This window comes from Marinobacter mobilis, from assembly GCF_900106945.1.
In the GTDB taxonomy this organism is placed as follows: Bacteria; Pseudomonadota; Gammaproteobacteria; order Pseudomonadales; family Oleiphilaceae; genus Marinobacter; species Marinobacter mobilis.
In genome coordinates this window covers 1-57,671 of record NZ_FNNE01000012.1, presented here as the reverse complement: position 1 = coordinate 57,671, position 57,671 = coordinate 1, and the positions used below count along the sequence as shown (strand labels likewise).

The window sequence follows — 57,671 nt, the reverse complement described above, 5'->3', positions numbered from 1 at the left end:
CTGCTGCACCTGTTCAGCAAACCGATCAGCACGGGTGAGCACACCATTGGCATTACAGCCACAATCGGCGTTGCGCTGTTCCCCGATGATGCGGAGCAACTCGACCGACTGCTGCACTTTGCAGAACAGACCATGACGCTGGCCAAAACCGGCAGCCGGAACTGCTTCCAGTTCTACGTAGCCAGCGTTGACCAGGAAATGCGGGAACGCAAACGACTCGAAAAAGATCTTGCCGGCGCTCTCGACAAAGCTCAGTTCCACCTTGTCTACCAACCCCAGATCAGCCTGGAAAACGGCCGTATCATTGGTGCAGAAGCGCTGCTGCGTTGGGAGCATCCGGAACGGGGCCTGGTACCGCCCGACCTGTTTATCCCCCTGGCCGAGCTGAGCGGCAGTATTGTCGATATCGGCCGCTGGGTACTGGATCAGGCCTGCCACCAGGCCGCGCAATGGGCGTCCGAAGGCATGCCCATGCGCATTGCCGTCAACCTCTCAGCAGTACAGCTACGCCAGCACGACATCGTTGAAACCGTGCTTGAGACCCTGGAACGGCACCAGTTACCAGCCAACCGACTGGAACTGGAGGTGACCGAAACCACCGTGATGACCAATCTTGAAGATGCGATCGCTAAACTTCACCGCTTCAAACGCAAGGGCATCCAGATTGCGGTGGATGACTTTGGTACCGGATACTCATCCCTCACCTACCTCAAACGCATGCCCGTCCAGCACCTGAAAATTGACAAGCAATTCGTCAGGGACCTGCTGATCAACGAGGAAGATACCCGGATTGCGAATACCATCATTGACCTTGGCAAAAGCCTGAACCTGTCGGTGATTGCCGAAGGCGTGGAAACCCCAGAGCAGGAGCACTACCTCCGCCAGCGCGGCTGCCAGCTGGCGCAGGGCTATTTCTTCAGCAAACCCCTGCAAAGTCAGGAGTTTGAGTCGTTTGTAGTCAAATTTCACGATAAGATGATCGAGAACAATGCCTGACCCCCATAGCAAGGAGCTTGTATGACAACCACACTGATTGGCCTTGGCGTTATTGCAGCCGTTGTTATTTTTCTGATTTCCATCTACAACCGCCTGGTCACCTATCGCAACCAGTTCAAGAATGGCTTTGCCCAGATTGATGTCCAGCTCCAGCGTCGCCATGACCTGATTCCGAACCTGGTGGAATCTGCCAAGGCCTACCTGAGCCATGAAAAAGCAACCCTGACCCAGGTCATGGAGGCCCGTAACGGCGCCATCGAAGCCCAGAAAGCGGCGGCGCGGGATCCGGTCGACAGCAAGAACATCCAGCGTCTGGGCAGTGCAGAAGGCATGCTGAGCAAGGCCCTCGCCAATTTCTACGCGGTGGCAGAAAATTATCCCGAGCTGAAAGCAAACGAAACCATCCAGCAATTGATGGAAGAGCTCTCCAGTACCGAGAACCGCGTGTCATTTGCACGCCAGTCCTATAACGACGGCGTCATGACCTACAACATCTTCCGGGAGAAATTCCCGAACAACATCATTGCCGGCATGTTCTCTTTCAAGGAGACCGCCCAGCTCGAGCTTGAATCTCCAGAAGCCCGACAGGCTCCAAAAGTCTCTTTCTAAGCACTCATCCGCATGTCCAACCACGGCTTTTTCGAGCGCCAGGCCAACGCCCGGCGCAACACGACCCTACTGGTATTCCTGTTTCTGGTTGCGGTGATTCTGATCAGCCTGTCCGTTTGTCTGGTCGGTTACCTGGTCACCCGCAGCGAAACCACGTCCCTGTCGTACCTTGACTGGCTGATGTCCCGCCATGGCGCGCTCACCGCGGGTACCGTTGCCGGACTGATCCTGCTGGTGTCAGCGTTTCGCTGGCTTGACCTGGCCGGTGGCGGTGAGCGAGTGGCACAAATGGTCGGAGCCCGCCTCATTGACCCATCAACCCAGGATCAGGAAGAGCGCCGCTTTCGCAATGTCGTTGAGGAAATGGCCATCGCCAGCGGCGTCCCCGTGCCTCAACTCTATGTGATGGATCATGAGAGCGGCATCAACGCCTTTGTGGCCGGTTACACCGCCAGCGAAGCAGTCATGGTTGTCACCCACGGAGCGCTCACGGAACTGAGCCGGGATGAGTTACAAGGTGTGGTAGGTCACGAGTTCAGCCACATCCTTAATGGAGACATGCGCCTCAACGTGCGCCTGATCGCCATTCTGGCAGGCATACTGGTCATTGGGCAGATTGGCAGTTTCCTGCTCCAGAGCGGCGCCTATCGCAGTTCGATGTCGTCACGCCGGGACAACCAACAAGGTGCACTGGCGATTGTTGGTCTGGCGCTGCTGATTATTGGCTATGTTGGCGTATTCTTCGGCCGGCTGATCCAGGCGGCCGTTTCCCGCCAGCGGGAACTGCTAGCGGACGCATCCTCGGTTCAGTTCACCCGTAACCCCGAAGGCATTGCTGCAGCCCTCTATAAGATCGGGCTCAAGGGCGGCATCCTGAAATCCACCAGTCATGCCACTGACATGAACCATATGTGTTTTGGCGAGAGTGCCCGCATGGCGTTTTCCAGTCTGCTGGCCTCCCACCCACCCATCGAGAAACGCATCAATGCCATTCAGCCCGGCCTGCTGACACGCCTGCAAAGCCGGATGCGTGATTCCGTACCCGCCGAAAAAATTCGTGCAGCGGCTGCCTCAAAGACAGGTACGACAAAGGGTTCAGAGGTTGCAGATCAGGTTAAAGGTTTCGCCAGTGGTGCCACCAGCCGCAATCTCTCTTCCGTGACCCGGGCGCCGGTTGCGGGCGCGTTCTCGGCGTCGGTTGGCCAGGTTACCCGGGACAATGAACAGTATGCGGAGTCCTTGCTAAAGCAGCTACCGGCAACCTTCCGCGAGCTGCTCTATACCCGTTCAGGCGCAGTTCAGCTTTGCTATGCGTTGGTAACCGCCGGGGTGGAGCCAGCGACCCGTAACGAGTACCTGAGCCGGCTAGACTCCCACCCCCTGTTCAGCCCACAGACTGATCTGCTCGAGAAGCTGGTGCCCACACTGGAACGCCTTGGCCCCGGGGTACGCTTCCCTGCCCTGGAACTGGCCATGCCGGCGCTGCGAAAGCTGGCACCGGAGGAACGCACACTACTGGCTGAGCAGGTGCAGATCCTAGTGATGGCGGACAACCGGATGACACTGTTCGAGTTCGCGCTCACCAGCTTTCTGCAACGGCACCTGTCCGCCGATGCAGGTAAAGCGTCCAGGGTTCATTATCGCAGCTATCGCCCGGTGGCCGGCCACCTGCGTGCGTTATTCAGTTTGATGGCAAGGGCGGGCACAGCCACTCCCAAGGAAGCCGGCAAACTCTATAAGGAGGCGATGGCTGGTTTCAGTGAAGCTGGGGACAGCGATTCTGCGATACAGGAGAAGGTCAGCCTGAAGAGACTGAGAGAAGCGCTGACGCACCTCAATGCCCTATCCCCCCTTCTCAAGCCTTCGATTATTGATGCCTGTGGCCACTGCGTGACCCATGACGGCAAGGTGGATGCCACCGAATATGACATCCTGAGACTGGTTGCAGATCAACTGGATTGCCCGATGCCACCACTGCCGGGCACGCACTGACACAAGATAACCGCAACACCCCGCCACCTGACGGAATGCCCTGGCCAGCAGGAGAACGATCCAACCCGAAGACCCTGCGGATACCCCTCTTTCCGCAGCACCAAAAAATTGGCCCGCGTAACAACGCGGGCCAATATCAATCACTCCGGTTCCAGCGGTTTCAGGGCCTCAAGGCTGGATCAAACAGTGCGTCGATGTTCGGGGTTTCCGGAACCTCGCCGCCAACTGGCATACCAAGCTTCTCGCGGATACCCAGGTCCACTTCCCAGATGGTATTGAATTTGTCCGAGGTAGCGGCAATGGCCTCTTCCTTGCCGAACATGATGGTCGGGCGCAGGAAGACCAGCAGGTTACGTTTGACCCGGCGTTCGGAGGTCGAACTGAACAGGCGTCCCAGGTAAGGAATATCACCCAGGAAAGGCACCTTGCTCTCACTGACCATAAAGTCATCCTTGATCAGGCCGCCCAGCACGATGGTTTCGCCATCATCTGCCAGCACCGTGGTCTTGATTTCCCGCTTGTTGGTCACGATGTCAGACGCATTCTCTACGCTGTCTGCAATATTTTCCGTGGACTGCTCAACCACCAGACGCACAAGGCCGTCCGCACTGATGGTGGGCGTGACTTTGAGGGTCAGACCGATATCCCGGCGCTCAATGGTGGTGAACGGGTTGGTGGTGCCATCTCCCGCGACCGTGGATTCACCCGTGCGGAAGGGTACGTTCTGACCGACGATGATTTCCGACTCCTGGTTATCCAGGGTAATGATGCTGGGGGTAGACAGCAGGTTTGCCGCCGCCGATGTGGACAGCGCCTGCAACAGAACCCCCCAGCTGAGACCGCTCTCATCGCGCTGACCGGCACCGATGGTAATGCCACCAGTGGCCGGAGCAATCACCGAATCGGAAACAATCGCCCCAAGGATGTCCGTCACGCTCACACCGAGGTTGTTGAAGTTGGTGCCAGCAATCGGGGTTGACCCGCCGGACTGATCACCAACCGCAAACTGAACCCCCAGATCCTCACCGAGCTCATCACTGATCTCGACAATTGCCGCTTCAATCAAGACCTGGGCACGGCGGACATCCAGCTGGCTAATCACCAGCTCAGCTTCCTGCATCAGGGATGGCTCTCCGCGCAGCACCAGCGCATTAAGACCCTCATCGGCAAATACCGAGAAATTGGTACGTGGCCCGCTGGCTGCTCCATTGGTGGTGCCAGTGGATTCAGACACCACATCGCCCATCACGCCCTTCAGAATCTCCACCAGGGTCTTTGCATCCGCGTGGTTAAGGCGAATTACCTTGGTCGCACCACCCGAGGCTGAGGGCTGGTCGAGCTGGACAATCAGCCCACGAATCTTTTCACGGAATGACTGATCACCACGAAGAATCAAACGGTTACTGCGTTCATCAGCGGTAACGCTGTATTTACGGGCCGCATCCTGGGCACTGCTGGCACCTAGTTCTGAGGGCGCCAGTTCCTGCAACAGGGTCACCATATCACCCACCCAGGCTTCCCGCAGCTGGATCACCTCAACCTCATACTGCGCCGGGCTATCGAGCTCGCCAACAATATCCTGAATACGTTCAATGTTTCCCTGATGGTCACTGATAATCAGCGCATTGGCCGCCGCTACCGCCGCCAGGTGACCGTATTTCGCGACCAGCGGCCGAAGAATGGGGACCAGCTCCAGCGCATTGGCATTGTGAACCTGAATGACCTGCGTCACCAGCTGCTCTGACGGTATCGTCTCAAAGCCTTCCAGGTTCTCGGCCAACTGCTTGGCATCCACCTGCTGAATAACCTTGATGACATCCTCGCCGGGAATGGCCGTAAAACCATGCACATGGAGCACCGCCAGGAAAAGATCGTATATTTCGTCCTTGTTCATTGGTGTGCTCGAGAGCACGGTCACCTTGCCCTTCACCCGCGGGTCGACCACAAAACTGTAGCCGGTGATGTCAGCCACCTGGGTTACGAACGCCCGGATATCAGCGTCCTTCAGGTTCAGCCGCCAGGTCCCTTCCTGGGCCTGCGCCAATGACATGAATGGCAGCAGCAGAGCCAGTACCAAAGCCCGCATAAATGGTGAAGTCATTTTATTCATGCAACGATCGAATCCTGTATCGATGAAGCCCTTGGGACGGGCTTTGATTTAGCTGTTCTTGCTTTTATAAGTACGGTTGTCAGCGCCATTGCTCCGGCAAGGCGTAGCTGACACTGAACCGGGCGCCATTGCGTTCTATTTCAATATCCAGTTGGGGCAGATCGCGCCAGGACTCCAACAGCGAGCGGTCCTGCTCGAAATCGCCCAGCGTCTGGCCATTGATGGCGGTAATCACATCGCCTGCTTTCAGACTGGCGGCGTTGAGCATCGCATTGGAGCCATCGTAGGTGTAGCCTGAAGCGCTCCCATCCTGTACCGGCCTTAACCCAAATGCAACCAGAGCCGATGCGCCCTGACTATCCAGACGTGCCTGGATGTCTTCCACAAAGTCGTCTGGCATGGCAACCGCTGAATCTTCCTGATCTGCGACCACACCCACATCAGGGTTATCCTCAAACGTCAGTGTTTCAAACATACCATTGCGCTTGATCAGAATCCGGCCGGGCTCAACCTCAACCAGTTCGGCATTACCCGGCAAGGTATCCCCCACCCGGTAATGCTCTGTAATACCGCCTGTTCCAGCAACTATAGCACCGGAGTACTCGGCCTGCCCTGCCACCAGCACCCCTTCCAACCGTAAACGCAGCCGGGTTTCCGGAGCAGACTGACGCACAGACTCCGCCACGGGCAGAGGCCCCTCCGGTCGACCAAATAACTCATAGGCCGCCAGCGACTGGCTGCCCAGCCCGCCATTGCTGACATTACCGGAACCCGGCATGGCATAAAGAGGCGCTACGGACGGCTGCTGCCATAACATCAGCCAGGTCAGACGTCCTCCCCAGAATGCGAGATAAACCACCAACAGCGCCAACAGACTATTTGCCATAATCCGACCAAGACGGTGCCACTGGGAAGCGGTTGACGCGACCATCAGAAACGCACTCCCGGCAACAATGGCTGCTCGACCCGGAAGACGACGTCCCCGGGGTTGGCTGCGCCGGACCAGGGTTGACCCGCCAGATCAATCAGCCGCTTGTAGACCCGGATACGCAAAAGACCGCTGCGCAGCACATCGGCTTCGGCAGCAGGCTCCTGTTGTCCTTGCTGGGAGATCGCCAGGGTCACACCGTCCGGATTCTGACTCAACACGGCTCCCATCGCCGGAAAAGAGGCACTCTGATAACCCGTTCCCATGGGCCAGGTGACCAGCCCGCCGGGCCAGTGGCCGTTACCCCTCGCTTGTGCCAGACGGTTGTCCGCCCAGGTGACCGTGAGCCGGTCAATGATCACGTCACCGTCCAGCATGGCGCCCCCGCTTTGGCGGATGAGATCTTCAAATTCGGCCACATGGACCTGCCCGGATGCATCCAGAGCCACAGATCCGTCCGCCCCAACGAGCACTTCGCCCTGCAGTCTTGAGGACCGGGTTTCAAGGCTCAGGTCCAGCGGCAAGCCGGCCCCTGATGGCCACCCGAGTTGCCAGTCGGCACGCACATCCCGTCCTTGCACTCGTAACGCCGCAGCGCCGTTCCAGAGCGTTCCAGATACCGCCTGTACCCTGACCTGAGGTGGCAGCGCGACGTACCCGGCCGCCTGTTGCCAGAGCCAGCCGGCAGGAATCCAGATCAGCAATGCCACCAGATAGGTAATAAGCCCGAGGATAAGGAGGAGGATAAGTTTTCCCGGGCGCAGGAAAGCGCGCTGACTGGCTTGGTTCATACCGTTCTTAACGACTGTTCGAGTGGCTTCCGAGTCTAACAAACACTGACCGTAAGTCCATGGAGAAAAACATAAAAAAACCCCGCAAAAATGCGGGGTTTTTATTTGGGTGCGAATCCTGCGGGTTACGCAGGTTCAGCGCCAAAGGCTGGCTTACATCATGCCGCCCATGCCGCCCATTCCACCCATGCCGCCCATATCCGGCATACCGCCACCAGCCTTTTCGTCTTCCGGCTCATCAGTCACCATCGCTTCGGTGGTGATCATCAGGCCAGCAACAGACGCAGCTGCCTGCAGCGCAGAGCGGGTTACCTTGGCAGGGTCGAGGATACCCATTTCCAGCATGTCGCCGTAGACATCTTTGGCCGCGTTGAAGCCAAAGGTACCTTCGCCTTCGCGGATCTTGGCAACAACAACAGAGGCTTCGCCACCGGCATTGGACACGATCTGACGCAGCGGTGCTTCCATGGCACGGCGCAGGATGTTCGCACCGGCTTTCTGGTCTTCGTTATCCACTTCCAGGTTTTCCAGAGAGGCCAGAGCGCGAATCAGGGTTACGCCACCACCGGCAACGATACCTTCTTCAACCGCAGCGCGGGTCGCGTGCAGAGCGTCTTCCACACGAGCCTTCTTCTCTTTCATTTCAACTTCAGAGCCAGCACCAACCTTGATCACGGCAACACCGCCGGCAAGCTTGGCCACACGCTCCTGAAGCTTCTCCTTGTCGTAATCGGAAGAGCTTTCTTCGATCTGACGACGGATCTGCTCAACGCGAGCCTGGATGTCGCCTTCAGCACCGGCACCATCGATAACGGTGGTGTTTTCCTTGGTAATGTTAACGCGCTTGGCGGTACCCAGGTCATCCAGAGTGGCGCTTTCGAGTGACAGGCCAACTTCTTCAGAGATGACGGTGCCACCGGTCAGGATCGCGATGTCCTGCAGCATTTCCTTACGACGATCACCAAAGCCAGGCGCCTTCACAGCGGCTACCTTGACGATACCGCGCATGTTGTTAACCACCAGTGTGGCCAGCGCTTCGCCTTCGATATCCTCGGCAATGATCATCAGTGGCTTGCCAGCTTTGGCAACCGCTTCCAGAGTCGGCAGCAGTTCGCGGATGTTGGAGATCTTCTTGTCAACCAGCAGGATGAACGGATCTTCCAGATCGGCAGACATGCTGTCCTGATTATTGATGAAGTACGGGGACAGGTAGCCGCGGTCAAACTGCATACCTTCAACGACGTCCAGCTCGTCTTCCAGGCCACGACCTTCCTCAACGGTGATCACGCCTTCCTTACCAACGCGCTCCATGGCGTCCGCAATGATGCGGCCAATGGTGTCGTCACCGTTGGCAGAGATGGTGCCAACCTGAGTGATGTTGCGGCTGTCGTCGCAAGGCTGGGACATATCACGGATGGCCTGAACAGCCACCTGGGTTGCCTTGTCGATACCGCGCTTCAGATCCATCGGGTTCATGCCGGCAGTCACTGCCTTGATGCCCTCGTTAACGATGGCCTGAGCCAGAACCGTAGCGGTGGTGGTGCCATCACCGGCGTTGTCGTTGGTCTGGGAAGCCACTTCCTTGACCATCTGAGCGCCCATGTTCTCGAACTTGTCTTTCAGTTCGATTTCCTTGGCTACGGAAACACCGTCTTTGGTGACGGTGGGTGAGCCGAAGGACTTGTCCAGAACCACATTACGACCCTTCGGGCCCAGGGTAACCTTGACCGCGTCGGCCAGGATGTTGACACCAGCTACCATGCGCTTACGTGCGCTGTCACCGAATTTAACGTCTTTAGCTGCCATAGTTCTTTATTCCTGTTCGCTAAACTCTATACGTAGGTTCAATCGAGTCTTGGATTCAGTTCAATCCGATCGGATCACTCGAGAACGCCGAAGATGTCGCTTTCGCTCATGATCAGCAGGTCTTCACCGTCAACTTTAACGGTGTTACCGGAGTACTGACCGAAGACAACGGTGTCACCAACCTTGACGGCCAGCGGACGGGTTTCGCCATTGTCGAGAACGCGGCCGTTGCCCACAGCGATAATTTCACCCTGGGAAGGCTTCTCTTTTGCGGCACCCGGCAGCACGATGCCGCCTGCAGATTTCTCTTCTTCTTCCTTACGGCGCACGACAACACGATCGTGTAACGGACGAATTTTCATTGCTCGGTATCTCCATTAGTCAGGTTGTCTTTGGCAATGACATTTGCGTGTAAAACCGCGAAGGATAAATCGCTGTTTTTCAGTCGATTCTTCCAGCCACGGTGAAGTTGTGGGATGTATTTTGGGGGTCGACCTTCCATTTTCAATGCCTCCGGATAAAAAAATTAGTCTTTTTCTATCCGGTCACGGCCGCGGTCGGTTTCATCTTCGTACTCACCTTCGATGACGTCGTCATCCCGGCAAAACCCGGGGCCCTGACGATAGTTGCCACCACGCATGGTGAACTGGAAACTCTGGGCCTGACCGCTGACCACCATGCGCTTGAGCGCCTTAGCCGCCAACCAGTGCCGACTGCCCGGAAGAAGGCACAGGAACCCGATGGCGTCGGTGACAAAGCCCGGGGTCAACAGCAGCGCGCCACCAACAGCCAGTATCAGCCCCTCGGCCACTTCCCTTGCCGGCAGTTCGCCACTGTTCAGGCGCTGGTTCGCTCGCAGGAGCGTCGCCAGCCCCTGCTGCTTGAGCAAGGCCGCACCGATGACCGCCGTCAGCAGGACCAGCGCGATGGTATTGAGCGCTCCGATCAGGGTGCCCACCTTGATCAGGATCGCCATTTCAACGATTGGCAGGATGATAAACAGAAGCAGGAATATGCCCATTCACAGGCCTTTGGTCTAGTCGCTGGTAGTGCCGGGTCTGCTATACTCGCCCGACCTCGAAATCCAAACGGAGTCAGGACTGCCGGCCCTCAGGCAGTGGCTATGGCAAAGTTCCCGGCTCCCTACCCCCAACAGTTAGGGCAAAATATGAAACTTCAAGATTCTGTGATTGCAATTACTGGTGGCGGCCAGGGTCTGGGTCGTGCCATGGCCGAGTACCTGGCAGCAAAGGGCGCCAAACTGGCGCTGATCGACCTGCTGCCGGAAAAGCTCGATGAGGCCGTCGCCGCCTGCCAGCAGGCTGGCGTTGAAGCCCGAGCCTACGTCTGCAATGTCGCAAAAGAAGAAGACGTCGAGAAGACCTTTGCGGCCATCAGCGCCGATTTCGGTCAGCTTAATGGCCTGATCAATAACGCCGGCATCCTGAGAGACGGCCTGATGATCAAGGTGAAAGACGGCGAGATCGTCAAGCGCATGAGCCTCGCCGAATGGCAGGCCGTGATCGACGTTAACCTCACCGGCGTGTTCCTGTGTGGCCGCGAAGCCGCCACCCAGATGATCAAGAACGGCGACCAGGGCGCAATCATCAACATTTCTTCCATCTCCCGCGCGGGCAACATGGGCCAGAGCAACTACTCCTCTGCCAAGGCGGGGGTTGCGGCCATGGTCCCGGTCTGGGCCAAGGAACTGGCACGATACGGCATCCGGGTGATGGGCATTGCTCCAGGTTTTATCGAGACCGAAATGACCGCCTCCATGAAGCCCGAAGCTCTCGAGAAGATGACGGCAGGCATCCCGCTCAAGCGCATGGGTAAACCGGAAGACATTGCCTCTGCGGCCGCCTTTATCTTCGAGAACGATTATGTGTCCGGACGCATGATCGAAGTTGACGGTGCTCTGAGACTCTGATTCCAGCCTGAGACAGGGGTTGGACACGGATCCGGTGACAACCCCACCCACGCACAAGCTCCCACCGTTCTGCCTATTCATCATGGAACCATCACGAGAACAGCGAATCTGGCAAGTGGTCGCTGCCATTCCGCCAGGACAGGTTGTGAGTTACGGTCAGGTAGCTGAAATGGCAGGGCTTGGCCGGCAGGCTCGCTTTGTTGGGCGGACGCTGGGCATGCTCCCGGAAGGTCATGATTTGCCCTGGTTCCGGGTTATTCGCAGTAACGGACAAATTGCCTTCCCCCTGGATTCCGACGCCTTTAGACGTCAGGTAGAACGGCTCACCGGGGAAGGTGTTGAGGTGGTTAACGGAAAAGTGTCGATGGCCCGCTTCCGCTGGCAGCCCTGAGGGGCTCCCAGCCACGAGCCATTCAGGCCGTGCCGGCCGCCGTTTCCTCGCCATTGCGTTCACTATGATTCAGCGGTGCCAGAGCATCCAGCTGACGGCCGTGACGAATCAGGTAGATGCACAACAGAATCGCCGGCACTCCCATCAACCCCGCCACGAGAAAGAATTCAGCGTAGCCGAAGCCCGCCACCACCATGCCCGAGAACCCTCCAATGAACTTCCCGGGCAAGGTCATCAGCGAGCTGAACAGAGCATACTGGGTAGCGGTAAATGACGCGCTGGTCATACTGGACAACCAGGCAATCAAGGCAACATTGGCAACCCCGCCACTGAGATTATCGGCACTCACCACAACCGCCAGGGTGACTGTGCTTGGCGGGTACTGAGCCAGCAGTACAAAGAGCAGATTCGTGGCCGCGGTCAGGGCCGCCCCCAACAGCAAGATCCGACGCACCCCGTATTTAACCACCAGAACACCGCCGAGCATTGAGCCCGCAATGGTCATGAAGAAACCAAAGACCTTGGTCACGTTGGCGACTTCGGTTTTGGAAAAACCCATGAAGTCCAGATAGAACGGGTTTGCCATCACCCCCATCGCGATGTCGGATATGCGATACACCGCCACCGTGATGAGTATCATCAGCGCGTAATGCTGATAGCGGCGGAAGAAATCCATAAAAGGCCCGGCGACAGCGGCTGAAAACCAACCAATCAGACGTGCCAGGCGGGGGTTCAGGTGACTGCGCTTCAGAGCCTCTTTCTCGACACGATCCGCGATATCGTTCGCCGCAGCGAAATGATTAACGGCAGGCTCCCGCACGCACAGCACGGTGACCACTCCGATACCAACCAGCAACGCCATGATTTCGTACGCCACCTGCCAGGACCAGAACTCCGCCAGATACAGGGCGCCGGCGCCAGCGACAAGCAACGCCAGGCGGTAGCCAAAGATGTAGGTCGCAGCCATCGCCGCCTGAAGCCGCTCGTCGGCGATTTCGATACGGTAGGCGTCAATCGCCACGTCCTGGGTCGCCGATGAAAAAGCCACCAACAGTCCGCACAGCGCAAGCATTTCGGTGGCTGAGACGGCATCCACGTTCGCCATTAGATAAAGCCCGGTAGCGATTCCGGCCTGGGCCAGCAACATCCAGCTGCGCCGTTTACCCAACAGCCGGTCGAGCAGAGGTATCTTCAGCCGGTCGACCACCGGAGCCCAGAACACCTTGATCGAATAGGTAATCCCAAGCCAGCTGAAGAAGCCGATGGTTGCAGTCTCTACCCCAACGTCTGCCAACCGGGCGTTCAGGGTGGAGAACACCAGAAGGAAAGGCAGGCCCGCGGAAAACCCCAGAAACAGCAGGGCGATGACCTGCCAGCGGAGATAGACCCTGAACAGGCTCAGCAGATTGGCCGCACGGGCGTTAAGTTGAATGAGAGATCTCCCGATCAGTCGCGGAAGTTATTGTATTGCAGCGGAAGTTCCAGCTCAGACTCCCTGAGCAGGGCAATCGCGGTCTGCAGGTCGTCACGCTTCTTGCCTGTCACACGCACCTTGTCACCCTGGATGCTGGCCTGGACCTTGAGCTTGGCATCCTTGATCATTTTGACGATCTTCTTGGCCATGTCGGTCTCGATGCCCTGACGCAGGGTAAAGTGCTGCTTCACCAGCTTGCCAGCCTTGCTGTCGCCGTTTTCCGTCAATGAGCGGCTGTCGATGTTGCGCTTGGCAAAGGTCATGCGCAGGATGTCCTGCAACTGCTCGAGCTGAAAGTCCTGCTCGGCACTGAGGGTAATCCCTTTGTCGTCCTGCTCGATGTCGGCTTCAACGTTCTTGAAGTCCCAGCGATTACCCAGTTCCCGTTTGGCCTGGTCAACCGCATTGGTGACTTCATGCATGTCGATTTCAGAAACAATGTCAAAAGAAGGCATGGTGGAAACTCCCAAAATGCGGAGGCCGTCACGTACCAGTGGTTCCGCAGGCATTCAGTCCGCATGTTTAACATTAATCGACAGACCCGCTGCAACCATTGGCTATAATGGCCTCTTTTGCAACCCCTGCCAGATCCTATCAGGGGCTCCCGGAAGCGCCCCGCTCATGAGGCCGCAAGCATACCAAGACGGAGCCGCCATCGCATCTGACATTGACCGGTTGCCCCCTACCCACTGGTGAGCAGTTGTCTAAAAATGCCAAATCTTGACCTTTCAATTCTCGTAGTCGATGACGCCAAGTTCAGCAGCATGATTGTCAGTAAAGCATTGCGCACGGCGGGTTACCGGGATGTCCGCGTAGCCAACGATGCCCCCGCTGCACTGAAAATGATGGAAGAGCGTCCCGTGAGCGTGCTGATTGCCGACTGGCTGATGCCAGAAATGGATGGTCTGGAGCTGACCGACATGGTTCGGCAGCAGGACGAGCAGAACAACCATTACAGCTACATCATCCTGCTAACCGCCAAGGAGAGCGTCGAAGCGCTGGCCGAAGCCTTCGATCGCGGTGTTGACGACTTCATCTACAAGTCGGATATGAGCAAGCAGCTGATTCCTCGGGTATTTGCCGCAGACCGAATCGCCGATCGCCAGAATACCCTGTTGCGCGCCAATGCCCTGCTGATGGAAAACAACCGGGAACTGGAGGCCAGCAATATCATTGATCTGGAAACCGGCCTCTGCAATAACCGCTACGCCCGCGAACGACTTGGCAAAAGCCTGCGCCAGGCCGAATCCCGTGGTGGCGCTTCTGCCTACGTACTGTGCGGTATTCGTAACTGGCAGGAACTCAAGCGTCAGCATTCCCCGACCATCATGAGCGAACTCGCCGTCGGGATCTCCCGCCGGCTGAGCCACCTTATTCGCCCCATGGATTCGCTGTGCCGGGTTGGCGACAACCAGTACGCCATCATTGCCCACTTCAGCAACAGCGAGCACTGCACCGCATCCACCTTTCGCCGGATTTTCGACGGCATCAATCACAAGGCGCTGAAAACCACGGTGGGCTATGTCTCCGTTGAAGCTGGCATGGTGCTGTGCAAGGCGGCCGCCGAACATGGCACACCCTCGGTACAGGATGTCGAGCGCACCGCTGTAGAAGGCTTGATGGACGCCTATGAGACCCGGCGGTTCACCGAAATACAGCCGCCAGTGACCGAAAACACCTGAGGCGGGTCGAGCGATACTGCCTGAGCAATATTTATTCACCAATCAGTAAACACGCGTTAACACCCGGACACCGATCCTAAACAGACAGTCAGGCGCAAACGCCTTATTCTGTAATCGTGGATTCAAGCAGTATCCCCCATGGCGGAGGAGTCAGGTAGTCCCTCCGCCGCTAAATGGGCGGGCTTTCCACCCAAGGATTCAGAGTTTCAGGCACGTTGTGTTCTCTGCTTTACTGGCCGGCTAACAAGCCGGCCTTTTTTATGTGATTGGAAAACACAACGACTCAAACAATCCGTAACACTGGGACACACATCACGAACAGACATACCCCTTCATACGACCTATTCTGGGATCGTGGATTCAAGCAGTATCCCCCCATGGCGGAGGAGTCAGGCAGTCCCTCCGCCGCTAAATGGGCGGGCTTCCACACAGAATTCAGAGTTTCAGGCACAGTTTTGTTCTTTCCTTATTTTAAGGCCAGCAAGTTGCTGGCCTTTTTTATGCCTCGGCAACCAGACTCCTCAATTCGCCGTCGAGCGCCGAGGAAAGCAACGGGCGCTCACTGATCGCTTCCAGGCGCGAGCAGGCCTGGGCCATCACCGCCCGCGAGGACACAACCCCATCAACCACGTTGATCGCCTGCCACCCCACACGTGTTCTCACCACGGCTTTGAAGCGGCGAAACCGGGAATCACAGGCAAAATTCTGCAGCGCCCTGTCGTCGAACGTGTAATCACATCCAACCAGCCAGCCGATACTGACATGGCCCTGCCCTGAGTGACGGACCAGACGCCAGCCGGATTCAGGCACGTCGCCTGCGATCGGGACATCGTTACCGGCGTGCTCATGCAAATGAACATGGGCATGGGACCCGGGCACTTCCACCCTGCGGGCCTGATGAGGGCCGTCAAGCCAGCCTGGCTGAAGCCGTCCCTGCTCCGTAACCGCAACGATCCGCTTAGCCGGTTGCAAGGCCTCTGCCCACGCCATGAAGCGTTGCCGCTCCGACGCGCTGCACACGTCTGCTTTATTCGCGACCAGTACATCTGCTGTCGCCACCTGATCCTGAAATTGCTCGTTCGCCATAACCCGAGGCTCGTCCAGGCGCCTGGGATCGACCAGACCAATCACCGCCTCCATGCGGATGACCTCTGCGTAGTGCTCACTCGTCAGGGTATCGATGATTTGGGTGGGATGCCCCAGCCCTGTCGGCTCAATCAACAGGCGATCGGGCTGGGCTTCATGTATCAACCGGTTCAGGCCAATCTGCATGGGCAGGCCTGCAACGCAACACATACAGCCCCCCGGCACCTCCCGAACCACCGCTCCCTGACCGCCCAATAAGGCGCCGTCGATACCAACCGCACCAAATTCATTAACCAGTACCGCCCAGGTCTCGTTGTCCGGCTTATGTTTCAGTAAATCCAGAATCGCAGTGGTCTTGCCAACGCCGAGAAAACCAAGAATCAGGTTGGTTGGAATGGGTTGTTTCACGGGCTACCTTTCCGTCTGCTGAATAAGGATTTGTCTCCTGCGTCCATCAGGACGCCCCACAATGTTATATTATAACATTGTGGGCGACAGCCTTTCCTGAAGACACAAAAAAAGGGTGCGAGCCAGGCCCACACCCTTTCCAGACAACCAGGCTGTCGTTACAGCTTGCGTCCCTTGCCTGCCGCAATGCGCAGACGCAGGGCGTTGAGCTTGATAAAGCCGGCCGCATCCTTCTGATCGTAGGCACCCTGATCTTCTTCAAAGGTGGCGATCTTCTCGTCGAACAGGGAATCGTCAGACTTGCGCCCAACAACGTCCACGTTGCCCTTGTAGAGCTTGAGACGAACGGTGCCATTCACGTAGCCCTGGGTCTGGTCGATCAACGCCTGCAGCGCTTCACGCTCCGGTGACCACCAGTAACCGTTGTAGATCACTTCGGCGTAGCGCGGCATGATGCTGTCTTTCAGGTGAGCCACTTCGCGGTCCAGGGTAATGGACTCGATGGCGCGATGGGCGCGCAGCATGATGGTTCCACCCGGCGTTTCGTAACAGCCCCGCGACTTCATACCCACGTAACGGTTCTCGACAATATCGATACGACCGATACCGTTGTCGCCGCCGACCTTGTTCAGATGCGCCAGCACTTCGTGAGCCTTCATCGCCTGACCGTCGATGGCAACGATATCGCCTTTCTCATAGGTCAGTTCAATGTAGGTCGGCTGATCCGGGGCATTTTCCGGAGCCACGCTCCAGCGCCACATATCTTCTTCCGCCTCAGCCCACGGATCTTCCAGAACCATACCTTCATAAGAGATATGCAGCAGGTTGGCATCCATGGAGTACGGCGACTTGCCCTTCTTCATTTCGACCGGGATGTTGCGCTCTTCGCAATAGGCCAGCAGCTTTTCGCGAGAGTTCAGGTCCCACTCACGCCAGGGCGCAATCACATGAACGCCCGGCTTCAGCGCGTACGCACCCAGCTCGAAACGCACCTGATCGTTACCCTTACCGGTGGCTCCGTGAGAAATCGCATCAGCGCCGGTTTCATTCGCGATCTGCACCAGGCGCTTGGCAATCAACGGACGGGCAATGGAGGTACCCAGCAGGTACTCACCTTCGTAAACAGTATTTGCACGGAACATCGGGAAGACATAGTCGCGCACGAACTCTTCGCGCAGGTCTTCGATGTAAATTTCCTTCACACCCAGCGCTTCGGCCTTGGCTCGGGCCGGCTCGACTTCCTCACCCTGCCCCAGATCGGCAGTGAAAGTGACCACTTCGCAGTTGTAGGTGTCCTGCAACCAGCGAACGATAACGGAGGTGTCCAGGCCACCGGAATAGGCCAGCACTACCTTTTTGATATCAGACATACCCTTGCTCCGTGTTCCGACAATCAGGCACAGGTCAAAAACCTGCTCCCAATCCAATTAAATTCGAGGGGCGTCATTGTACGGCAGTACAGGCTCGGCGGCTAGATGGCCGGGAGAGGGATTATGATGGAATCGGGAATTCGGCGGGGTTCAGAGGGTGTGGGGACAGATCTGACATCCATCCCCGGACACGACCCTCAACCAGTTTGCTGATTCGGACCTTGGACCACTTCTTCACGTATGCCGTCCCAGCCTTCCTTAATCTGGCGGAGAAGAGCTGCGACCTCATCCAGTTTGGCCGGATCATTCTTTACGTTCGCCTCAAACAGGGTTCGCTCCATGTAGTCATAGAGGCCCTCCAGGCGCACGGCGAGGTCTCCGCCCTTTTCGAAATCAAGAAAGCTTCGCAGGCCACCGATGATCTCAATCGCCTTGCTGATCAGGTTACCTTTACCCTCGATATCCTGAGCCTGCATTCGTGCTTTCGCCATGTTGATACGCTCAAGCGCTCCGTTGTAGAGCAGCTGAATCAGGCGATGAGGATCGGCATCTGTGATGCTAGTTTGAGTATTGATACGCTGATATTGCTGCAACCCGTTCATACAAAACCTCTTGATCGCCAGGTGGCGTTATGAATCCTGGTTATTCTGTGGTGCCAAAGCAGCCAACTGCTGAGCCACAAAACTGCCGGTACTGTTTAACTGGGCGATGAGAGAATCTGCCGCAGAAAACTGGCGAACAAGTCGCTCCCGCAGCGAATCCATTCGCAGATCCAGTTGATCGCGCTGATCCTGAATTCGGTCCAGCACATCAGTAAGGCCATCCGTACGATTGGCCAGCGCACTGTCGCTGCCCAGAATATCGGTAACAAGGTTTACGGCCCGCTCTGCAATGCCTTCAACCCCATCCTGCTCGGCAAACAGCATCGTCACCTGATCAGGATACTCTTTAAGTTGCTCCTTAAATACCGATTGGTCAAATTCCAGTTTGCCAGTAGAAGGGTCTGTTGTAATGCCAACATCGCCAAGAATACGAACGTCGCCGTTTTCCATACCAGGCACAATGGTGGTCAGCAGCCCCCGAAGACTCGACTGTATATTCCGAATGGTTGAGTCTCCACTCAGGATAGCCCCCTGCCCCGTCGCCGAGTTAAAACCGGCAACGTTGGAGATAACGTCCTGGAGGGCGTTAAATTTGTCGACGAATTCCTGGACCCGCTCCGCTACTGCACCCGCATCCTGCTCAATGCGGACGGTTGACGTACCCGTTTCGGCTATCGAAAAGGTCACCCCCGCCACAACGTCTTCAACGGTATTCGTGGCACGACTGATTGCGATGCCGTTTATTTCCAGCAAGGCATCTTTTGCCTCAACAGTCTGCTCCATATTGGACGTCACACCATCAAAGACAAACTGCGACAACCCTGCGGCGTCCGTATTGTTGCCATCATCATCCGCAACGGATATCTGAACGGCATTATCAAGACCCGTTTCATCAGAAGAAATAACGAGCCGAAATCCTGAGCCGGTATCCACAACACCAGCAGAGACACCCGCCCCTGCGTCATTGATGGCATCAGCAACACCCTGCAAAGTATTGTTACTGCCATCGATAACCACGTCGGTGCTGACCCCGCCTACATTAAAGGTCAGGGTTCCCGTACCAACCGCCGTGCTGTCTTTATCAGCAAAGCTGGTGGACGCCAGGGACTGAGCCTGAGCCAACTGAGTCACATTAATGCTGTAGTTTCCGCGACTGACTTCCGACTCGTTGATGGATACGCCCAGCGACTCATTACTGGATACCGCCGTGAACGCTTTGAGTCCATCGGCCGAGCTCAGCGCTTCCATTGGCGCCTTGAGTGCCTCTATGGCGCTGCGCAAAGCGCCGTAAGCAGAGATCATGGCCTCGGTGCGCTGCTGCTTCAGATTCAGACGCTGGACAGTAGGCTCCCGCTCTGCTGCAACCAGCTGATCGACAAGGTCAGCACTGAATATGCCTGAACCCGCGCCTAACGATGATATCGATGCCATAACACTGCCTCCTGAAAGGCGGTTTTCCAATCCTGATTAGGTTATCGGCCAAAAGCGGCAAAACTTTGCCCCTTTAGCTTCCCCTTTTGTAACAATTTGTACGAGACCATTCAGCCCCATAACGACGATCACCGCCTGCCCCCATACGGGAGCGGCGGTACTGAACGTGATGATCCAAGCCGAAGCCGAAGCCGAAGCCGAGGAAAAATCGCTTACACTTTGACCGTGAACAAGCTCAGCGGTTCATCCTGCTGCAATTTTTCGGCCAACCTGACAGCAACTTCATCAGGCATCTGACGGATGACTTCCTGAGTCTGCTGATCCACAACCTTCACAATGGTCTGCCCCTTCTCGGAATCCACCTCGAACTGAAGGTTGCGCTGAACAGACTGCACGAAATCATTCAGCTGAGTCACTGCATTGTCCAGTTGCGCACTCTGCTCACGTTCCTGAGCAGCACGACTGGCAGCGGATAACTCCCCTGCCGTTGATTGTGCAATCTGGGCGTTCGGAACAACAGCAACTGAGTCAGCATTCACCGCACGACTTTCAGCCTGAGGAGACGTAGACGGCCGGGCAGAAGCCTGTTCGCCAGAGCGAACCAGCTTCAGATCCGGACTATTCAGGTTTACGTCGTTCATAGCTCACCTCGCTATCCTCTTACGGCAGAAAGCCGGCTTCTCCTGAACATCGGGAGAAGCCGGCGATTACCGCATCGTCCTCATTACTGCAGGAGGGACAGAACCTGTTGCGGACGCGCATTGGCCTGAGCCAGTACCGAGATGCCCGCTTGCTGCAGAACAGAAGCCTTGGACAGCTTGGCGGATTCGGCTGCGAAATCAGCGTCAACAATCCGGCTATTGGAAGCGCTCAGGTTCTCGATAGAGGTCCCCAGGTTCGCAATGGTGCTTTCAAAGCGGTTCTGGGAGGCACCGAAGAGGCTGCGCTGGGAGTTTACAGCATCCAGAGCCGTATCGATTGCAGCGATCGCCGCGTTGGCCGCGGTTGCGTCGGCGCCAGTAATAACCTGACCACCAACCCCGATTGCTGCAGCCTGCATGTCGGCAAATGCTACGTCAATTGTTTCCCCGGCGTTTGCCCCAACCTGGATAGAAACAGTAGAAGCAGCGTTCAGTACGTTGGTGCCGTTAAAGGTAGTCTGGTTCGCAATACGGTCGATCTCAGACAGGCGCTCCTGGAATTCAGCGTCCAGAGCTGCACGGTCATCAACGTTGTTGGAGCCGTTAGCAGACTGAACCGCCAGTTCACGCATACGCTGCAGGTTGTTGATGGTCTCATTCAGACCGCCTTCGGCAGTCTGCATCATAGAGATACCGTCGTTGGCGTTACGCTGAGCGACAGTCAGACCGCGAATCTGAGCTTCAAAGCGGGTAGAGATTGAGAGGCCAGCCGCATCGTCCTTCGCAGAGTTGATGCGCAGGCCGGAGGACAGACGCTCCAGAGCCTGGTTGGCCAGGTTCTGAGATTTGCCCAGTTGGTTTTGTGCGTTGAGTGAGGCGATGTTTGTGTTGATACCGAGAGCCATGATGCTTCTCCTAAACAGTGTCGTTTTCTGTTGAAAGAGGTCTGGCGCCCGTTCTTTTTAAGTTTGGGTACGCCCCCCTGCTGTAGTGCTTAACGGCGCCCCTGAATTTTCCTTTAGAAAAATCTCAGGGAATATTGTTAACGTTTGTAAAAGGCGGCAATCCCCCGCCTCCTCTAACGCCAAAAAAGCGGCAATACGACAATAACCGCCACACTTGAATAAAGACAAACCCCTTAGTTAACAGAGCCTTGAGCCCCACAAACTCGATTTGGCACGGCATTCGCTTTAATCCCCAAAACCGACAAATTTCGTTACACGAAGCCGGCAAGGCGTCCTTGTGATCGGGCACTGAGCTTACCGGCATCTCTGAACTGGGAGAAACGATATGCCTCAGATAATCAACACCAACCTTCCGTCGCTGAACGCTCAGCGGAATCTGAATGCGTCCCAGCGTGACGCCGATACCGCCCTGCAGCGCCTGTCATCCGGCCTGCGTATCAACTCTGCCAAAGACGATGCCGCCGGCCTGGCTATTTCAGAGCGCTTTACCTCACAGATCGAGGGTCTGAACCAGGCAATCCGGAACTCCAACGATGGCATTTCACTGGCCCAGACAGCCGAAGGCGCACTAGGCGAATCCGGCGCTATCCTGCAGCGGATTAGGGAACTGGCAGTTCAGTCTGCTAACGCCACCAACTCCGCTTCTGACCGCCAGGCGCTGCAGTCCGAAGTGAACCAGCTCAAAGAAGAGCTGGAACGCATTGCCACCACAACAGAGTTCAACGGCCTTAAGTTGCTGGACGGCACGTTCCAGGCCCAGAAATTCCAGGCTGGAGCCAACGAAAACCAGACGATCTCGGTTTCCATTGCCGGAGCCCGAACCACAGACCTGGCCAACAACACGGTTAATGGCGGCAATGCCACAGCCCAGCAGGGCACTGGCTCCGTTACCGTAGCGGCGGCTGATGCAACGGCTCTCAACACCATCGCCACCCAGACCATCACCCTGGCCAGCTCGCTCGGATCTGCGGATATTGATGTGACCGCAGGCGATACCGCGGAAGAGGTTGCGGCGGCAATCAATGCCCAGATTGATCAGACCGGCGTCGAAGCCAAAGCGCGCACCACCGCCGACCTGTTCAACCTGGCGGCGCCGGGTACTGTCGCCATTACCCTGTCCAGCGGCGGCGAGAAAGCCACGATCTCAGCCCAGATTTCTGACGTCGACGACCTGCGTCCGCTGGCCAAGGAAATCAACGCCGCATCCGGCAAGACCGGTATCACCGCGGAAGTGGTTGATGGCCGCCTCACCCTGGTTCAAGAACAGGGCAAGGACATCCTGCTGGAAGACTTCTCCACCAACGGTGCAGCGACAACCGTCAGCTTTCGCGGTGGCGCTGAACTGGACGCAGCGGCTATCACCCTCGACGGCGCCCCGGGTTCAGTCACCGACAGCAGCCGCGCCACGGGTGAAATCACCTTCGATTCTGCCGTCAGCTTTGCGGTCAGTTCCAGCGTTGCTGATGCGGCAGGCAGCATTCTGAACGTCGCCGCAGACACCGCCGTCGGCTCCGTACCGGAAGACGTCAGCGGCATCGATATCAGCTCCTTCGAGGGCGCCACCGATGCCCTTGCCATCGTCGATGCCGCGCTTGAAACCATCAGCGGCATCCGTGCCGACCTCGGTGCGGTACAGAACCGACTGGAATCCACAATTGCCAACCTCAGTACTACGGCGGAAAACCTGTCCGCGGCCCGCTCGCGGATTCGCGACGCCGACTTTGCCGCTGAATCCGCGGAACTGGCCCGTACCCAGGTACTGCAACAGGCCGGCATATCGGTGCTGGCCCAGGCCAACGCGCGACCGCAGCAGGTGTTGCAGTTGCTGCAGGGATAAGCACAACACCCCAGCAAAAAAGCCGGCCTTCGCCGGCTTTTTTTGTTTTTGATACCGCCAGAAAATCCGCCAGCATTTCCCCGGAGTTAACCCAAACTGGCACACCTTTCGCTACTTACCCTGTAATCCCGAATTCCAGCAGCCTGACTGCAGAAGTTTGCCGCTCCGATTGCCGCGGCCAGAAACAACGAGGTGGATCCATGTACGCACAGCATCATTCTCCTGAAGCCACAACCAACCAGGCGGAGCTCGCCCGCCGCCTGCTGGAAGCCAACGAGGCCTATCAGCTTTCAAACAGCCCGAAAGCGTCTCACCGGCAACGGCTGGCAGCCCGCAGCGAGTGCGCCCGCCTTGTAGAAGCGCTACTGGCAATCGAGCCCGCTCAGCCGGCGGCTCTGGGCCTGCTGGGACGGGTGGCCATGGACAACGGTGACATGGAACAAGCGCAGGTGTTGTTTAACCAGAGCCTCGATGTCGATGATCAACAGCCCCAGCAATACACCAACCTCGGTTACTGGGCGCTGGCAACCGAACGGCCAGTGCTGGCCGAGCAGTATTTCCTGGAGGCACTGGAGCTGGACCGGCAATCCGCCGCCGCATTCTGCGGTGTGGCCCATGCCAAGCGAGTACAGGGGAAGTTCGATACCGCCTACCTGCATTACCGCAAGCTGATCAGCCTCGGCCTTGAATGGCCGTCGGTCTACAGCGGCATGCTGGCCTGTGCAGAAAACCTCTCAGTTCACACCGTCGATCAGGAACTCGCACTGGATGCTATTGCCCTGCTTCGCCGGAACGATCTCCCTGTTCAGCAGCTCGGACGTTTTGTAGCGGCAATCATCAGACACCAGTACGACCTCGACAACCCCCAGGCCGAGGTATTCCTGGACGCTGCCTGCGAAGACGAGCTGTTAATGCTGGCACTGGAAAGAACACTGATGCCCGATCCCGCCGTTGAGGAGCTGGTCACGCTTTTACGCCGGGCGGTTATCTCCGAAGTGGCACAAACCGCGGAGCTGCGCGATGAACTTCAGCCCCTGGCTCTGGCCATCGCCCGCTATGCTGACCGCACCGGTTATGCGCTGATGTCGGCCGATGACGAGGACCGTCTGGTGTCAGTCATCAATGAGAGCATCTGCGCACAAATGGCAACGGGCGAGCCGATGGCTGCGATGATGGGGTCCATCATGATCAGCGCCATGTATGGTGCTCTGTTCCAGCAACCGTTTGCCCATCAGCTGGGGCAATGGAATCTTGTGGACTGGCCCCTGGCCACCCAGGGAATGCTGGCCGCCAGCTATTACGACCGGGCCACCGAGGAAGCCATCAAACAGAATTATGACGAGAAGTCCGCTGAACTGTGCCTGGACAAACAGGATGTGCCCCAGGCCTGGCCCAGCTGGTCAAAACTTGCTTACCGCACCGAGACCAGCCTTCGTAGCCTGATGGCCAGCGAACTGGGACTGGCAACAGAACACTTGCCAGAGACTTTACGCATTATGGTGTGCGGCGCCGAATCAGGACAACGGGCGCTGGAACTGGCCCACTACCTGAGCGACGTTGAGGTCATTGCCGTGGATGAGTCGCTGGCAAACATAGCCAAAGCCACTCGCCAGGCCGAGGAGCTGGAGATCAGCAACATTGTGTTCTGGCCCTGGTCAATCGCGCAGCGCTTTGTCGCCGACGGCCATCAGGTACACTGGATTGAAATCGGCCGCCTGCCTTCGCCTGCCATGACCGACGTCTCACTGGCGGCCGTCGTGAACAGCGCCACAGCCAGCGGCAGCGTCGTCCACCTGCATACCGCCGTCGCAGAGCAGACCGCCGGCGATCGCCACATCCGAACGCTTATCAATGATCACGGGCTGCACGCGACCCGGGAGAACCTGCATCGCCTCCGTCGGATGGCACTGAATAATCGCCAGGACAGCAAGTGGCAAGAGCTGTTGGGCGAGACCGGCTTCTATGGGATGGGTGGCTGTCAGGACCGCTGGTTTCGCCCTCAGGATACCGACCAGCTAGCCCAGCTGATGGGGCTGGTGAGTAACGAGGTCCAGTGGAAACTGATCAAGGCACGAGACAGCGATGGGCATACCCTGGCAACCGCGCCCGTGCAGCAGCAGCTGCAGGCCGAAGCCCGGGGCAACCAGGTCCAGAGCCTGCTTGGCCAGGGGTTAAGTGTCTATTTTGTAAAACGACGCTGAGTGCGTGATCAGATTGGGGACGGAATCCAGCCCGCCCCCAATCTGCCTTAATACGGACGGCATCAGTAATACGGAATGAGTGACTCACCATACAGGTGCAACTCTTCCAGCACATGCTGCTTGGCAGGCGTCAATCCCGGGTCGGCGGCCAGCTTTTGCAGGCTCTGGAAATAACTTTCCAGTGAACGCCAGCCCTTCTTGGGTTGCATCAGCCGCTGCTGGCGGAACTGCTCCCACTGCTCCTGTTCTTCCGACATCAGGCTCTGGGGATAATTTCGGGCACGATAACGGAACAGCATCTCCGACAGACGCGGGTCTTCAAACTTCACCGCCAGTTCGCCCAGACTCTCCAGCGGTTGCTGCAAAACCCAGTTCAACTTCTCCCGATCCGTTCGACTGATGAACCCCCCGGCATACAGCTGCTCATCAGGATCCGTGAGATCGCTCTCATGGGCCTGATCAAACGCTTCGGCAATTCGGGCCGCCAAGCCTTCGGCCTTCCGCAAGGTGGCCAGATTTTCCCTGAGCACGGCGCCGTCCAGTTCGAGCTGATCGAGCCGCTCCTGAGACAGCGATTTCAGCATGGTCGCAGGGGCAAGCACCGGGCATTTGTTGAGCTGCACTCCCTTAAGCGCAAACCGGCTCACCCCCTCCCCCAGCTCCGACTGGGCCGTAAACACCCGCTCCCGGATTTCCTGAGGTGACGCATTGATCAGCTCCGCCGGGTCTTCCCGCAGGTCATAGACGATCACCAGGTTCTTGTTGGTACGGTGCTCAGCGACCGGCGCCACCATGGCACAACAGCCCCGGCTGGCCGGGTATTTAGACGAGATATGGAACACGGGCTTGAGCGACTGGGTATCCAGCATGGCCCGGGCTGAAGCCTTGTCCTTGTTGTTCAGCACAAAGTCATACAGCCGCGGCTGGCGCTCGCGGATCAGTCGGGCCACCGCAATGGTCGCCTCGACGTCTGACATAGCGTCGTGGGCGGCTTCATGGGTAATGCCGTTAGCAACGGTCAGCTCTTCGAGGCGGAAGCTGGGGCTGCCATCTTCCTTTTTCGGCCAGTTGATTCCTTCGGGGCGCAGGGCATAGGTCAGGCGCACCATGTCGATAATGTCCCAGCGGGAATTACCGTTCTGCCATTCACGGGCGTAGGGGTCACGGAGATTGCGGTACAGGGTATGGCGGGTGACTTCATCATCGAAACGCAGGCTGTTATAGCCAACAACGCAGGTACCTGGCTGGCTGAAAGCTTCGTTGATCTGACTGATGAACTCCGCTTCCGGGTAGCCATCGTCCCGCGCCTTCTGCGGGGTAATCCCGGTGATCAGGCAGGCTTCAGGCGATGGCAGGTAGTCATCCGACGGCTTACAGTAAATAACCAACGGATCTTCAATGATGTTCAGATTCTCGTCGGTGCGCACCCCGGCAAACTGGGAGGGGTGGTCATGGACCGGGTCAACACCAAAGGTTTCGTAGTCGTGCCAATAAAACGAGCGGATCACCGCAACAAGCTCCTGCGCCAGCAAAATGGGGTCGGGTTGCGCAGTCTATCAGAAAAGCACCGGCTATCAGAAAAGCCCCACGCCACGGTCGATGTACTCGGTACGAGCGCGGGGAATACCGTTCTGCAAGGTTTGCAAGTCAAGCGTCATGCTGGTCGGCAAGTTGACGAACACACCAGGATTCGCCGTAATAATCGGCCCTCCCGCAAGGTCTTGCCAGTCAACGGCCTGGTTCTGGAACGAAAGGAACAGGTCCTCGGTAAACCCCACCGTGCCATCGCCGTTGTCCACGCCAATATCCAGAGTTTGCAGGTTCGACAAGGCAGCGCACTGGATTCCAGCACTGCAATCAGTGGCACCATCAGCCAGCCCGATATGGGTGGCCTGGTAATTCGTGGCCGTGGTGCTGAGGTCGTACAAAGCCGCCTGACTCGTGGCGCCGGCTCCGTCCTCAAGCTGCAGCCCGAGATTACCGGAAAAACTGGCGATGTCACCGGACAGCGTGCCCCGGGCCTGACCGAAGCCAACACGCATCCCCACCACTTCGCCGTTGACCTCGGCCAATTCAAAGTAGGGATTTTCGGCGACAAACGGTACGATGTCACCGATGGCATAGGTCTGGCCATCAAGCTGTATCACCGTGTCATCCCGGGCAATATGCCCCAGGGACAGCTGGGAAACCGCCAGATCTGACGCTAGCCCGGCCTCGCCCAGCACGACGCTATCAATATTGGTCTGGAGCTCGACGTCCATCCCCAGAGTGATACGCGTAAACTGCTGGTTCATGCCGGCCAGTTGATCAATCGCTATCATCGCCTGCCCCTGCACTTGCCCCAGCTCCTCATCGGAAATAGGCTTCAGCTCGGCGAGTACATCCTGAACCCCGACCAGGCAGAAGGTAGCAAGGGCTGCGCATCCAATCGCACCCGCTTTCATAGTGTTGATGTGTCTCTGATGACTGCTGTTTCGTGACTGCCTGGCAACTGGCAAACCGCTGCCAGCCCCCGCAATCCACGGTGATTTTGCCTTCGGAATCCAAAGGCCTTTCGGGAAAGCCTTCTGTGAGCTTTCTCCTTCCCTGAACATCTTGCTTTGCAACAACTTATCTTGCTGAATTTTTGCTTGTTTTATTGTTTTTCGTTGTTTTTTTTGGACTATCCGGAATTTTCCCACCGCTGTCGCAAAAAGCACTCAAGGGCCTGCATCCCAGCGGGTTCAAATTACCTTTGTAAACTTATGTTGCCGCAGTGACACTATACTCAAGGCACTGAGGCTAATAGAGTGAGCCATGTCACATGAGGCCATTACCAAAGGGTTATATTCGACCGCTTTATGATCCAATTCTCATTTGCCTTTATTTTCATAAAGGTGAGACATTTGTGTCACTTCATCATCGGAAACTGTGAGCCTCACCACTATGTCCCTGCGCATTCTTATCTGCGATGACTCCAGCCTCGCCAGGAAACAGATGGCTCGCGCCCTGCCTGATACCCTCGACGCCGAGATCAGCTTTGCGGAGAACGGACGATCTGCCCTTTCGCTGCTCCGAGGGAACGAATGGGATCTGCTGTTCCTTGATCTCAACATGCCAGAACTCGATGGCTATGGCGTTCTGGAAGCGATCCAGCAGGAAGACCTTCCCGTGATGACCGTGGTGGTCTCAGCGGATATCCAACCGCAGGCACGGGAGCGGGTGACGAAGCTTGGCGCACTGGCGTTTATCCGAAAGCCAACAGACCCTGAGCGCATCGCCGATCTGCTCAATGACTACGGAATCTATCGCCCAACCGATGCCGCCAGCGCCCGTCTGACCGCCCCCCTCCACCGTGACGAGGCTGCCCCATCGAGGCCCGGGTTCCATGCTGCGATACAGGAATTGGCCAACGTCGCCATGGGACAAGCATCGGACCTTCTGGCAAGACTGCTCAATGCCTTTGTAAAGCTGCCGGTCCCCAAAGTTGATCGCCTGGCTCGCTCCGAGCTTTATATGGCCATCGCCGCCGCCGATGAGAAGGACAAATACTCCGGCGTTTGCCAGGGGTTTACCGGGGCCGGCATTGCCGGCGAGGCCCTGCTGCTGTTTTCCGACGCCCAACTCAAGGACATGAGCGCACTGGTGGGCTACGGGAGCGAGGATGAGACCGCGGCCGTCGAAGCGCTTATGGACCTGTCAGGGATGCTGTTTGGCGCCTTCATCAACAGTTTTGGTGAGCAACTGAACCTGACATTCGGCCTGGCCCATCCGACCCTGCTTGGCCAGCATCAAAAGATCAGTGATTTACTGCGATACCATCGAAGCCAGCCTGAAGAACTGCTGTGCATCGAAATACGCTATGAGATTGAAGGCCGCAATGTGTCTTGCGACCTGCTGATCGTACTTACTGAACGTTCCCTTCAACACCTGGAACAGCACTTACACTACCTGATGGAATGAACAATGACTCCGGATACCAATAGCCTGCAGGAGTTTCACTGGCTCGCCAATATGGTGGAAACCGTAGACGTCGGCCTGGTCGTGCTCGATCTCGACTACCGGGTTCAGGTCTGGAACGGATTCATGGAAAATCACAGTGGCATGACCGCCAGCCAGGTTCACAACCAGAACCTGTTTGACGTGATCCCGGCCTTACCGGAACCGTGGCTCCGGCGAAAACTGGAGACCACCACCCGCTTGAACATCCGCACGTTTACATCCTGGGAACAGCGCCCCTGGGTCTTCCAATTTGGCAACCCCCGTCCGGTGACAGGCACGGCAGAATACATGTACCAGAACATGACCATCAGCCCCCTGAGCGGCCCGGATGGACAGGTGCAGAAACTTAGCCTGATGATTTACGACGTCACAGACCTGGCGGCAAGCAAACAGGCGCTGACGTTAGCGGAGAAGGAACTGGCTCAGTTACGCGGGAGAAGCTAACACCCACCAACGGGCGCTTTAGAGAAGGCAGCATTGGGGAAAACAGACGAGTGCCAACAAAAAGAAGGCAAAACAAAGGGCCGGCAGCCGGCCACAGGGCCCGCTGCCAGCGGCAGGCTTAGGCCTCCTGCCAACCCTGTACGGCTTCTTTCCCGTACTGTTCACGCCACTCGTTCAGAGTCTTGTGATTACCGCCACGGGTCTGAACCACTTCGCCAGTGTGCGGGTTCTTGTAGGTCTTCATCGGACGCTTGGCACGACCAGCCGGAGCCGCCTCAGCCTTGCCGCCCGCCAGAGACGGATCGATAGCCGCCAGTACCTGAAGAACATCTTTCGGCGACTTGTCATATTCCTTCATCAATTCCCGAACCTTGTCCTCAAACTCGAGCTCATGCTTTAACGCCTGATCTTGCTCCAGCTGACGCAGTTCTTCGGAGAGCTTTTCCATAAGCTGCTTTTTCTGGTAATAATCGTTAATCTTTGCCATGGATACTTAACCTTATTGAAGTTATTCAAACCAGAATAGAATAATACTCTCGACGTACAATTATATATTCATATTTTTATAAATAAAGAGACAGGCCGTGGTTTATCTCTTTTTTACAACCTATTTTAAACAATACCCGCAAAAAAGCCGGCGTATCAGGCCGGCTTTCGTATACATCCCATCAACTCATTAAAGCCTGAGATCAGAGGCCCCAAGCGGAAGCACGCCCTTCAAATCAAACAGAACACCTTTTGCATTGAGCAAGGCCCTCAGATCGGACTCACTCATATTGGTGTATTCATTATGGGGAACGGCAAGAATAACCGCATCATAAAGACCCGCCTGCAGATCACGCACCAGAGTAATGCCATACTCATGCTGCGCTTCCTCATTGTCCGCCCAGCAATCAGCGACATCAACCTGACAGCCAAATTCCTGCAACTCGTTAACCACATCAATAACACGGGTATTTCGCAGGTCCGGGCAGTTCTCTTTAAAGGTTAAACCAAGAATTAAAACCCGTGCGCCGGAAATTGTCTGACCAGACTTGATCATGCATTTTATAAGTTCGGCCGCCGCGTAAGGCCCCATATTGTCATTAACACGCCGCCCGGCGAGGATCACCTCAGGGTGGTACCCCACCGCCTGAGCCTTATGAGTCAGATAGTACGGATCAACACCAATACAATGCCCTCCGACCAGACCTGGCTTGAAAGGCAGGAAATTCCACTTGGTTCCCGCCGCTGCGAGCACTTCGTGGGTATCAATACCCAAACGGGTAAAGATCATCGACAATTCGTTCATCAGTGCGATGTTCAAATCACGTTGGGTGTTTTCAATCACCTTGGCCGCTTCGGCAACTTTAATAGAGCTGGCTTTATGCGTGCCCGCAGTAATGATGTCCGCATAAAGGGCATCCACTTCATCGGCAATATCGGGGGTTGAACCGGACGTGACTTTTTTAATGGTGGTGACACGGTGCTCTTTGTCACCCGGGTTAATTCGTTCAGGACTATAACCGGCGAAAAAATCCTTGTTGAAGGTCAGGCCGGATATCTTTTCCAGAACGGGAACGCAGACTTCTTCCGTAGCTCCTGGATAAACGGTCGACTCGTATATGACGATATCACCCTTTTTGAGGACTTTGCCGACGGTTTCGCTGGCTTTGACTAGCGGGGTAAGATCTGGAGATTTGAATTCATCGATTGGGGTGGGCACCGTCACTATGAATACACGACAATCGCGAATAGAATCCAAACCATCAGTAAACGATAAACCAGACGCTATGCCCAGCTCCTCCCGGGTTACCTCTCGGGTAATGTCTTCACCGGCGGCTAATTCCCTAATGCGTTTTGTGTTGATATCAAAACCAACGACTTCGCGCTTTTCTCCGAATGCAACTGCCAACGGCAAGCCCACGTAGCCAAGGCCAATTACGGCAATTTTTTTCATAACGTAACCAATCCTCTTGGTACTGAGTATTCGGGAGAGCGCATGAAACCATTCTCTCCATTAGCCCGCATGTTTAAAACATGTTTTTCAGAGACACCCAAATCCCTCTGTCCCCGCTGCCCCAAAACTGCGGCAACCATACAGGACGTGGGACAAACATGGTAAAACTGAATGGCGTCATGAGCTTGAATATCGATCACTAAAACATCCTTGTCTTAATCTTGAATGGCCGTTAGGCGGCTACCGATTACGGTCTCGTCTAATCCGACTCTTCTATTCCCGCCCGTATTGATCTTCAAACCGCACAATATCGTCTTCGCCTAAATATGCCCCAGACTGCACTTCAATGAGTTCGAGATCGATAACGCCAGGATTCTCTAATGTATGAACCTGACCAATCGGAATAAAAGTGGACTGATTTTCTGTCACCAAATACTCCTTGTCACCATTGGTCACCTTGGCGGTTCCACTCACTACAACCCAGTGCTCAGCTCGATGATGATGCATTTGCAAGGAAAGCTTATGACCCGGCTTCACCGTAATTCGCTTTACCTGATAACGGTGGCCATTATCGATTGAATCATATACCCCCCATGGTCGATAGACTTCCCTATGGTTGATATGCTCTTGGCGTGCGCCGTTTTTTAACTGTTCCACTACCTTTTTTACATCCTGCACCCGGTCCTTGTCAGCGACCAATACGGCATCCTTGGTTTCCACCACTATCAGTCCGCTAACCCCCAAGGTCGCAACCAGTCGATGGTCAGCGCGAACAAGGGTGTCTGCTGTATCAACGGCGATGACATCCCCTGCCAAAGCATTCCCCTCAGCATCACGTTCACTCACCGACCAAAGGGAGGACCAGGAACCGATGTCGCTCCACCCGGCGTCAAGGGGAACGACGACAGCATCAGAGGTTTTCTCCATCACCGCATAGTCTACGGAGTCCTCAGGGCAGGCCTGAAATGCGGCCGCATCAACCCGGACAAAATCCAGGTCTCTCGTAGTAGCATTCATGGCCTCCTTGCACGCCTGAAGAATATCTGACCGAAAAGCCCCCAACTCCTCCAGAAAACGGCTGGCCCGGAACATGAACATGCCACTGTTCCATAGATAGTCTCCAGACGAGACGTACCTTTCGGCGGTGGCCTGGTCCGGCTTCTCTACAAACCGGGAAACAGTGTAAGCGCCCTCTGCAAGCGACTCGCCGCGGTGAATATAACCATACCCAGTTTCTGCACAGTTGGGCACAATCCCGAATGTTATTAGCCTGCCCGATTTCGCCAGAGGCAATGCCAGCTGGACCTGCCGCTGGAAGGCTGCCGTATCTGAAATCAAATGGTCCGCCGCCAGGACTAGCAAAATTGGATCTTGACCTAAGGCCGTTGCCTCAAGAGCTGCGAGGGCAATCGCTGGAGCAGTATTACGCCCCACTGGCTCCAGAATAATTCTGGCATCCGAACAGCAGGCCTGACGCATCTGTTCTGCTGCCAGAAAACGATGTTCCTCATTACAGATTATTGTAGGGTCTGAAACGTCCAGCCCATCCAGCCGACCAAGCGTGGCCTGAAGCATCGACCGTTTCGGCTCAATCAAGGCCAGAAATTGCTTAGGATTCAACTGCCGGGAAAGCGGCCAAAGCCTGGAGCCAGTACCACCCGCGAGAATCACTGGATGTAGCATAAAATCCTCTGATCAAAAATTAAGAAGGGCTGGCAAACGTCATAGGGAAAGGCACCTCTTGATTCGCGCTATGCTTGCCCTGGTTTCCCTGACTCTCCAGAGCCCCTTATGAAGCACTCAAAATGGCCAAATAACTGGAATTAAAGTCACCGATATCCCGCCAACCAAAAGACTGAGCGGAATGCCGATCCTCATGTAATCCGTAAACCGGTACCGGCCGGGGCCAAAAACCATCAGATTGGTCTGATAACCCAAAGGCGTAACAAAGCTTGCCGATGCTGCAAACATAACCGCCACAGCAAACGGCAGGAAACTTACGCCAAGATGCTCAGACAGAGCCTGCGCGACAGGAAACATCAACACTGCTGCGGCATTGTTGGTAATAACCTCTGTAAACACCGCTGTCATTACATAGACTATGACCAGGCCTAACCAAGGGGACATCTCCTCACCTTGCCCCAACAGTGCACCCGCAATCGAACCCGCTGCGCCGGTTTCAGACATGGCGTTACCCAACGCAAACGACGCGGAAATCACGACCAGAACCGGCAAGTCAACGCTGCGCCGGGCCCGACTCGCGGTAATGCAGCGGGAGACAATCATACCACCGGCCGCCAGGAAAGCCGCTTCCATAATACTCAGCAGGCCCGACGCGCTGAGCCCAACCATGATCAGAAGAATCCCTAGCGCCAAGGGCGCCTTGTGAAAGTCCGGAGGCGTCGAGTCATTCAGAGCGCTGACCAACAGGAAGTCGCGGCGGAACCGATATTGTTCCGCAAAGTCATGACTGGCCTCCAATAACAAGGTGTCCCCCATCTTGAATTGGATATCTCCCAGTTTGCCGGGAACCCGACGACCCTCCCGGGATACCGACAGGATGACTGCATTGAAACGCGTCCGGAAGCGACTACCCCGAACGGTCTTATCCAACGCCGGGAATTCAGGACCTAAAACGACTTCAACCAAGCAGCGTTGATGATTTGCCACATCAAGCTTGTGCACGCTCCCATTGGCAGGTAACAGCCCATGAATGCGCCGCAACTCACTCGCACATTCCGGAGCGCCGACAAAATAGAGCTTGTCGTCGGGCTGAAGAGTACGGTCAGGCTCTACGGCAGTAATCAACCTTCCCTGGCGGTCGATTTCCGTCAGATACCCATAGTTCAGTGCCCGAAGCCCTGCCTCAGCAATCGTCTTGCCTACCAGGGGCCCTGAACTTGCCACCTGAACTTCGACACCATATTCCCGAACGGCATCAAGCTCCTCTTTCACCCCGCCCCGATCTGGCAACAAGCGGTGCCCAATAAACACGAGAAAGCCACCGCCAACAATCAGTAGCGGAATTCCCACCCAGGCCAATTCGAACAAGCCTAAATGAATGCCGAGACGGCTTTGCAACATGCCGTCCACCACCAGATTGGTGCTCGTTCCAATAAGGGTACAGGTGCCTCCGAGGATGGCAGCGTAACTTAGCGGAAGAAGAAGTTTTGAAGCGGGAATCTGCAGGCGCTGAGACCAGTCCTGAATGGCTGGAATGAACATCGCCACCACCGCCGTGTTGTTCATGAATGCGCTCAGAATGCCGGTGGGAGCAACCATGCGCACCTGGGCGCCCCGGACTGTACCGGGATGCCCCAACAAACGACGGGCAATCCACTGAACCGCGCCTGTTTCCTTAAGACCTGCGGCCACAACGTAAAGCGTCGCAATGGTAATCACACCTGGATTCGAGAATCCACCTAATGCCGAAGCCGGAGACAGGATCCCCGTAATCACCAGAAATGCCAAGGCGGCCATTAAAACCAGGTCGGCTGAAACCCGGGTAAAAGTAAGTGAGCCGAGCACAACAGCTAGTGTGCCCAAGGTAAGAAACGCCTCAAATGTCACAATTTAGACTCTGATCACTGCTTAGGCAGAATAAGTTTGCGTTCGGCCAGATAATCCAACAAGGACTCTACACACTCCTCAACGGTCTGGGACGATGTATCAAGAGTGATTTCCGGGTGTGGGGGAATTTCGTAAGGAGAATCAATACCTGTGAAATCCTTGATCTTCCCTGCCCTGGCTTTTTGATAGAGCCCCTTTGGATCGCGTTCTTCACAGGTTTCAATCGGGGTGTTCATGAACACTTCGATGAACTCGCCAGCAGGAAAGAGCTTTCGAACCATGCGACGGTCGCTGGTGAACGGAGAGATGAAGGCACTGAGTACGATTAGGCCTGCGTCAGTAAACAGTTTACTGACCTCTCCTATACGGCGGATGTTTTCGACGCGGTCTTCGTCAGAAAATCCCAGGTCATTGTTCAAGCCGTGGCGGACATTGTCTCCGTCAAGCAGGAAAGTATGGTAGCCGCGCTGATGGAGTGCAACATCCAGAGCGTTCGCTATGGTAGACTTCCCCGAGCCACTCAAACCAGTGAACCATAGAAGACAAGGGTGCTGGTGTTTGGGTTCGGCCCGGTCAGCTCGAGTGACTTTATGGTCGTGCCAGACGATGTGAGTGCTCAAGTTGAACCCCTTCAGTATGCTTATGACAAAATCTGGGCGTAATATACCAAAAAACTTTCCCTGCGTGCGCAGTACACGGGAGAATCGAAAGTATTATGTTAGTTAACTTCCTTATTGCCGGAACCCAGAAAGGCGGAACATCAGCTCTGGACGCCTACCTAAGGGAACACCCTCAAATATGCATGGCCGATAAGAAAGAAGTTCACTTTTTCGATAACGAAAAATATTTTTCGTCGCTTAAGCCCAACTACGATAAATACCATTCGGCGTTCACCCCAAACGCATTGCACAAGGTGATTGGAGAAGCCACGCCAATCTATATGTATTGGGATGATGCTCCAAAAAGAATCTGGGAATATAACCCAGACATGAAAATTATCCTTAGCCTTCGAAATCCAGTAGAAAGAGCATATTCGCACTGGAATATGGAGGTCTCTCGCAACCAAGAAAACCTCTCCTTCATGGATGCGATCAATCAAGAAGCGTCACGCGCGACAGAAGCCCTCCCATACCAGCACAGGGTATACTCATACGTCGACCGGGGGTTTTATTCTCATCAACTGAGACGATTATGGCGTTATTTCCCGAAAGAAAATACGCTTATACTCCGTCAGGAAGACCTTAGATTGAATCCAAATGAGACGTTACGTAAGGTTTCCGAATTTCTCGGCCTAAACGATTTCCCGTTCGTTCGAGCCAAAAAAATCCATGAAATTCAATATAAGAACGAGATCTCAAAGCTAGAAAAAAAGATGCTTATTAATATTTTCAAAAATGAAATATTGGAAATAGAACGATTGCTCGGGTGGGATTGCAAAGATTGGAGCGAGCTTTGATTTTTTTCTTTCTTAAATTGGAAAAACACTAACAGCCTGATAATTCTATGAAGCTAAAACTCTCAGATGCAACGCCTTGGCCACTGCTTCTTGGCGCGAAGTTTCTTCAGGTTCACCCAGTTGGTACGATCTTCGCAATTTTACTAGCCTTACCAGGACAGGTTGCGCTTATAGTATCTTTTCTGCTCCCGTTGAAAATTGTGATGCTGATGGGAAGCGATGGTGTTCCACGCTTTATCCCCGAAATAGTTGCCGATGTCGATAAAAAGGCACTTATAGGCGCCCTTGCCAGTTTAAGTGTGGCCGCCTTCTTATTCCACCAACTCACAAACAAAGCCATTGATAAGATTGCACGTTCAGGGGTGATCAGAATTCAAAAAAGGCACCAAAAGCTGCATCTGTTTGAAGGACAGGAAGAATTAGCTCGCAATGCCTATACACGCTACATAGACTCCATAGCTAGCATTAACTTCATAATTTTGGGAGTGGCAGTACTATTTATAATATATCAGGAAGTTGCCTTCACCTTGCTTCTATACGTTTCCACCGTAACTATCGGGGCCATGCTTTTATATAAACGAAAAGGGTTAGACGCTAAGAAACTAGCCAAAATGCTACCACCCAAACTTCCCTTGCTTTCCGGAACAGGGTTCTTGGTTATTTTTTCCGCTGTGCTTCTCGACTATATTTTCTTTTCGGTTCCTCAAAGCTTCATTATCTTGCTAATTTCAATCATTCTAAGCCGACAACTATTGGTAAGATCAAGCTCGCTCACCAAGAACCTGTTTTTCTTCAGGCTACAAAAAGACCGGCTGAAAGCCTTCCTTTTTCACAAATCTGTATTCACCCCAGAACAAAACACTGGCGACTCTGAAATTTTCGATTTCCTGAATCCGGAAACGCCTTTACATAAACAACTGCAGCACCTCCTTCAATCGGTGTTTAATAGCAAAGATGAAGGTACTCAGGCAAAGCTCGCATGGCGCGATACAGGCTTGTCAGGTATTACGATATTGTCCGCCAGATTCCAGGAGCCTAAAGCTGAATATCTGATAAAGATCTTTAACATCAACAAAAAAAATGAAGCCAACCTCGAAGCCACTCTGCTTAACGACGCTTCCGGACAGCTACCCTGCCCTGAATTTCTGGCAGACAGCATGATAGGTCAGCACCCTATCCATGTATTTGATATAACCGGATATAGCTTCACCAAAACAGACCTTGACTCGAATGCCAAAGACGTTCTTACTCAGGCATTAAGCGTAGTTCCAATTCCTCCAAAATTACGGTCGCGATATCTGAGATCCCACCGCATGCTGTGGGATCGCCTTTCAGAATCCGAAATCCACGCACTCAAAGCGGTATCAAATAACACTGACGATATAGAAACTTGCCTAACCCACATCAATCAATTGAAAGAAAAACTGAAGAAACTCCCTCTCTGCTTGACCAATCCTCAGCTTGGGAATGACCGTCTGTACGTGACAAATCCGGCCGGAAATATCGAATTCCTGCATTGGGGACGCTGGCAGATTGAACCATACGGAGCCAGTTTTTCAAAAGAATTGATAGACAACTATAAGGCCGCGCCCACCAGCTACCCTCTTTCAGCCAATCAACCCCAATCTTCAGGTTTGGATCAGTCCCCGAGTCCGATTCTTGCTTATCTCGTCTACCAACTATTGCTCCGGATCAGGCAGAGATTTTATGGTAAGGCGATCAACACCCTAAGAGAACTAAATAAAAGGCTTTCCGAGACTTAGCACAAGTCAGGTTTACCCCATACATGAACACTACTTCTCATAGTATCCTTTATCAAACATGTACTTGTGCTTGCTGTATATGGAGTTCCTCATTTCTTCAGTAAGCACTTGCTCTATACCAGATTCTGGCCTGCTGCTATTCCGCTTTGGAAACGAAAGTTCTGCATCAACTTTTAAATATGGCTGTACTGCATCGATAAACTCTTCCTCGAGATTTTCGAATCGGACAAGGTGTAAATTTTCTGGGACTTCGCCATTGATCAGGAAAAACTTTTCCTGTGGATGATCAATTCGGTGGTAGCCAGCATGGTTGATAAATGTCTGAAAGTCACCCATCGCCATCTCAGCCAATTCCAATTGGCCATTACCACGGCGCTGCTCCTGCACAATTGGCTTTCTCAGGTGGTTATAAAATGAATACTCCAACGTGTAGGGGTGGCGGATCACCGCGATAATTTTTTTAAAGCTTTTGATATCCTTAGGCGTAAAGGACCCCAAATAATCCAACGCCTCAGCAAGAGTACAATGACGTTGAATCCCTTCTTTACAAATAACGCCCTCTATCCCCTTCCGCTCACATTCTTTTAGAGCCGTCTTGTGGCAATTGTAAACGGTGCCAGAGAGGTTCCTAAGCAAAAACTCCGAACAACTCATACCGCCCGTTTTACCTATGTGAATAAAAAGAACGTCATCATTAAAAATCATAATTATCCAAGCAGCCTGTATAAATTTAAATTATAGTAAGATATTCTGGAACTATCGAAGCATTAAAAATTAATACTGCCCTCTTTGGCAAAAAACCTCGACAACTTCATTACGCTGAATAGAAAGCTCGCTGGCCAACCGTTGATTGCTATCGTCAAAAGCCTGGAGAAATGCCTTACATTGAGCTTCCGTGGCCAATTCAGGTTTTCCCGGCCAACGATTAGAAATCACTCCTCTTATCTTTCGGAGTAAACGAGGGTTGATCGCAAAAGAAAACAATCTGGCCACCCGATTAAAAGCTCTCATTAAGCCAACACCTGTGTTGCTTAACGAAAGATTTTCTTCGGCTGGAAAAACAAACCCTTCCTTTTTCATATTAAGCAAGCACAAAAAATCAACCACGACATCTCCATCCTTAAGATGTTTCCTGTCGAATACTCTGACTGAAATGTTGTTTTTTCCTAGCTGATCTGCCCAGTTTTTATAAATGGAATAAAAATCATAATAATATGGAGGTCTTTCGGGGTTTACGATTGGAAATTTAAACCTTTTATAATTTCCAGCTTTCAGCGAAGTCGAATATAAACTCAATGCAAGTTTATCCTGCTGCCTTATGTATAAAACCACTTGTATTTTATCGAAAAGGCCTTCAAGCAATTTCTTTAATCGCGAAAATTCTTCAGGGTTATGAACTCGTGGATGCAACCATTCATTTGAAATAATTACTGTAGATGCTTCTGAAGCGAGAACTTCCCGCTCAAACTCTACTTTCAGTTTCCTTCTAAACTCTTCAATAGAAGTGCCATTGGGCAAAAAACGAGCGAGATTCTTGTCTTCGTTACATGAGTAGATCGCCGCTCGTGTATGGTTTTTTCCGCCCAAGCTTTTTGGGTACAAGACGCCATGCTCCTCGAGTAGAAAGCGACGATTCTCGAAAAAAAAGTTTTGTATCGATGTACTTCCAGTTTTTTCACAACCAATATGTAAAATCAGACTTCGCATGCTTAAACTCTCAGCTCCCGCAAGTCCAGTTCATCACCAAGACGCTCATAGATTCGGTAGAACTCCGCCACAATTTCTTGAGACGAATACTCTTTTCTGCGGCCAATCGTTACCAAGTTCTGATCATCGATAGAACATTTGACCCCCTTGTGACTACTCAACGAACCCGCTGGTAACCCCATCGCGGGATTAGCGAGTGGAACAAACTGGTTAAGCAGTTCCCTATCTTTCGGTCGAAACCAAGTGCTTTTTCGACCAATTTTAGCCTGCTTAAGAATCCGTTCAGCGTATTTTCTGATCAGAAACATATTTGGGTGGTTGAAGGTAAAGAACATACGACTTTTCTTGAAATTCTTCTCGATTAAGTCCGAGACTTTGACATCAACCTTGCTCTCGCGCTCTCTTAACTGGTTAAAGGATGCCTGAATTTCGGGGAGATAACGCCTATTGAATTCCGGATCTTCAAGCCTCCTAGCCGCTTCTTCTACTGATATTCCTTCTTGCCAGGCCCCAAGAACCGTCCGATTGTGGTAGTCCCCCATTGGCCCCCGCAAAGGCCCCCTTTCTGGAATACGGATATAGAACCAGTCAGGGGTATAGCCCGTAAAATAGAGGTTAACGATTGATAAAACTTTCTCGCCATACAGGGAGTTCAAAAAACTGGTGCGCACAAACTCACAAGGGTAAGAGTCCATAACCAATTGCGACACAATTAGATCTGCAGCTTCAAAATGTGACCGGTATTCGTCGAATTGTTCCGATTTCAGTAAGTGAACAATAGCGATAGCAGTAACTTCAACAGATCTATTCAGCGACTCAATAATTTTGGCCAAGGGTCTAGCCTGACAGTTTCCCACTACCACAACTTTAATCTTTGACATGAGATACCTTTCACCCGAAGTTTTTTCGTCAGCGGCCGGATTTCATAAAGTACCTTGCAGCGGCAACCTAAACTCCAGAAAATTCATCGAGTTTTTCGTTCACTGCCTGGTACAACGCCATATCATATGCATTCCCGCCAACCACTTCTGGCAGGACCGGCGATAGTTCTGCGATCGCTTGACGATATTTATCAACTACGGAACTCTTATTGTTCACGTTTTGCTTTTCGTAGCTAAAGTCGACGTCTGGAAAATATTGAGCTAGCTGCCCGGCGATATATGTGAAACTCTCGTCAAACCGCTCAACGGTTCCAACCAGCGCTTCTTGAGAGGCTATCCTCCGCAGGGCACGGTTGAAAATTGTCAAGTCAACTCTTTCGGCCGGTTTTAGGTTACGGCGCCTACCGATATAGGCCGTCTGATAGTTAAAAATCACCTTGGGAGCTTCCGGGGTCATTCTCCACTTCACATAGTCTTCCAGCGATAGTTTCGCTGCCATTTCGGCCCCTTTCGTACCCCTCTTCTGCTTCCGCTCAAAGTTATACACCGACAACACCCGATCAATCGGGTTGCGCACGAAATACACGGGAATGCATTTAATTTCATCCGACTCCGGTAAGGGATTACACAGGTGGTGACTGGAAATCGCCTTCAGATTCGGATTATCTAAAATAAACTGTTTGAGGTACTCGGCCCCACCCTGGCGCATATCTTTATCATCACGATGATCACAAAAGTCCTTGCCGAAGGCCTTTTCGAGCGCGTAATCGAAAGTGGTACCGGCATTTTTAAAAATATGGCCGTGGGTAATGACGTAACGCATAAGTCTTTAAATCTCGGTAAGAATTAGTTTAGGAAATCTCGCTCAATAACCCGCTGAACCTGGGTCTGGCTAAAATGGGCTTCAATATAGTCCCCATAGCCACTCAGATACTTGCCACACGCAGCGTCACTCTCATAGAGGTCTAGGATCTGCATGGCCATTGCATCCGGTTCATCGGCAATTGCCATCACCTTATCGGCATCAGGTAAGCCCTCTGCGCCGATTGAGGTAGTGGAGATAGGAAGCCCGGCCTGCAGTGCTTCAAGGATTTTCCCTTTTACGCCAGCGCCAAACCGCAATGGGACAACGCAAAGCTTCACCTTACGATACAAAGCGGCCAGATCATCATCCGAAAGAAAGCCGTGAACCTTGATGTGGCTGTTGGCCAGTGAGCGTATGGTATCAGGAACATTAGAACCCACCACGTGCAGCGTGATGTTCGGGTTTCGGTTTCGCAAGGTTGGAAAGACTTCCTTGGCAAACCACGTTACCGCGTCTGCATTAGGCGGATGCCCAAAGCCTCCGACAAACAGCAACCCCTCTCGCTCTGAGTGACAATAGGCGTCAGGCTCTGGTTTCTTCAGGAGGTATAGGGGGATAGCTGAGACGTCCGTTTGGGGGGACACCTTGCGCACTTCCTCTACCTCAACCACCGAGGGATAGTAGACCTTGTCCACCTTACCAAAGATGGACAGCTCCCGACGCTTCCAATCATCGGCATCGGCCAGCACACTTTCATTGCCAAGAAGACTCGCCTCCCGGGTAGTACGCAGGTAGTGCAGATCATGCCCGAAATAGATCAACTTCGGTCTCGGCTGCAAGTTCGTCAAATGGTCTATAAAGTCTTCAGTCACGTGAGGGCGATGCAGGTATACCACATCAATAAAGCGACTGTTCTCACTGAACCAGTGCTTCCAGGTCCTGGCGTATTTTTCACCGTACAGTACTTCTACGCCCAGTTGCTGTAGATCCCGGGTATACGGCTCATGGGGGAAAAAGTTTGCTGGCACAAACTTAACGTTAAGACCTGCCGCCACCATAGATTTAACATACAAGTAAGTAGACCGAGAGCCGGCATCCTTGTCGTAGAACGGAACGTAATGGTCGACGAATACGACTGTCTTTTTGCGAACGGAACGTTCCCGCGCCTGGAACACATTAACCGCATTCGGGAAGTGGTCCTCATCCAGGACCTCCCGCCACTTGTCCCGGAAGACTTGCTGGTTGATCGCCTGATGCTTCTTGATGCCACTGCCAACATCCGTGCCGTTACTAACCCCCTCGAAATGTACCACTTCCGATGCGGGTTGATAGACAACCTTAAGCCCCCGATCTCGCATCAGGAAAGCCAAGTCAGTATCTTCATAGTACGCCGGGCAGAAACGTTCATCGAACCCCCCCAGTTCGTCCCAGACCGCCTTGGCGAACAGAATACAGGCTCCGGAGATGTAGTCGGTCTCCCGAACGTAGTTGAATTCCGGCAACTCCGGGCTTTGCCCACGGCCGTAGTTCCAGCCAGAACCATCCTGCCAGACAATACCTCCAGCCTCCTGCAGCACCCCATCCTCAAACAGCAATTTGGGGCCCACCATGCCGACGTCCGTATGCCCTTGAATGACCTCAAGCAACGCGGTAAGCCAGCCCTTCTGGACATTGGTGTCATTATTGAGCAAAACCACATAGTCGCCCCGGGCATAGGTGACAGCGTGATTACAGTTCTTCAGGAAGCCAAAATTCTGTTCCCCTCGGGCAACCGTGATATTGCTGATCCGGGATTCAATACTTCCCGTAATATCGGTTGAGCAGTCGTCAGCAACGATCACCTCATAGGCCACACCTTCGGTATGGGCCAGGACTGATTTCAGGCAGGACAACGTTGTGCGGTACTGGTTATAGACCGGTATTACAATGGAGACTTGCACAGAATCAAATCGCGGGAACTCCAGCTCTGACTCTTCAACCATTTCGGATTCCGGAAAAATCACCGGGCGACGTCGGGCCTTGTGCTCGGACGGAAAGCGCGCAGACACCCAGTTCTGAGCCGTGCCGGAATCTGAAAGAAACACTGTTTGGAACAGCTTCTTAAGGCGATAAAGGCTTACAAGGCGAAGGCTGGAATACGGATGATTCAGCACATATTTCGCGATTCTGGCAATCATGCGCAGCCGACTCGTCGGCCCGTCTACGAGATCCTCGCTCCCCACTCCCTTGTTGGAAAGATACAGATCACTCTCCTCGACCAATTGGCGATAGCAGGTTTTTCCGCGAGGCTGCAGTCGAAGCAGTAGGTACAGATTTTCCAGGAGGAAAAATAGACGCCCGAGCACCGAACGATTGAATGCACTCAGTCGACCGTAGATGCTGGTCAAAGTCTTCTCAGAAGCATTGCGATGATTCGCACATTCTGCCTCCATAGTAGAAAGCTTCAACTCTTGAGCCGCTATCTGCTCGCGGCTTCGATCCAATTCAGCGCTTAATTCCCTGGCAGCCTGCTCTAGGCAATCTGCGTGTTCGGCAAGGGCAGCATATTGACCGAAATGAGCGTAGAAGCTCTGCCACTTCTGACTCGCCACCACTTCAGAAACTACGCTCCCGTGAGATGCGGACAAAACCAAAAACTGCTCATAGACACCACTGACAAACGCCGGAACAACATCGTTACGGTCATGTGCGGAGTCATACTTGCTGTGACGAAGATCAGCAGAGAGAAACTCATTCAGATAAGCCTTGTAACCAGCCGAACTTTCGTCCGGGTGCTTGAGCCCGAGGGCGGAAGCAACCCGTTCAAGCTCTTTACGAGGAGCAGCCATAAAGTGATCGTAATCGACCACAACCGATGGTCTATTGCCAACGTGTATCAAGGAATTGCAGCTGTGTTGCATCCACAGGCAAAAAGATTTTTCCCGCACAAACCCGTTTCGCCGGGACAACGAATCAGCGACGCTTCGAGGATTCCGAACCGTAATGAGATAACGATCATCCAGATTAAGCTCTGCAAACACTGACTGCCAGAAAGGCAAAAGGTTAACGGTGCGCGGGTCCTTAAAGGCAAAGGTATCAACATTCGCAAACCGTTCCTCAAGCAGAGCAACAGCATCACGACGTTCCTCCGCCAAGAGATCTGACATTAGCGATTCCGTGGAGATCTGGGCCAGCCCATCCCAGCTGGACCCCAGTTTTTCCAGAATGCGCTCGTTAATCCGGTAGGCACCCAAATCCTCCCAGAATCCCTTTTCATTATCTCCTTCCACCGCCGGCATTAGATTCGTGCCAAGGTCGGCGCCCAACTCCTGGAGACCACGAGTGATGGCGCTTGTGCCACTTCGGTGCATACCCAAGACAACAATGACACGTTTCATGGGTACGTTTTTCATTCGTTGCTCAGACAAAGAGATCCCCTGCAATTCTCAGTTCAGACAAGGTGGCGGCTGCCTGATCTTTCCCAGACAACTGAATATCGCTATGCTCGGGCCACTCGACCCCAACGTCCACGTCATCCCAGCGCAGGCTCCGCTCATGCTCAGGCGACCAGTAAGCATCCACCTTGTACTGCACCTCAGCCAGATCACTGATGACCAGAAACGCATGTCCAAATCCGGCCGGCACCCAAAGTTGCTTTTTATTCTCGGCACTGAGAACGATACCGAACCATCGACCAAAGGTAGGAGAGCTTGTTCTCAGGTCAACAGCGACATCAAACACTTCTCCAACACTGGCCCGTACCAGCTTCCCTTGTGCAGCCTCTCCAGTCTGGAAATGAATGCCCCGCAACACGCCCTTGGCTGAACGAGAGTGGTTATCCTGAACAAAAGTCACTTCACGGCCGACAGCGCTGGCAAATTTTCGATGGTTAAAACTCTCGGAAAACCAGCCACGCTCATCACCATAGGCCGGCGGTTCAATCACGATCACCCCATCAAGGGGAGTAGTTAATACGTTCATCGAGCAACCCTTAACTAATTATTTCTGAATTCGACCCAATCCCTAAGCGTCAACTGCAAAGCATCGCGCCAATCAGGCAACTCCAATCCAAGCGCCTGTTCAACACGCCTCACGCTCAAACGGGAATTCAATGGCCTGGGTGCAGGAGCCGGGTAGTCTGCAGTAGGTATAGGACTGACTTTGTCCGAAGACATACTCAACGGGACACCAAAGTCACAGGCACCACCGATAATCGCCTTCGAAAAATCACACCACGTTGTTTCACCGCGGCAGGTCAGGTGATAAACGCCATCAAGCGCTTTTGCGCCCCTCAGCTTGTCTCTCAAGGCGACCGCGGTGACCTCCGCGATCAGCCAAGCCGGGGTGGGTGTGCCCCACTGATCCGACACCACGCTTAGTTGGTCTCGTTCCCTGGCCAGCCTCAACATAGTAAGCATGAAATTGTGGCCCCGGGCTCCGTACACCCAGGAGGTGCGGAATATGATCGCATCAACACCCGCATCTAGGACCGCCTGATCACCCGCCAATTTGGTTTTACCGTAAACCGACAAAGGCCCGGTTAATGCATTCTCTGCCCAAGGCTGATCCCCGCTGCCGTCATACACATAGTCGGTAGAGTAATGAATCAGCAGGGCCCCGTTTGCCCTTGCCCAGGCAGCGAGCTGTGCCGGCAACTTCGCGTTCATGGCGTGGGCCGCATCCGGGTTTGACTCGGCCTGGTCCACCGAAGTATAAGCAGCAGCATTGACAATACACCGGGGCCGGAACTTTTCCAGCAACCCGGCAACATCCTCTGCATTGGACAAATCACCATCTTCTCTGGTCAGACCTTTGACGGGCCCCAGAGGCGCCAATGTTTTGAGCAGCGCGTAGCCAACTTGCCCATCACTACCGGTAACCAGAATCATGAAGGGGATGCCTCCTTACCAAAAGCGGAATTTACTGACTGCTGAAATTTCGGAATGAAGGGATAGCAGTGTTGGAGTGGCCGGATTATCCCAGATCACCAGTCCAATGTCACAAGCCGGCCTGACAGCACTAACCTGTTTCTGGCGCCTATACCCGCCAAATGCGCCAGCCGTGGCGGGAGAAGAATGTCCAGGCAGAGCGAACAAACCAGCCACGATGCTGCCAGCTCTTCTGGCCGGCACCGCCCCCCGCATGAAGAATGCGAACGGACGGTTCGTAAAGATGGGCCCAGCCGTGCTCCACGCCCCTCAGTGCCACATCGAAGTCTTCAAAATACATAAAAAAGCGTTCATCAAAGCCATTGAGGGTCTTCCAATAGTCATAACGCGCCATCAGGAAGCAGCCACTACACAGTTCGACGCCTAAGCGGGCGGCGGCAAGAGAGGTATCGCGGTATTCGTATCGTTCATTTAGGTGCCGAAACGCCGCAATTCGCATCAATGGAGACAACAGGCGCGCCGCGAGGACAGCCAGGGAGGGATACCGTTTATGGCCGGGCGTATCAACCTCGCCGTCGCGGTCAAGAACCCGTGGGCAAACCAGCCCCACCTGAGGATCGGATCGAAGATGCGCCAGAGCTATGGCTATCGCGTCCGGCTCTGGCCAGACATCCGGGTTAAGTACGAGGATGGCCGTCTTCCCCGGGTCCAGGGCTTTATCAGTAAAAACCCGGTTTCTAAGTACAAGATTGTTGGTGCCTCCGTAGCCCAGGTTTGGCTGTTGAAGCAACAGTCTGTAAGGCCAGGAGAATACCCCCTGAACCAAGTTTGTGGACTCAATTTCATCCAGCTTGCCAGGGCCGTTATAGGACAACCACAATTCACAGGAAGTCAGCTCTTCCCGGCTATCGGCTACATCGAGACTGCGAGATAATGCAACCAGGCTCGAACGCAAAACGTCCGCCTCCCAGTTATAGACGACAATAGAAATAATCAGCTTCATCGAAACATCAGGACGTGAGCCGGTGAATAACAGCGCCACCCTGCTGGCCGGATGGGTTGCGACCACTGTGCTGACTCGTGTCGGTGATTTTCCGGCACCAGATCAGGTCTTCTAACTCATGGTTTGGCTGATAGCCGGTCGGGGCTTCCAGCATGAGTTCGACAAGACGCCCACAATCAAACTGATCCGCAGCCCGTCTCATCTGCTCAAGGAGCAGCTCCAGCCTTGACCATTCCAAGGAGGCTTCGCGTGCCATCATGATGCGCGGGTGCGCCGTTCCTCGAGGGTCATTGCCTATCAGCAGCTCCTCATAGAGCTTCTCTCCCGGTCTCAGGCCTGTGTACCGAATGCTGATATCCCCCGAACCATCTTCTTCCCTGAATTCTTCCAAGCCCATCAGGTGGATCATTTTTCTGGCAAGATCGGCAATTTTTACCGGCTCGCCCATATCCAATACGAAGACTTCGCCACCTTGCCCCATTGCACCCGCCTGCAGAACGAGCTGGCCGGCCTCGGGAATGGTCATGAAGTAGCGGATGATATCCGGATGGGTGACAGTCACCGGGCCACCATCGCGAATTTGGTCCCGAAACAAGGGAACCACCGAGCCTGAAGACCCAAGCACATTACCAAAACGAACCATGCTAAAGCAGGTGGCGGACTGGTCCGCACTTAATCCCTGCAAAACCAGCTCCGCAAGCCGTTTACTGGCGCCCATAACATTTGTCGGGCGTACCGCTTTATCGGTCGATACCAATACGTAGCGCTCAATACCCGCTGCGATGGCCGCCTGGGCGCTATAAAGTGTACCAAACACATTATTGCGAATACCCTCAATCAGATTGTGTTCTACCAGTGGCACGTGTTTATAAGCGGCAGCATGATAAACAATCTGCACTCCCAGCGTTCTCATGATAGCTTCACAACGGCGGCGATCTGTCACAGAGCCCAGCAGCGCATGAATGTCTACCCTCAAATCACCCATAACGCTGACCGAGCTGAGTTCGCGCTCAATAGAGTAGAGCCCGAATTCCGATATATCCAGAAGCACCAATGCCTTGGGTCGGTGACTTATAATCTGACGGCACAATTCAGACCCAATGGAGCCGCCGGCACCTGTCACCATAACCACCTTGCCGGACAAACACTCGTCGACCAACTTACGTCGTGGTGGCACAGGAGCTCGCCCCAACAGGTCTTCGATATCCAGATCACGGACGTCGTTGATCCGCGCTTTACCGGTGACAAGCTCAGCCACCGAGGGCACAGTTTGTACAGCCACAGATAACTTTTCGAGTCGTTCAATGAGATTCCTGCGCCGGGGCGCACTGGCATCTTCAAGCGCTAACAGTACACGGCTGGCGCCATGATTCTTAACCGCTTTTTCAACATGCGACAGGCTATAGACCGGTAAACCATTGATCAGGGAGCGGTGCTTGGCGTCGTCCATGGAAATGAAGGCAACCGGTCGGCACTCTATACCCTGTCCCAGCGCAGACGCCAGTTGCATACCTCGCGGCCCTGCACCAACAATAATCACGAACTCCTTGAGTTTTTTACCGGGATGCTGAATGAGTGCGCGGACACCGAAACGGGTACCCGCCACGAGGATGAAGGCCAGGGCTCCATAGATCACCGGCACCGAACGGGGGACCATCGCCTGAAACAGAAACCCGAAGATCATAAATGCCACAGCGGAAACGGCCACGCCGCTAATAATCATGAACAAAGCACGTTCACTGATATAACGAATCACAGCCCGGTACAATCCGATCCTTACAAACACCGCCAGAGTGACCAGAATGGTGCCACCAAAGACCCACAACTGGCGCGAATCGGGGACCCACTGCAAATTTTCAAACCGAAGCGCAAAGGAAACCCACAAGGCAAGTGCGAGAAACACTGTATCAGCCGCTACCGAAATGACCCTTTTATAGAAGCGGGGCAAGTCCAGGAATGTTTGCAGCATGCGATTTCGTGTAGCGTCCATTCAGCTATTCACAATATTAAGGGTAATAAGAAGTAGCACTAAACCAGTATCTCTTGCCCCATTCATGAGGCGGGATACGACAATCATCAAAAGCGGCTTAAACTTATCAAAAAATGGCATTAAACACCCATTAAATCCCGCTCAGGTCCTGATAGCGGACATCACCAGACCGGAACAACCAGGCCAGGCAGGCTAGCGGAAGGTAGGCAATAACAAGACCAATAACGCTTGGCAACCAGCCCCACGACACCAATAGCGCCAAGGGCAACAACCACACCACATTAATTACACCAACCGCCAGAGTCACCGCCCGATGGCTTCGGAAGCGGCGGGATGCGTACTGATACCCATGGCTGCGGTGAGCTTGGTGTGGCGGATACCCGGCCAGCACTCGCCTTACCAAGGTCACGGTCGCATCTACAATAAAGACGCCCAACAGGATCAGCCACGCCCAAAATAGGGGCGGAGCCTGAACTGTGGCATACAACGAAAGCCCGCCCAAAGTCATTCCCGCAAATCCACTACCAACATCACCCATAAAAATCCGGGCCGGCGGCAGGTTCCACACAAGAAAACCGGCCATCGCCCCGCCGAACAACAACGGCAGCAATGCTCCGCTGGCCAATCCCGCCGACCAACTAACCAGTGCGCCAGAGAGGCAAACAGTGACCGCTTCTACGCCCGCAAGTCCGTCAATTCCGTCCATGAAGTTGTAGAGATTTAGCATCCACACCAGATAAAGGCAGAAAAACAGCCACAGCGCGGTGCCCGAGAAAATGACGCTGTCCCCAAACACAATCGGGGGCAGATCCCCCAGCGAAACAAGAAACCAGCCGCTAGCTAGAAAATGCCCGGCCAGCCGCCATTTTGCCGGTATGTGGCCATGATCATCCAGAAACCCAAGTAATGCGACACCAGCGCCAGCACCACCCAGCCCGAATACGACGTCACTACCCAAAGCACCCATGGCCCAGCCGGCCATCAAAGCCGCTTCGAAAGCAATGACTACCGCGAGCCCCCCCCCTCTCGGCGTAGGAACTGCATGGGAACTTCGTTGATTGGGCACATCCATCAACTCACGGGCCACCGCGTAGCTCCGAAGCCATCCGGTACCAACCAATGCCATGACAAATACCGTCAGCACGAACACCCAAACCACCACTGGCTCACCCATCAATTTCTAACCCATCACCCGAACCCCGGCTGCCCCGCTTTTCTGCCAGAAACTCCACCGCGGTGTCTCTCAACGCGGCATCTACAGCTACGGGCGGCGCCCATCCCAACTGGTCGCAGGTATCCGATATATCTACCAGCAGGGAACCACAGAGTCTGTTGGTTAAGTCTTCGCGTCCCACAAGCCTCAAGCCCCACCGCAATATTTTCTCTGGTACCGATAGCAGCCGTGCGGGGTGACCCAAAGCGCCCCCAAGCCGACGCAACAGATCCGGCGTTGACAGATCATCGCCATCACTGACCATAAACACACGATTCCCCGCGGCGGGATGAACAAGGCACACACGGATCAAATCCACAAGATTGTCGACTGCAACAAGGCTACGGTGATTATTGACCCGTGCCAATGGCAAGGGAATGCCCCGCACGAGCCACACCATCAAGCGGCGGAAATTCGCCCCCACTCCGGGACCATAGACCAGCACCGGACGAATAATCGTCACCTCCATGCCTGTTTCCAGCGCCAGTTGCCGCAGTCCGTCCTCAGCCTCCCGTTTGGATATGCCGTAAGCATCGGAGGGGGCTGGCGTATCAGAGGCGGTAAACGGTCGCCCAGGAGGCGTGCCTTCTCCGTTTACTTTCACAGAACTGAGAAAAATAAAACGGCGTACGCCCGCCTCGGCAGCTTGCCGGGCCAGGGCCAATGTCCCCTCGGTGTTCACCCGACGAAACTCCGCCAAGGGATCAACCACTGAATCATTCATCACATGGACCCGGGCCGCCGTATGCACCACCACGTCAACATCGGGTAAGCAGTGGCGCCAATCAGCCCCCGGAGAAAGATCCGGCGACCGAAATACTTCCTGGGCGTCTGGGCAGGCCCGTTCCTGTCTGGATGCGGCACGGACGCAAATGCCATCGACAGCTACCAGGCTGCGCACGAGTGCCCACCCGATAAAACCGGAGCTTCCGGTGACCAGAACCCGCCGATCCAACACTCAGGGACCTCCCCCACTCAAAGCTTTACGCTCACAGGCCGCGATCAGCTAGTTGCCGGAGGTACTCCCCATAGCTGTTCTTTTTCAGCAACTCCGCCTGCTGCAACAGCGCCTCTCGATCAATGTACCCCATCCGGTAAGCCACTTCTTCCAGACAGGCCACTTTCAGGCCCTGGCGTTTCTCCAGGGTTTCAATAAATCCTGAAGCCTCGTGCAGGGAGTCATAGGTTCCGGTATCCAGCCAGGCGTAGCCACGCCCCAGCAGTTCAACATTCAGGTCTCCACGTTCCAGGTAGGCCTGATTGACCGAGGTAATTTCAAGCTCACCGCGAGCGGACGGTTGCACAGACTTAGCGATATCCACCACGTCATTGTCATAAAAATACAGACCTGTCACGGCATAATTCGATTTTGGATTTTCCGGCTTTTCTTCAATCGAGACCGCGCGCTGTTTTTCATCAAACGCCACCACGCCAAACCGCTCCGGATCCGTTACCCGATAGCCAAATACGGTAGCCCCGCTTTCGCGGGCAGCGGCCGACTGCAATAACTGACTGAACCCCTGGCCGTAGTAAATGTTATCGCCCAGCACCAGACAAACCTTATCCTGACCGATGAACTCCTCGCCAATAATGAACGCCTGGGCCAAACCATCCGGACTGGGTTGCACCGCGTAACTTAGATTGATACCAAACTGGCTACCGTCCTCAAGCAGGCGCTGAAACCCATCCTGATCCTCTGGCGTGGTTATAATCAGTACATCACGAATACCTGCCAGCATGAGTACAGACAACGGATAGTAGATCATCGGTTTGTCATACACAGGCAGTAGCTGCTTGGAGATTCCCCGGGTGATCGGGTACAAGCGGGTGCCTGAGCCCCCGGCGAGGATAATACCTTTCATTCGGATACTCCCAGTCGTTCACGCTGATAGCTGCCATCCTGCACGCGACGACACCAGTCCAGATTGCCGAGATACCACTGCACAGTCTTCCGAATACCAGATTCAAAGGTTTCATCCGGCGTCCAGCCCAACTCCCGCTGGATCTTGCTGGCATCAATGGCGTAGCGGAGGTCATGTCCCGGCCTATCTGCCACATGGGTAATCAAATCTCGATAGTTTCGGCCTGCAGGCGCGAGCTCCGTCAGAAGGTCGCAGAGAGTATGCACCACCTCAATGTTCTGCTTTTCATTATGGCCACCAATGTTGTAGGTCTCGCCAATAACGCCTTCGGTGACGACTTTGTATAATGCACGGGCATGGTCATCCACATATAGCCAATCCCGCACCTGATCTCCCTTGCCATAAACCGGCAGAGGCTTTCCTTCCAAGGCATTCAAGATCATCAACGGAATCAGCTTTTCCGGGAAGTGGTAAGGCCCATAGTTGTTGGAACAGTTGGTCACCAGCACTGGTAGCCCGTAGGTTCGGTACCAAGCCCGCACCAAATGGTCTGAGCTGGCCTTGCTGGCCGAATAGGGAGAACTGGGAGCATAGGACGTCTGTTCAGTAAAAAGATCTTCCGGCCCTTCCAGATCACCATACACTTCATCAGTGGATATATGATGAAAACGGAAAGCGCCCTTCCGGTCACCGGCCAACCCGTTCCAGTAATGCCTGGCCACCTCTAGCAGAGTGTAGGTGCCGACTATGTTGGTCTCGATAAACGCCGCAGGTCCGTCGATCGATCGATCCACATGACTCTCAGCCGCCAGGTGCATCACCGCATCTGGCTGGTGCGTTTCAAACACTCGTTCCAGTTCGGCTCGGTCGCAGATATCCACCTGCTCAAAGGTGTAGCGGTTGCTACCACTTTCCTTTACCAAACTTTCAAGGTTGCCGGCATAGGTCAGCTTATCCAGGTTAACCACGCTGTCGCCGGTGTTGCCAATTATGTGCCGCACTACGGCTGAACCGATAAAACCGGCGCCACCGGTCACAAGTAACTTCATATCAAATCGCCTTACAATCCCATTCCGGGTAATTCTCGCGGATAAACCTGTTCAGATTCCGCTCGGCTTCAGTGTAGTCACGTGCCAATATGCCACCAGCATCATCAAGTTGTCCCTCTACCATTCCGGCAGCTACCGTCACGTTGGTCATCCGGTCAATCAGGATAAAACTCCCTGTGCCCGGGTGGCGCTGGTAATCCTCCACGACGACCGGCTCCGATAGCTCAACATCGCACACACCAATGGCGTTCAGTTCAAGTTTGTTCACCCCATCAGCATTGCGAGCCAAGGTGTTCACATCCACCTCTTCCAGAACTCGGTTCACGTAGCAACTGGTCACCCGGGTGCCGATCTTGATGCCATATTCACGACCCGGCTGCAGCGCCTTTTCATTCATCCACACCATGTGTGCAGAGAATCGATTCCCCATCTTCGGCCGACTGTTGGCATGCACCAGCAGATCACCGCGGGAAATATCGACCTCATCTTCCAAGGTCAACGTGACCGCGTCCCCGGGCCAGGCCCGGTCGATTTCTCCTTCGTAGGTATGAATAGCCTTCACCCGGGAAGACTTTCCGGACGGCAATACCGCCACCTCGTCCCCTTTGTGCACCACACCGCTGGCGAGAGTTCCGCAGTATCCGCGGAAGTCCAGGTTCGGGCGATTAACATATTGCACAGGGAAACGCAGGTCGGTCACGTTCCGGTCTTCAAGGAGCTCCACTTGCTCCAGAATGTTCATCAGGGTTTCGCCGTGGTACCAAGGCGTCTGCTGGCTGCGGTTCACCACGTTATCGCCATTCAGGGCTGAGATGGGTACGTAATAGACGTCTTTCAGACCCAACTGAGCGGCAAGCTTCTGGTACTCATCACGGATGCTGTTGAAAACATCCTCCGAGAAATCGACCAGGTCCATCTTGTTGATCGCCACCACGACATGCTTCAGCCCCAGCAGGCTGACAATAAAGCTGTGGCGGCGGGATTGGGTCAGAACGCCTTTCCGTGCGTCGATCATCACCACCGCCAGGTCGCAGGTGGAAGCGCCTGTTGCCATGTTGCGAGTGTATTGTTCGTGGCCTGGACAATCAGCGATGATGAACTTGCGCTTGTCCGTGGAGAAATACCGGTAGGCCACATCAATGGTGATACCCTGCTCACGCTCAGAAGCCAAACCGTCCACCAGCAATGCCAGATCCAGCGCTTCACCTGCATTACCCTGGCGCTCATTGTCTTTATGCAGGGCCGCCAAGTGATCTTCAAAGATCAGCTTTGAGTCGAACAACAAGCGTCCAATCAGCGTGGACTTACCGTCATCGACGCTGCCGCAGGTCAGGAAGCGCAACAGATCTTTGTTTTCGTGCTGATCCAGGTACGCGAGAATATCGGATTCAATCAGTTCAGATGCGTGTGACATTAGAAGTACCCCTCTCGCTTCTTTTGCTCCATGGACGCCGCTGAATCGTGGTCAATCACTCGTCCCTGTCGTTCTGATGTAGTGGTCAGCAACATCTCCTGAATAATCTCCGGCAAAGTCGCAGCCGTTGATTCAACGGCCCCCGTCAGCGGGTAGCAGCCCAGTGTACGAAAACGCACCATCTTCTTTTCCGGCGTCTCGCCGGGCTCCAGCGGCATGCGGTCGTCATCGACCATGATCAGGGTGCCGTCCCGCTCCACCACCGGTCGCTCGGCGGCAAGGTAAAGCGGAACAATGTCGATATTTTCCAGATAGATATACTGCCAGATATCCAACTCGGTCCAGTTGGAAAGCGGGAAAACGCGAATGCTCTCGCCCTTGTTCACCTTGCCGTTATACAGGTTCCACAATTCCGGACGCTGGTTCTTGGGATCCCAGCGATGGAATTTGTCCCTGAACGAATAGACACGTTCCTTGGCGCGGGATTTTTCTTCATCTCGGCGGGCACCGCCAAAGGCAGCGTCAAACCCGTACTTGTCCAAGGCTTGCTTGAGCGCTTGGGTTTTCATCACATCGGTATGCTTGGCGCTGCCATGAGTAAACGGTCCAATGCCCTGCTCAACCCCTTCCTGATTGGTGTGCACAATCAGCTTCAATCCAAGCTTTTCCGCCATTTTGTCGCGGAACTCAATCATCTCCCGGAACTTCCAGGTGGTATCCACGTGCATCAGGGGGAATGGCGGCTTACCCGGGGCAAAAGCCTTCATGGCCAGATGCAGCATGACAGCGGAATCCTTGCCAATAGAATAGAGCATGACCGGGTTTTCAAACTCAGCCGCCACTTCGCGAATGATATGGATAGACTCCGCTTCAAGCTGTTTGAGGTGGGTTTTCTTCGGAGGGGTTAAGGTCATGGTAATCCGCTAGCTCCAGAACTTGGTCATTACATTTAAAAATTCATCCAGCTGCCCTGTTGGCAGCGAGTTAATTCCGGCTGCCGCCTTGCGGCCACCTCCTGTCGGGAACCGCCGCGCCAGCTCATCTGCACCGGTGCGGTTGTTCAAAGGCGCCCGAATACTCACCAAGTATGTGCCATCGAGTTTCGCCGTAACAATCGCACAGGCATTATCCGGATTGCGGTTGGCCAATTCATTGCCCAAAACGCCGCTAACTCGGCGAGCCCAGGGCTCATCAGGAAGCCGCACAACCAGGGAGGACGGACTCTCGGCCAGCAGTGGGGCTGCCAAACCTCGAGCCATATCCTCCTCATATCCGGCGCGAAGCGCCTTCCACGCAGGTGGCTCGGATGCAATCAGCGCCAACGGGTCCTCAAACTTCGCAAACTCCCGGTACAGATCCGCCGGATGAAAATGCAAATCCTCGACCGTGGCGCCGTAGCCGTTGTAGTTAATACACACACCCAGGGCTTTCAGAGATTCAGCCTGCACCGTGGACAACCCGGCTTTGGTAGCCAAGTCCTCAGCAACTGCGTTCAAATTGTCACCAAAGGCGGCAGTAATGGCCCAGTTGTGAAACTGACCAGATAGATATTGGTCAACCAACAGGCTGGTGCAGGTCGTAGGCTGGGTATCGATCAGTGCGGTAAAACTGTCATGATCTGGCAACGACTCGCCTGGAAAGTGATGATCCACATAGAACACACGGCTGCCGGATGACAGCAGCGCATCGACGGCATCCCGGTTCTTGTCCAGGCTGATGTCCAGTATGTTTACCTGTACAGGCTTCGCCGCGGGAACCCGTTTCACCAGTTCGATGTCGCGCTTTACGCCTGTAATCAAGGTACTTTCAATAGGATTGGCCAAGCGCAATTGAATCAAGGCGCACACACCGTCGGCGTCGCCATTAAAGACATCGTAGGTTTTCATAGGGATCCAGCATGGTGAGACTCTATTCGTGGTGAAGGTTACCACAGTAACGGGCGGCGATCATGCTGTGCCTACTGGAGCTGTGCAGCCCCCCCCTACAATCGGACCACTGCAAAAACCCCTGTTTTGGATGCTGAGCCTACCCCCGAACTAGGTCCACCCAGAGCTAGAGAAGGCCCGGCTCCTTGACGATCTATGACTCAATGTACCGTGTTTTCCACATGTCGCTCTCGGCTTAGCTCATCATAGACCGGATGTAGTGGCTCAATGATTCCGGACACCAACGAAGGTGGTAAGATCGCCGCCATAAACGAGGTGTCTGATGACCAGAAAGCGACGTTCCTTCACTCCTGAATTCAAGCAGGAAGCAGCCAGCCTGGTGCTGGATCAAGGTTACACCATTGCCCAGGCGAGTACGTCCCTGGGCGTGGGTGAAAGCGCCCTCCGGCGATGGGTGCAACAGCTAACGGATGAACGCGAAGGGATCACCCCGAAGGGCAAGGCCCTAACCCCGGAGCAACGCCGTATCCAAGAGCTGGAAGCCCGCTGTAATCGGCTGGAACGGGAGAAGGACATATTAAAAAAGGCTA

Annotated in this window: 50 protein-coding genes (1 of these 50 running past the window's edge); 13 read left to right on the top strand and 37 right to left on the bottom strand. The window is 54.4% G+C overall.

The window, feature by feature from the left end; translation table 11 throughout:
• The 3 genes in view from BLV11_RS16850 to BLV11_RS16840 are tightly spaced (at most 21 nt apart) and all read left to right on the top strand, a layout consistent with a single transcriptional unit that may run on beyond the window.
• Positions 1–996 carry the 3' portion of a putative bifunctional diguanylate cyclase/phosphodiesterase gene (locus tag BLV11_RS16850; protein WP_091817202.1) on the top strand. The gene continues 1,065 nt to the left of window position 1, outside the view, so 996 of the gene's 2,061 nt are visible here — the last part of the coding sequence; the start codon falls outside the window, past its left edge; the stop codon is at positions 994–996.
• 21 nt (positions 997–1,017) lie between these two features.
• Positions 1,018–1,605, top strand: a complete 588-nt coding sequence (locus tag BLV11_RS16845) for a LemA family protein (protein WP_091817199.1) — start codon at positions 1,018–1,020, stop codon at positions 1,603–1,605.
• Between the two features lie 12 nt (positions 1,606–1,617).
• Positions 1,618–3,597: a M48 family metallopeptidase gene (locus BLV11_RS16840; RefSeq protein WP_091817195.1), complete on the top strand. Its 1,980-nt coding sequence runs from the start codon at positions 1,618–1,620 to the stop codon at positions 3,595–3,597.
• A 160-nt stretch (positions 3,598–3,757) separates the two neighbouring features.
• Here the strand turns inward: BLV11_RS16840 and gspD are convergent, their stop codons facing one another.
• From gspD to BLV11_RS16810, 6 genes are all read right to left on the bottom strand, one after another.
• Positions 3,758–5,707, bottom strand: coding sequence for a type II secretion system secretin GspD (gene gspD, locus BLV11_RS16835; protein ID WP_091817192.1), 1,950 nt, complete (start codon positions 5,705–5,707; stop codon positions 3,758–3,760).
• A 79-nt stretch (positions 5,708–5,786) separates the two neighbouring features.
• Entirely contained in the window at positions 5,787–6,638 is an 852-nt protein-coding gene (locus BLV11_RS16830; protein WP_091817189.1) for a type II secretion system protein N, read from the bottom strand.
• Entirely contained in the window at positions 6,638–7,426 is a 789-nt protein-coding gene (gspN, locus tag BLV11_RS16825) for a type II secretion system protein N (RefSeq protein ID WP_091817184.1), read from the bottom strand. Before gspN ends, BLV11_RS16830 begins: the two co-directional genes overlap by 1 nt.
• 153 nt (positions 7,427–7,579) lie before the next feature.
• Entirely contained in the window at positions 7,580–9,232 is a 1,653-nt protein-coding gene (gene groL / locus BLV11_RS16820; protein ID WP_091817180.1) for a chaperonin GroEL, read from the bottom strand.
• A gap of 74 nt (positions 9,233–9,306) precedes the next feature.
• Positions 9,307–9,594, bottom strand: coding sequence for a co-chaperone GroES (gene groES / locus BLV11_RS16815; RefSeq protein WP_091817175.1), 288 nt, complete (start codon positions 9,592–9,594; stop codon positions 9,307–9,309).
• 164 nt (positions 9,595–9,758) lie between these two features.
• Positions 9,759–10,253 (bottom strand): FxsA family protein, encoded by a 495-nt coding sequence (locus tag BLV11_RS16810; protein ID WP_091817172.1) that lies wholly within the window; start codon positions 10,251–10,253, stop codon positions 9,759–9,761.
• A 147-nt stretch (positions 10,254–10,400) separates the two neighbouring features.
• On the opposite strand from BLV11_RS16810, the gene BLV11_RS16805 reads away from it, so the two are divergent.
• Positions 10,401–11,162: an SDR family oxidoreductase gene (locus BLV11_RS16805; protein ID WP_091817322.1), complete on the top strand. Its 762-nt coding sequence runs from the start codon at positions 10,401–10,403 to the stop codon at positions 11,160–11,162.
• A gap of 82 nt (positions 11,163–11,244) precedes the next feature.
• Positions 11,245–11,553, top strand: coding sequence for an MGMT family protein (locus BLV11_RS16800; protein ID WP_091817319.1), 309 nt, complete (start codon positions 11,245–11,247; stop codon positions 11,551–11,553).
• Between the two features lie 22 nt (positions 11,554–11,575).
• Here the strand turns inward: BLV11_RS16800 and BLV11_RS16795 are convergent, their stop codons facing one another.
• Together BLV11_RS16795 and BLV11_RS16790 are read right to left on the bottom strand one after the other, a co-directional pair.
• Positions 11,576–12,949: an AmpG family muropeptide MFS transporter gene (locus BLV11_RS16795; protein ID WP_425433840.1), complete on the bottom strand. Its 1,374-nt coding sequence runs from the start codon at positions 12,947–12,949 to the stop codon at positions 11,576–11,578.
• 50 nt (positions 12,950–12,999) lie between these two features.
• Positions 13,000–13,482: a YajQ family cyclic di-GMP-binding protein gene (locus tag BLV11_RS16790; protein ID WP_091817316.1), complete on the bottom strand. Its 483-nt coding sequence runs from the start codon at positions 13,480–13,482 to the stop codon at positions 13,000–13,002.
• A gap of 255 nt (positions 13,483–13,737) precedes the next feature.
• Between BLV11_RS16790 and BLV11_RS16785 the strand changes: the two genes are divergently transcribed.
• Positions 13,738–14,709 (top strand): response regulator, encoded by a 972-nt coding sequence (locus BLV11_RS16785; protein ID WP_091817166.1) that lies wholly within the window; start codon positions 13,738–13,740, stop codon positions 14,707–14,709.
• Between the two features lie 498 nt (positions 14,710–15,207).
• On the opposite strand, the gene BLV11_RS16780 is transcribed toward BLV11_RS16785, so the two are convergent.
• The 6 genes from BLV11_RS16780 to BLV11_RS16755 form a co-directional block, all read right to left on the bottom strand.
• On the bottom strand, positions 15,208–16,203 hold the full coding sequence (locus BLV11_RS16780; protein WP_091817162.1) for a CobW family GTP-binding protein: 996 nt from the start codon (positions 16,201–16,203) through the stop codon (positions 15,208–15,210).
• 158 nt (positions 16,204–16,361) lie between these two features.
• Positions 16,362–17,573 carry an argininosuccinate synthase gene (locus BLV11_RS16775; RefSeq protein ID WP_091817159.1) on the bottom strand — a complete coding sequence of 404 codons (1,212 nt, stop codon included), beginning with the start codon at positions 17,571–17,573 and terminating at the stop codon, positions 16,362–16,364.
• Between the two features lie 197 nt (positions 17,574–17,770).
• Positions 17,771–18,175 (bottom strand): flagellar export chaperone FliS, encoded by a 405-nt coding sequence (fliS, locus tag BLV11_RS16770; RefSeq protein ID WP_091817156.1) that lies wholly within the window; start codon positions 18,173–18,175, stop codon positions 17,771–17,773.
• A gap of 27 nt (positions 18,176–18,202) precedes the next feature.
• Positions 18,203–19,606 (bottom strand): flagellar filament capping protein FliD, encoded by a 1,404-nt coding sequence (gene fliD, locus BLV11_RS16765; protein ID WP_091817153.1) that lies wholly within the window; start codon positions 19,604–19,606, stop codon positions 18,203–18,205.
• Between the two features lie 212 nt (positions 19,607–19,818).
• On the bottom strand, positions 19,819–20,247 hold the full coding sequence (locus BLV11_RS16760) for a flagellar protein FlaG (protein WP_091817148.1): 429 nt from the start codon (positions 20,245–20,247) through the stop codon (positions 19,819–19,821).
• 83 nt (positions 20,248–20,330) lie between these two features.
• Positions 20,331–21,152 (bottom strand): flagellin domain-containing protein, encoded by an 822-nt coding sequence (locus BLV11_RS16755; RefSeq protein ID WP_091817144.1) that lies wholly within the window; start codon positions 21,150–21,152, stop codon positions 20,331–20,333.
• A 385-nt stretch (positions 21,153–21,537) separates the two neighbouring features.
• Here BLV11_RS16755 and BLV11_RS16750 point away from each other — a divergent pair, with 385 nt between their 5' ends.
• Positions 21,538–23,049, top strand: coding sequence for a flagellin N-terminal helical domain-containing protein (locus tag BLV11_RS16750; protein ID WP_091817141.1), 1,512 nt, complete (start codon positions 21,538–21,540; stop codon positions 23,047–23,049).
• A gap of 200 nt (positions 23,050–23,249) precedes the next feature.
• Positions 23,250–25,250, top strand: coding sequence for a tetratricopeptide repeat protein (locus tag BLV11_RS16745; RefSeq protein ID WP_091817137.1), 2,001 nt, complete (start codon positions 23,250–23,252; stop codon positions 25,248–25,250).
• 62 nt (positions 25,251–25,312) lie between these two features.
• Here the strand turns inward: BLV11_RS16745 and sbcB are convergent, their stop codons facing one another.
• Both sbcB and BLV11_RS16735 read right to left on the bottom strand, forming a co-directional pair.
• The gene (gene sbcB, locus BLV11_RS16740) at positions 25,313–26,758 is read right to left on the bottom strand and encodes an exodeoxyribonuclease I (RefSeq protein WP_091817131.1); all 1,446 of its coding nucleotides are present in this window, start codon (positions 26,756–26,758) and stop codon (positions 25,313–25,315) included.
• 66 nt (positions 26,759–26,824) lie between these two features.
• On the bottom strand, positions 26,825–27,694 hold the full coding sequence (locus BLV11_RS16735; protein ID WP_091817126.1) for a hypothetical protein: 870 nt from the start codon (positions 27,692–27,694) through the stop codon (positions 26,825–26,827).
• Positions 27,695–28,160: 466 nt separating this feature from the next.
• On the opposite strand from BLV11_RS16735, the gene BLV11_RS16730 reads away from it, so the two are divergent.
• Both BLV11_RS16730 and BLV11_RS16725 read left to right on the top strand, forming a co-directional pair.
• A complete protein-coding gene (locus tag BLV11_RS16730) occupies positions 28,161–29,192 on the top strand; it encodes a response regulator (protein ID WP_342707459.1) in 1,032 nt (343 codons plus the stop codon).
• A 3-nt stretch (positions 29,193–29,195) separates the two neighbouring features.
• A complete protein-coding gene (locus tag BLV11_RS16725; protein ID WP_091817120.1) occupies positions 29,196–29,675 on the top strand; it encodes a PAS domain-containing protein in 480 nt (159 codons plus the stop codon).
• A gap of 118 nt (positions 29,676–29,793) precedes the next feature.
• On the opposite strand, the gene BLV11_RS16720 is transcribed toward BLV11_RS16725, so the two are convergent.
• The 5 genes from BLV11_RS16720 to cysC all read right to left on the bottom strand — a co-directional run bounded on the left by BLV11_RS16720 (position 29,794) and on the right by cysC (position 35,804).
• On the bottom strand, positions 29,794–30,162 hold the full coding sequence (locus BLV11_RS16720) for a histone-like nucleoid-structuring protein, MvaT/MvaU family (protein ID WP_091817117.1): 369 nt from the start codon (positions 30,160–30,162) through the stop codon (positions 29,794–29,796).
• Positions 30,163–30,351: 189 nt separating this feature from the next.
• A complete protein-coding gene (gene tviB, locus BLV11_RS16715) occupies positions 30,352–31,614 on the bottom strand; it encodes a Vi polysaccharide biosynthesis UDP-N-acetylglucosamine C-6 dehydrogenase TviB (RefSeq protein WP_091817114.1) in 1,263 nt (420 codons plus the stop codon).
• 273 nt (positions 31,615–31,887) lie between these two features.
• A complete protein-coding gene (locus BLV11_RS16710) occupies positions 31,888–33,297 on the bottom strand; it encodes a mannose-1-phosphate guanylyltransferase/mannose-6-phosphate isomerase (protein WP_091817110.1) in 1,410 nt (469 codons plus the stop codon).
• Between the two features lie 117 nt (positions 33,298–33,414).
• A complete protein-coding gene (locus tag BLV11_RS16705) occupies positions 33,415–35,184 on the bottom strand; it encodes an SLC13 family permease (protein WP_091817105.1) in 1,770 nt (589 codons plus the stop codon).
• A 14-nt stretch (positions 35,185–35,198) separates the two neighbouring features.
• The gene (gene cysC / locus BLV11_RS16700; RefSeq protein ID WP_091817102.1) at positions 35,199–35,804 is read right to left on the bottom strand and encodes an adenylyl-sulfate kinase; all 606 of its coding nucleotides are present in this window, start codon (positions 35,802–35,804) and stop codon (positions 35,199–35,201) included.
• Positions 35,805–35,899: 95 nt separating this feature from the next.
• Here cysC and BLV11_RS16695 point away from each other — a divergent pair, with 95 nt between their 5' ends.
• Positions 35,900–36,640: a sulfotransferase domain-containing protein gene (locus BLV11_RS16695; RefSeq protein WP_091817099.1), complete on the top strand. Its 741-nt coding sequence runs from the start codon at positions 35,900–35,902 to the stop codon at positions 36,638–36,640.
• 47 nt (positions 36,641–36,687) lie between these two features.
• Positions 36,688–38,403, top strand: coding sequence for a hypothetical protein (locus BLV11_RS16690; RefSeq protein WP_091817095.1), 1,716 nt, complete (start codon positions 36,688–36,690; stop codon positions 38,401–38,403).
• A 30-nt stretch (positions 38,404–38,433) separates the two neighbouring features.
• Here BLV11_RS16690 and BLV11_RS16685 read toward each other — a convergent pair whose 3' ends face one another.
• The 16 genes from BLV11_RS16685 to BLV11_RS16610 all read right to left on the bottom strand — a co-directional run bounded on the left by BLV11_RS16685 (position 38,434) and on the right by BLV11_RS16610 (position 57,081).
• Complete coding sequence (locus tag BLV11_RS16685; protein WP_091817092.1) at positions 38,434–39,108, bottom strand: sulfotransferase family 2 domain-containing protein; 675 nt, start codon at positions 39,106–39,108, stop codon at positions 38,434–38,436.
• A gap of 69 nt (positions 39,109–39,177) precedes the next feature.
• The gene (locus BLV11_RS16680; RefSeq protein WP_091817089.1) at positions 39,178–40,110 is read right to left on the bottom strand and encodes a hypothetical protein; all 933 of its coding nucleotides are present in this window, start codon (positions 40,108–40,110) and stop codon (positions 39,178–39,180) included.
• 2 nt (positions 40,111–40,112) lie between these two features.
• A complete protein-coding gene (locus BLV11_RS16675) occupies positions 40,113–40,991 on the bottom strand; it encodes a WcbI family polysaccharide biosynthesis putative acetyltransferase (RefSeq protein WP_091817086.1) in 879 nt (292 codons plus the stop codon).
• 67 nt (positions 40,992–41,058) lie between these two features.
• On the bottom strand, positions 41,059–41,814 hold the full coding sequence (locus tag BLV11_RS16670) for a sulfotransferase family 2 domain-containing protein (protein ID WP_091817083.1): 756 nt from the start codon (positions 41,812–41,814) through the stop codon (positions 41,059–41,061).
• Between the two features lie 23 nt (positions 41,815–41,837).
• The gene (locus tag BLV11_RS16665; protein WP_091817080.1) at positions 41,838–45,188 is read right to left on the bottom strand and encodes a glycosyltransferase; all 3,351 of its coding nucleotides are present in this window, start codon (positions 45,186–45,188) and stop codon (positions 41,838–41,840) included.
• Positions 45,189–45,195: 7 nt separating this feature from the next.
• Positions 45,196–45,756 (bottom strand): dTDP-4-dehydrorhamnose 3,5-epimerase, encoded by a 561-nt coding sequence (gene rfbC, locus BLV11_RS16660; protein ID WP_091817077.1) that lies wholly within the window; start codon positions 45,754–45,756, stop codon positions 45,196–45,198.
• Between the two features lie 14 nt (positions 45,757–45,770).
• Positions 45,771–46,664, bottom strand: coding sequence for a dTDP-4-dehydrorhamnose reductase (rfbD, locus tag BLV11_RS16655; RefSeq protein ID WP_091817072.1), 894 nt, complete (start codon positions 46,662–46,664; stop codon positions 45,771–45,773).
• Positions 46,665–46,812: 148 nt separating this feature from the next.
• Positions 46,813–47,667 carry a glycosyltransferase family protein gene (locus BLV11_RS16650; RefSeq protein WP_091817068.1) on the bottom strand — a complete coding sequence of 285 codons (855 nt, stop codon included), beginning with the start codon at positions 47,665–47,667 and terminating at the stop codon, positions 46,813–46,815.
• A 7-nt stretch (positions 47,668–47,674) separates the two neighbouring features.
• On the bottom strand, positions 47,675–49,636 hold the full coding sequence (locus tag BLV11_RS16645; protein WP_091817065.1) for a polysaccharide biosynthesis protein: 1,962 nt from the start codon (positions 49,634–49,636) through the stop codon (positions 47,675–47,677).
• A 151-nt stretch (positions 49,637–49,787) separates the two neighbouring features.
• Entirely contained in the window at positions 49,788–50,831 is a 1,044-nt protein-coding gene (locus BLV11_RS16640; RefSeq protein WP_091817062.1) for an MraY family glycosyltransferase, read from the bottom strand.
• Positions 50,824–51,828 (bottom strand): UDP-glucose 4-epimerase family protein, encoded by a 1,005-nt coding sequence (locus BLV11_RS16635; protein WP_217634588.1) that lies wholly within the window; start codon positions 51,826–51,828, stop codon positions 50,824–50,826. Before BLV11_RS16635 ends, BLV11_RS16640 begins: the two co-directional genes overlap by 8 nt.
• A gap of 31 nt (positions 51,829–51,859) precedes the next feature.
• Positions 51,860–52,732, bottom strand: a complete 873-nt coding sequence (gene rfbA, locus BLV11_RS16630) for a glucose-1-phosphate thymidylyltransferase RfbA (RefSeq protein ID WP_091817054.1) — start codon at positions 52,730–52,732, stop codon at positions 51,860–51,862.
• The gene (gene rfbB / locus BLV11_RS16625) at positions 52,729–53,781 is read right to left on the bottom strand and encodes a dTDP-glucose 4,6-dehydratase (protein ID WP_091817052.1); all 1,053 of its coding nucleotides are present in this window, start codon (positions 53,779–53,781) and stop codon (positions 52,729–52,731) included. Before rfbB ends, rfbA begins: the two co-directional genes overlap by 4 nt.
• A gap of 1 nt (position 53,782) precedes the next feature.
• Positions 53,783–55,195 carry a sulfate adenylyltransferase subunit CysN gene (gene cysN / locus BLV11_RS16620; protein WP_091817049.1) on the bottom strand — a complete coding sequence of 471 codons (1,413 nt, stop codon included), beginning with the start codon at positions 55,193–55,195 and terminating at the stop codon, positions 53,783–53,785.
• A complete protein-coding gene (gene cysD, locus BLV11_RS16615; protein WP_091817043.1) occupies positions 55,195–56,109 on the bottom strand; it encodes a sulfate adenylyltransferase subunit CysD in 915 nt (304 codons plus the stop codon). Before cysD ends, cysN begins: the two co-directional genes overlap by 1 nt.
• A 9-nt stretch (positions 56,110–56,118) precedes the next feature.
• A complete protein-coding gene (locus BLV11_RS16610; protein ID WP_091817040.1) occupies positions 56,119–57,081 on the bottom strand; it encodes a DHH family phosphoesterase in 963 nt (320 codons plus the stop codon).
• Positions 57,082–57,403: 322 nt separating this feature from the next.
• On the opposite strand from BLV11_RS16610, the gene BLV11_RS16605 reads away from it, so the two are divergent.
• On the top strand, positions 57,404–57,671 hold a 268-nt coding region (locus tag BLV11_RS16605; RefSeq protein WP_139173249.1), incomplete at its 3' end, for a transposase.

What these genes read in the sequence shown, in the direction of transcription:
- BLV11_RS16845 (WP_091817199.1), top strand. Translation starts at nt 1,018, where the DNA reads ATGACAACCACACTGATTGGCCTTGGCGTTATTGCAGCCGTTGTTATT.
- BLV11_RS16840 (WP_091817195.1), top strand. Translation starts at nt 1,618, where the DNA reads ATGTCCAACCACGGCTTTTTCGAGCGCCAGGCCAACGCCCGGCGCAAC.
- gspD (WP_091817192.1), bottom strand. Translation starts at nt 5,707, where the DNA reads ATGAATAAAATGACTTCACCATTTATGCGGGCTTTGGTACTGGCTCTG.
- BLV11_RS16830 (WP_091817189.1), bottom strand. Translation starts at nt 6,638, where the DNA reads ATGGTCGCGTCAACCGCTTCCCAGTGGCACCGTCTTGGTCGGATTATG.
- gspN (WP_091817184.1), bottom strand. Translation starts at nt 7,426, where the DNA reads ATGAACCAAGCCAGTCAGCGCGCTTTCCTGCGCCCGGGAAAACTTATC.
- groL (WP_091817180.1), bottom strand. Translation starts at nt 9,232, where the DNA reads ATGGCAGCTAAAGACGTTAAATTCGGTGACAGCGCACGTAAGCGCATG.
- groES (WP_091817175.1), bottom strand. Translation starts at nt 9,594, where the DNA reads ATGAAAATTCGTCCGTTACACGATCGTGTTGTCGTGCGCCGTAAGGAA.
- BLV11_RS16810 (WP_091817172.1), bottom strand. Translation starts at nt 10,253, where the DNA reads ATGGGCATATTCCTGCTTCTGTTTATCATCCTGCCAATCGTTGAAATG.
- BLV11_RS16805 (WP_091817322.1), top strand. Translation starts at nt 10,401, where the DNA reads ATGAAACTTCAAGATTCTGTGATTGCAATTACTGGTGGCGGCCAGGGT.
- BLV11_RS16800 (WP_091817319.1), top strand. Translation starts at nt 11,245, where the DNA reads ATGGAACCATCACGAGAACAGCGAATCTGGCAAGTGGTCGCTGCCATT.
- BLV11_RS16790 (WP_091817316.1), bottom strand. Translation starts at nt 13,482, where the DNA reads ATGCCTTCTTTTGACATTGTTTCTGAAATCGACATGCATGAAGTCACC.
- BLV11_RS16785 (WP_091817166.1), top strand. Translation starts at nt 13,738, where the DNA reads ATGCCAAATCTTGACCTTTCAATTCTCGTAGTCGATGACGCCAAGTTC.
- BLV11_RS16775 (WP_091817159.1), bottom strand. Translation starts at nt 17,573, where the DNA reads ATGTCTGATATCAAAAAGGTAGTGCTGGCCTATTCCGGTGGCCTGGAC.
- fliS (WP_091817156.1), bottom strand. Translation starts at nt 18,175, where the DNA reads ATGAACGGGTTGCAGCAATATCAGCGTATCAATACTCAAACTAGCATC.
- fliD (WP_091817153.1), bottom strand. Translation starts at nt 19,606, where the DNA reads ATGGCATCGATATCATCGTTAGGCGCGGGTTCAGGCATATTCAGTGCT.
- BLV11_RS16760 (WP_091817148.1), bottom strand. Translation starts at nt 20,247, where the DNA reads ATGAACGACGTAAACCTGAATAGTCCGGATCTGAAGCTGGTTCGCTCT.
- BLV11_RS16755 (WP_091817144.1), bottom strand. Translation starts at nt 21,152, where the DNA reads ATGGCTCTCGGTATCAACACAAACATCGCCTCACTCAACGCACAAAAC.
- BLV11_RS16750 (WP_091817141.1), top strand. Translation starts at nt 21,538, where the DNA reads ATGCCTCAGATAATCAACACCAACCTTCCGTCGCTGAACGCTCAGCGG.
- BLV11_RS16745 (WP_091817137.1), top strand. Translation starts at nt 23,250, where the DNA reads ATGTACGCACAGCATCATTCTCCTGAAGCCACAACCAACCAGGCGGAG.
- BLV11_RS16735 (WP_091817126.1), bottom strand. Translation starts at nt 27,694, where the DNA reads ATGAAAGCGGGTGCGATTGGATGCGCAGCCCTTGCTACCTTCTGCCTG.
- BLV11_RS16725 (WP_091817120.1), top strand. Translation starts at nt 29,196, where the DNA reads ATGACTCCGGATACCAATAGCCTGCAGGAGTTTCACTGGCTCGCCAAT.
- BLV11_RS16720 (WP_091817117.1), bottom strand. Translation starts at nt 30,162, where the DNA reads ATGGCAAAGATTAACGATTATTACCAGAAAAAGCAGCTTATGGAAAAG.
- tviB (WP_091817114.1), bottom strand. Translation starts at nt 31,614, where the DNA reads ATGAAAAAAATTGCCGTAATTGGCCTTGGCTACGTGGGCTTGCCGTTG.
- BLV11_RS16710 (WP_091817110.1), bottom strand. Translation starts at nt 33,297, where the DNA reads ATGCTACATCCAGTGATTCTCGCGGGTGGTACTGGCTCCAGGCTTTGG.
- BLV11_RS16695 (WP_091817099.1), top strand. Translation starts at nt 35,900, where the DNA reads ATGTTAGTTAACTTCCTTATTGCCGGAACCCAGAAAGGCGGAACATCA.
- BLV11_RS16690 (WP_091817095.1), top strand. Translation starts at nt 36,688, where the DNA reads ATGAAGCTAAAACTCTCAGATGCAACGCCTTGGCCACTGCTTCTTGGC.
- BLV11_RS16685 (WP_091817092.1), bottom strand. Translation starts at nt 39,108, where the DNA reads ATGATTTTTAATGATGACGTTCTTTTTATTCACATAGGTAAAACGGGC.
- BLV11_RS16680 (WP_091817089.1), bottom strand. Translation starts at nt 40,110, where the DNA reads ATGCGAAGTCTGATTTTACATATTGGTTGTGAAAAAACTGGAAGTACA.
- BLV11_RS16675 (WP_091817086.1), bottom strand. Translation starts at nt 40,991, where the DNA reads ATGTCAAAGATTAAAGTTGTGGTAGTGGGAAACTGTCAGGCTAGACCC.
- BLV11_RS16670 (WP_091817083.1), bottom strand. Translation starts at nt 41,814, where the DNA reads ATGCGTTACGTCATTACCCACGGCCATATTTTTAAAAATGCCGGTACC.
- BLV11_RS16665 (WP_091817080.1), bottom strand. Translation starts at nt 45,188, where the DNA reads ATGAAAAACGTACCCATGAAACGTGTCATTGTTGTCTTGGGTATGCAC.
- rfbC (WP_091817077.1), bottom strand. Translation starts at nt 45,756, where the DNA reads ATGAACGTATTAACTACTCCCCTTGATGGGGTGATCGTGATTGAACCG.
- rfbD (WP_091817072.1), bottom strand. Translation starts at nt 46,664, where the DNA reads ATGATTCTGGTTACCGGTAGTGATGGGCAAGTTGGCTACGCGCTGCTC.
- BLV11_RS16650 (WP_091817068.1), bottom strand. Translation starts at nt 47,667, where the DNA reads ATGAAGCTGATTATTTCTATTGTCGTCTATAACTGGGAGGCGGACGTT.
- BLV11_RS16645 (WP_091817065.1), bottom strand. Translation starts at nt 49,636, where the DNA reads ATGCTGCAAACATTCCTGGACTTGCCCCGCTTCTATAAAAGGGTCATT.
- BLV11_RS16640 (WP_091817062.1), bottom strand. Translation starts at nt 50,831, where the DNA reads ATGGGTGAGCCAGTGGTGGTTTGGGTGTTCGTGCTGACGGTATTTGTC.
- rfbA (WP_091817054.1), bottom strand. Translation starts at nt 52,732, where the DNA reads ATGAAAGGTATTATCCTCGCCGGGGGCTCAGGCACCCGCTTGTACCCG.
- rfbB (WP_091817052.1), bottom strand. Translation starts at nt 53,781, where the DNA reads ATGAAGTTACTTGTGACCGGTGGCGCCGGTTTTATCGGTTCAGCCGTA.
- cysN (WP_091817049.1), bottom strand. Translation starts at nt 55,195, where the DNA reads ATGTCACACGCATCTGAACTGATTGAATCCGATATTCTCGCGTACCTG.
- cysD (WP_091817043.1), bottom strand. Translation starts at nt 56,109, where the DNA reads ATGACCTTAACCCCTCCGAAGAAAACCCACCTCAAACAGCTTGAAGCG.
- BLV11_RS16610 (WP_091817040.1), bottom strand. Translation starts at nt 57,081, where the DNA reads ATGAAAACCTACGATGTCTTTAATGGCGACGCCGACGGTGTGTGCGCC.